This window comes from Sphingomonas sp. C3-2, assembly GCF_033025475.1.
GTDB lineage: Bacteria > Pseudomonadota > Alphaproteobacteria > Sphingomonadales > Sphingomonadaceae > Sphingobium_A.
Map to the genome: position 1 here is coordinate 3,249,396 of NZ_CP130322.1, position 56,290 is coordinate 3,305,685.

The 56,290-nt window shown below is 62.0% G+C and carries 56 protein-coding genes (1 of these 56 running past the window's edge); 29 read left to right on the forward strand and 27 right to left on the reverse strand.

The window, feature by feature from the left end; genetic code table 11:
- A protein-coding gene (locus QYC26_RS15600; protein ID WP_317513139.1) for an FAD-binding protein crosses the window boundary here: on the forward strand, positions 1–784 show its 3' portion. It extends 929 nt beyond the left edge of the window; the window shows 784 of its 1,713 coding nt (coding positions 930–1,713); the start codon falls outside the window, past its left edge; its stop codon occupies positions 782–784.
- Between the two features lie 85 nt (positions 785–869).
- Here the strand turns inward: QYC26_RS15600 and QYC26_RS15605 are convergent, their stop codons facing one another.
- Together QYC26_RS15605 and QYC26_RS15610 are read right to left on the reverse strand one after the other, a co-directional pair.
- Positions 870–1,325, reverse strand: coding sequence for a vgr related protein (locus tag QYC26_RS15605; protein WP_317513140.1), 456 nt, complete (start codon positions 1,323–1,325; stop codon positions 870–872).
- A complete protein-coding gene (locus tag QYC26_RS15610) occupies positions 1,322–1,792 on the reverse strand; it encodes a copper chaperone PCu(A)C (RefSeq protein ID WP_317513141.1) in 471 nt (156 codons plus the stop codon). Before QYC26_RS15610 ends, QYC26_RS15605 begins: the two co-directional genes overlap by 4 nt.
- A gap of 148 nt (positions 1,793–1,940) precedes the next feature.
- On the opposite strand from QYC26_RS15610, the gene dnaK reads away from it, so the two are divergent.
- Positions 1,941–3,845, forward strand: coding sequence for a molecular chaperone DnaK (gene dnaK, locus QYC26_RS15615; protein ID WP_317513142.1), 1,905 nt, complete (start codon positions 1,941–1,943; stop codon positions 3,843–3,845).
- A gap of 65 nt (positions 3,846–3,910) precedes the next feature.
- Positions 3,911–5,041, forward strand: a complete 1,131-nt coding sequence (dnaJ, locus tag QYC26_RS15620; RefSeq protein ID WP_317513143.1) for a molecular chaperone DnaJ — start codon at positions 3,911–3,913, stop codon at positions 5,039–5,041.
- A 406-nt stretch (positions 5,042–5,447) separates the two neighbouring features.
- Here dnaJ and QYC26_RS15625 read toward each other — a convergent pair whose 3' ends face one another.
- Both QYC26_RS15625 and purB read right to left on the reverse strand, forming a co-directional pair.
- On the reverse strand, positions 5,448–5,654 hold the full coding sequence (locus QYC26_RS15625; protein ID WP_317513144.1) for a hypothetical protein: 207 nt from the start codon (positions 5,652–5,654) through the stop codon (positions 5,448–5,450).
- A 124-nt stretch (positions 5,655–5,778) separates the two neighbouring features.
- Complete coding sequence (gene purB / locus QYC26_RS15630) at positions 5,779–7,092, reverse strand: adenylosuccinate lyase (RefSeq protein WP_317513145.1); 1,314 nt, start codon at positions 7,090–7,092, stop codon at positions 5,779–5,781.
- A gap of 151 nt (positions 7,093–7,243) precedes the next feature.
- Here purB and QYC26_RS15635 point away from each other — a divergent pair, with 151 nt between their 5' ends.
- Positions 7,244–7,579, forward strand: coding sequence for an EF-hand domain-containing protein (locus QYC26_RS15635; RefSeq protein WP_317513146.1), 336 nt, complete (start codon positions 7,244–7,246; stop codon positions 7,577–7,579).
- 136 nt (positions 7,580–7,715) lie between these two features.
- A complete protein-coding gene (locus QYC26_RS15640) occupies positions 7,716–8,111 on the forward strand; it encodes an EF-hand domain-containing protein (RefSeq protein WP_317513147.1) in 396 nt (131 codons plus the stop codon).
- Positions 8,112–8,157: 46 nt separating this feature from the next.
- Here the strand turns inward: QYC26_RS15640 and radC are convergent, their stop codons facing one another.
- Complete coding sequence (radC, locus tag QYC26_RS15645) at positions 8,158–8,856, reverse strand: RadC family protein (RefSeq protein ID WP_317513148.1); 699 nt, start codon at positions 8,854–8,856, stop codon at positions 8,158–8,160.
- A 168-nt stretch (positions 8,857–9,024) separates the two neighbouring features.
- On the opposite strand from radC, the gene QYC26_RS15650 reads away from it, so the two are divergent.
- The 8 genes from QYC26_RS15650 to QYC26_RS15685 all read left to right on the forward strand — a co-directional run bounded on the left by QYC26_RS15650 (position 9,025) and on the right by QYC26_RS15685 (position 15,704).
- A complete protein-coding gene (locus tag QYC26_RS15650) occupies positions 9,025–12,210 on the forward strand; it encodes a YdbH domain-containing protein (RefSeq protein ID WP_317513149.1) in 3,186 nt (1,061 codons plus the stop codon).
- Positions 12,211–12,257: 47 nt separating this feature from the next.
- On the forward strand, positions 12,258–12,443 hold the full coding sequence (locus tag QYC26_RS15655; protein WP_317513150.1) for a YnbE family lipoprotein: 186 nt from the start codon (positions 12,258–12,260) through the stop codon (positions 12,441–12,443).
- Positions 12,440–12,850, forward strand: coding sequence for a YdbL family protein (locus QYC26_RS15660; RefSeq protein WP_317513151.1), 411 nt, complete (start codon positions 12,440–12,442; stop codon positions 12,848–12,850). The genes QYC26_RS15655 and QYC26_RS15660 overlap by 4 nt, the downstream gene beginning before the upstream one ends.
- A 247-nt stretch (positions 12,851–13,097) precedes the next feature.
- Positions 13,098–13,415 (forward strand): AtpZ/AtpI family protein, encoded by a 318-nt coding sequence (locus QYC26_RS15665; RefSeq protein ID WP_317513152.1) that lies wholly within the window; start codon positions 13,098–13,100, stop codon positions 13,413–13,415.
- Between the two features lie 69 nt (positions 13,416–13,484).
- Positions 13,485–14,243 (forward strand): F0F1 ATP synthase subunit A, encoded by a 759-nt coding sequence (locus QYC26_RS15670; protein WP_317515087.1) that lies wholly within the window; start codon positions 13,485–13,487, stop codon positions 14,241–14,243.
- A gap of 42 nt (positions 14,244–14,285) precedes the next feature.
- Positions 14,286–14,513 carry a F0F1 ATP synthase subunit C gene (locus QYC26_RS15675; RefSeq protein WP_317513153.1) on the forward strand — a complete coding sequence of 76 codons (228 nt, stop codon included), beginning with the start codon at positions 14,286–14,288 and terminating at the stop codon, positions 14,511–14,513.
- A 74-nt stretch (positions 14,514–14,587) separates the two neighbouring features.
- On the forward strand, positions 14,588–15,082 hold the full coding sequence (locus QYC26_RS15680; RefSeq protein WP_317513154.1) for an ATPase: 495 nt from the start codon (positions 14,588–14,590) through the stop codon (positions 15,080–15,082).
- Positions 15,075–15,704, forward strand: coding sequence for a F0F1 ATP synthase subunit B (locus QYC26_RS15685; RefSeq protein ID WP_317513155.1), 630 nt, complete (start codon positions 15,075–15,077; stop codon positions 15,702–15,704). The genes QYC26_RS15680 and QYC26_RS15685 overlap by 8 nt, the downstream gene beginning before the upstream one ends.
- A gap of 75 nt (positions 15,705–15,779) precedes the next feature.
- Here QYC26_RS15685 and QYC26_RS15690 read toward each other — a convergent pair whose 3' ends face one another.
- Entirely contained in the window at positions 15,780–16,820 is a 1,041-nt protein-coding gene (locus tag QYC26_RS15690; protein ID WP_317513156.1) for a hypothetical protein, read from the reverse strand.
- 272 nt (positions 16,821–17,092) lie between these two features.
- Between QYC26_RS15690 and QYC26_RS15695 the strand changes: the two genes are divergently transcribed.
- Positions 17,093–17,662, forward strand: a complete 570-nt coding sequence (locus QYC26_RS15695; protein ID WP_317513157.1) for a polysaccharide biosynthesis/export family protein — start codon at positions 17,093–17,095, stop codon at positions 17,660–17,662.
- 3 nt (positions 17,663–17,665) lie between these two features.
- On the opposite strand, the gene QYC26_RS15700 is transcribed toward QYC26_RS15695, so the two are convergent.
- Positions 17,666–18,307 carry a serine acetyltransferase gene (locus QYC26_RS15700; RefSeq protein WP_317513158.1) on the reverse strand — a complete coding sequence of 214 codons (642 nt, stop codon included), beginning with the start codon at positions 18,305–18,307 and terminating at the stop codon, positions 17,666–17,668.
- A gap of 323 nt (positions 18,308–18,630) precedes the next feature.
- Here QYC26_RS15700 and QYC26_RS15705 point away from each other — a divergent pair, with 323 nt between their 5' ends.
- Positions 18,631–20,058, forward strand: coding sequence for a sugar transferase (locus tag QYC26_RS15705; protein WP_317513159.1), 1,428 nt, complete (start codon positions 18,631–18,633; stop codon positions 20,056–20,058).
- 41 nt (positions 20,059–20,099) lie between these two features.
- On the opposite strand, the gene QYC26_RS15710 is transcribed toward QYC26_RS15705, so the two are convergent.
- From QYC26_RS15710 to QYC26_RS15720, 3 genes are read right to left on the reverse strand one after another with little or no spacing between them, the layout of a single operon-like run.
- Positions 20,100–21,191: a glycosyltransferase family 4 protein gene (locus tag QYC26_RS15710; RefSeq protein ID WP_317513160.1), complete on the reverse strand. Its 1,092-nt coding sequence runs from the start codon at positions 21,189–21,191 to the stop codon at positions 20,100–20,102.
- Positions 21,188–22,198, reverse strand: a complete 1,011-nt coding sequence (locus QYC26_RS15715) for a polysaccharide pyruvyl transferase family protein (RefSeq protein ID WP_317513161.1) — start codon at positions 22,196–22,198, stop codon at positions 21,188–21,190. Before QYC26_RS15715 ends, QYC26_RS15710 begins: the two co-directional genes overlap by 4 nt.
- Positions 22,199–22,248: 50 nt before the next feature.
- On the reverse strand, positions 22,249–22,971 hold the full coding sequence (locus QYC26_RS15720) for a glycosyltransferase family 25 protein (RefSeq protein ID WP_317513162.1): 723 nt from the start codon (positions 22,969–22,971) through the stop codon (positions 22,249–22,251).
- 233 nt (positions 22,972–23,204) lie between these two features.
- On the opposite strand from QYC26_RS15720, the gene QYC26_RS15725 reads away from it, so the two are divergent.
- From QYC26_RS15725 to uvrC, 7 genes are all read left to right on the forward strand, one after another.
- A complete protein-coding gene (locus QYC26_RS15725) occupies positions 23,205–24,212 on the forward strand; it encodes a glycosyltransferase family A protein (protein ID WP_317513163.1) in 1,008 nt (335 codons plus the stop codon).
- Complete coding sequence (locus tag QYC26_RS15730; RefSeq protein WP_317513164.1) at positions 24,212–26,389, forward strand: GumC family protein; 2,178 nt, start codon at positions 24,212–24,214, stop codon at positions 26,387–26,389. Before QYC26_RS15725 ends, QYC26_RS15730 begins: the two co-directional genes overlap by 1 nt.
- A gap of 27 nt (positions 26,390–26,416) precedes the next feature.
- Positions 26,417–27,787: a hypothetical protein gene (locus tag QYC26_RS15735; RefSeq protein WP_317513165.1), complete on the forward strand. Its 1,371-nt coding sequence runs from the start codon at positions 26,417–26,419 to the stop codon at positions 27,785–27,787.
- Between the two features lie 33 nt (positions 27,788–27,820).
- A complete protein-coding gene (locus QYC26_RS15740) occupies positions 27,821–28,048 on the forward strand; it encodes a hypothetical protein (protein WP_317513166.1) in 228 nt (75 codons plus the stop codon).
- 84 nt (positions 28,049–28,132) lie between these two features.
- Positions 28,133–29,305 (forward strand): glycosyltransferase, encoded by a 1,173-nt coding sequence (locus tag QYC26_RS15745; protein WP_317513167.1) that lies wholly within the window; start codon positions 28,133–28,135, stop codon positions 29,303–29,305.
- Positions 29,306–29,413: 108 nt separating this feature from the next.
- Positions 29,414–30,721 (forward strand): TonB-dependent receptor domain-containing protein, encoded by a 1,308-nt coding sequence (locus tag QYC26_RS15750; protein WP_317513168.1) that lies wholly within the window; start codon positions 29,414–29,416, stop codon positions 30,719–30,721.
- A 43-nt stretch (positions 30,722–30,764) separates the two neighbouring features.
- Positions 30,765–32,684, forward strand: coding sequence for an excinuclease ABC subunit UvrC (gene uvrC, locus QYC26_RS15755; RefSeq protein ID WP_317513169.1), 1,920 nt, complete (start codon positions 30,765–30,767; stop codon positions 32,682–32,684).
- Positions 32,685–32,732: 48 nt separating this feature from the next.
- Here the strand turns inward: uvrC and QYC26_RS15760 are convergent, their stop codons facing one another.
- The 5 genes from QYC26_RS15760 to QYC26_RS15780 form a co-directional block, all read right to left on the reverse strand.
- Positions 32,733–33,221, reverse strand: coding sequence for a hypothetical protein (locus QYC26_RS15760; protein ID WP_317513170.1), 489 nt, complete (start codon positions 33,219–33,221; stop codon positions 32,733–32,735).
- Positions 33,222–33,368: 147 nt separating this feature from the next.
- A complete protein-coding gene (locus tag QYC26_RS15765) occupies positions 33,369–34,004 on the reverse strand; it encodes a nuclear transport factor 2 family protein (protein ID WP_317513171.1) in 636 nt (211 codons plus the stop codon).
- Between the two features lie 26 nt (positions 34,005–34,030).
- Entirely contained in the window at positions 34,031–36,199 is a 2,169-nt protein-coding gene (locus tag QYC26_RS15770) for a TonB-dependent receptor (protein ID WP_317513172.1), read from the reverse strand.
- An 82-nt stretch (positions 36,200–36,281) separates the two neighbouring features.
- On the reverse strand, positions 36,282–37,457 hold the full coding sequence (locus QYC26_RS15775) for a DUF1214 domain-containing protein (RefSeq protein WP_317513173.1): 1,176 nt from the start codon (positions 37,455–37,457) through the stop codon (positions 36,282–36,284).
- A 186-nt stretch (positions 37,458–37,643) separates the two neighbouring features.
- Complete coding sequence (locus tag QYC26_RS15780; RefSeq protein WP_317513174.1) at positions 37,644–38,792, reverse strand: sulfotransferase; 1,149 nt, start codon at positions 38,790–38,792, stop codon at positions 37,644–37,646.
- A gap of 99 nt (positions 38,793–38,891) precedes the next feature.
- Between QYC26_RS15780 and QYC26_RS15785 the strand changes: the two genes are divergently transcribed.
- On the forward strand, positions 38,892–39,992 hold the full coding sequence (locus QYC26_RS15785) for a helix-turn-helix transcriptional regulator (RefSeq protein ID WP_317513175.1): 1,101 nt from the start codon (positions 38,892–38,894) through the stop codon (positions 39,990–39,992).
- A 16-nt stretch (positions 39,993–40,008) separates the two neighbouring features.
- On the opposite strand, the gene QYC26_RS15790 is transcribed toward QYC26_RS15785, so the two are convergent.
- The 5 genes from QYC26_RS15790 to QYC26_RS15810 all read right to left on the reverse strand — a co-directional run bounded on the left by QYC26_RS15790 (position 40,009) and on the right by QYC26_RS15810 (position 45,645).
- Positions 40,009–40,776 carry a glucose 1-dehydrogenase gene (locus tag QYC26_RS15790; protein ID WP_317513176.1) on the reverse strand — a complete coding sequence of 256 codons (768 nt, stop codon included), beginning with the start codon at positions 40,774–40,776 and terminating at the stop codon, positions 40,009–40,011.
- A 31-nt stretch (positions 40,777–40,807) separates the two neighbouring features.
- On the reverse strand, positions 40,808–41,989 hold the full coding sequence (locus QYC26_RS15795; RefSeq protein ID WP_317513177.1) for an LLM class flavin-dependent oxidoreductase: 1,182 nt from the start codon (positions 41,987–41,989) through the stop codon (positions 40,808–40,810).
- Between the two features lie 41 nt (positions 41,990–42,030).
- A complete protein-coding gene (locus QYC26_RS15800; RefSeq protein WP_317513178.1) occupies positions 42,031–42,825 on the reverse strand; it encodes an SDR family NAD(P)-dependent oxidoreductase in 795 nt (264 codons plus the stop codon).
- 56 nt (positions 42,826–42,881) lie between these two features.
- Positions 42,882–45,107 (reverse strand): TonB-dependent receptor, encoded by a 2,226-nt coding sequence (locus QYC26_RS15805; protein WP_317513179.1) that lies wholly within the window; start codon positions 45,105–45,107, stop codon positions 42,882–42,884.
- Positions 45,108–45,459: 352 nt separating this feature from the next.
- Positions 45,460–45,645 carry a hypothetical protein gene (locus tag QYC26_RS15810; protein ID WP_317513180.1) on the reverse strand — a complete coding sequence of 62 codons (186 nt, stop codon included), beginning with the start codon at positions 45,643–45,645 and terminating at the stop codon, positions 45,460–45,462.
- 54 nt (positions 45,646–45,699) lie between these two features.
- Between QYC26_RS15810 and QYC26_RS15815 the strand changes: the two genes are divergently transcribed.
- The gene (locus QYC26_RS15815; protein WP_317513181.1) at positions 45,700–46,455 is read left to right on the forward strand and encodes a helix-turn-helix domain-containing protein; all 756 of its coding nucleotides are present in this window, start codon (positions 45,700–45,702) and stop codon (positions 46,453–46,455) included.
- Positions 46,456–46,480: 25 nt separating this feature from the next.
- Here the strand turns inward: QYC26_RS15815 and QYC26_RS15820 are convergent, their stop codons facing one another.
- The 3 genes from QYC26_RS15820 to QYC26_RS15830 are packed head-to-tail and all read right to left on the reverse strand — an operon-like array spanning position 46,481 to position 48,380.
- Complete coding sequence (locus QYC26_RS15820; protein ID WP_317513182.1) at positions 46,481–47,101, reverse strand: GNAT family N-acetyltransferase; 621 nt, start codon at positions 47,099–47,101, stop codon at positions 46,481–46,483.
- Positions 47,092–47,934 carry an oxygen-dependent coproporphyrinogen oxidase gene (gene hemF / locus QYC26_RS15825; RefSeq protein WP_317513183.1) on the reverse strand — a complete coding sequence of 281 codons (843 nt, stop codon included), beginning with the start codon at positions 47,932–47,934 and terminating at the stop codon, positions 47,092–47,094. The genes QYC26_RS15820 and hemF overlap by 10 nt, the downstream gene beginning before the upstream one ends.
- Positions 47,931–48,380, reverse strand: a complete 450-nt coding sequence (locus QYC26_RS15830) for a tRNA (cytidine(34)-2'-O)-methyltransferase (protein WP_317513184.1) — start codon at positions 48,378–48,380, stop codon at positions 47,931–47,933. The genes hemF and QYC26_RS15830 overlap by 4 nt, the downstream gene beginning before the upstream one ends.
- A 207-nt stretch (positions 48,381–48,587) precedes the next feature.
- Here QYC26_RS15830 and petA point away from each other — a divergent pair, with 207 nt between their 5' ends.
- From petA to QYC26_RS15855, 5 genes are all read left to right on the forward strand, one after another.
- Positions 48,588–49,157: a ubiquinol-cytochrome c reductase iron-sulfur subunit gene (gene petA / locus QYC26_RS15835; protein ID WP_317513185.1), complete on the forward strand. Its 570-nt coding sequence runs from the start codon at positions 48,588–48,590 to the stop codon at positions 49,155–49,157.
- 11 nt (positions 49,158–49,168) lie between these two features.
- Positions 49,169–50,461 carry a cytochrome b/b6 gene (locus tag QYC26_RS15840; protein WP_317513186.1) on the forward strand — a complete coding sequence of 431 codons (1,293 nt, stop codon included), beginning with the start codon at positions 49,169–49,171 and terminating at the stop codon, positions 50,459–50,461.
- Between the two features lie 12 nt (positions 50,462–50,473).
- Positions 50,474–51,319, forward strand: coding sequence for a cytochrome c1 (locus tag QYC26_RS15845; RefSeq protein WP_317513187.1), 846 nt, complete (start codon positions 50,474–50,476; stop codon positions 51,317–51,319).
- Between the two features lie 5 nt (positions 51,320–51,324).
- Positions 51,325–51,873, forward strand: coding sequence for an adenine phosphoribosyltransferase (locus QYC26_RS15850; protein ID WP_317513188.1), 549 nt, complete (start codon positions 51,325–51,327; stop codon positions 51,871–51,873).
- A 76-nt stretch (positions 51,874–51,949) separates the two neighbouring features.
- Complete coding sequence (locus tag QYC26_RS15855) at positions 51,950–52,594, forward strand: hypothetical protein (RefSeq protein ID WP_317513189.1); 645 nt, start codon at positions 51,950–51,952, stop codon at positions 52,592–52,594.
- Here the strand turns inward: QYC26_RS15855 and QYC26_RS15860 are convergent.
- The 4 genes from QYC26_RS15860 to pth all read right to left on the reverse strand — a co-directional run bounded on the left by QYC26_RS15860 (position 52,591) and on the right by pth (position 56,251).
- On the reverse strand, positions 52,591–53,046 hold the full coding sequence (locus QYC26_RS15860) for a MaoC family dehydratase (RefSeq protein ID WP_317515088.1): 456 nt from the start codon (positions 53,044–53,046) through the stop codon (positions 52,591–52,593). The genes QYC26_RS15855 and QYC26_RS15860 overlap by 4 nt on opposite strands.
- A gap of 74 nt (positions 53,047–53,120) precedes the next feature.
- A complete protein-coding gene (locus QYC26_RS15865; RefSeq protein WP_317513190.1) occupies positions 53,121–54,446 on the reverse strand; it encodes an ectonucleotide pyrophosphatase/phosphodiesterase in 1,326 nt (441 codons plus the stop codon).
- Positions 54,447–54,487: 41 nt separating this feature from the next.
- Positions 54,488–55,588: a redox-regulated ATPase YchF gene (gene ychF, locus QYC26_RS15870; protein WP_317513191.1), complete on the reverse strand. Its 1,101-nt coding sequence runs from the start codon at positions 55,586–55,588 to the stop codon at positions 54,488–54,490.
- 90 nt (positions 55,589–55,678) lie between these two features.
- A complete protein-coding gene (gene pth / locus QYC26_RS15875; RefSeq protein WP_317513192.1) occupies positions 55,679–56,251 on the reverse strand; it encodes an aminoacyl-tRNA hydrolase in 573 nt (190 codons plus the stop codon).
- Positions 56,252–56,290 lie beyond the last annotated feature (39 nt).

Genomic DNA, 56,290 nt, shown 5'->3' on the forward strand with positions numbered 1-56,290 from the left:
GGTCGATCGCTACGCGCCCGCTTATTCCAAGGGCATGCCCAACGGCACGATCGGCGATCAGGGCGCGGGCATCATGCTCGGCATGACGGCGGGCGGCGCGACCGCGTTGATGGACAAGATCAGCGCCTGGCGCTTCATCAACCCGCCCAAGGCCTGGTCCGATGGAATCGCGGTCAACCGCAACGGAGAACGTTTCGTTGACGAAACGGTTTACGGTGCCACCATGGGCGAACATATCGGCGACAAGCAGGGCGGCGTCGCCTATCTGGTCTATGATGCCGCGCTCAGAAAGCTGGCCTTTGAGCAGGCGGGCGATCCCAAGCTGGTGCCCTTCCAGCGCGACGTCACCCGGCTCAACCTCGCCTTCAACTACAAGAAGGCACCCACGCTCGAGGCGCTTGCCGACAAGATGGGTTTCGACCGCGTGGCCTTTGCCGATACGGTCGCCGCCTATAACCGCGCCGCTGCGGGGCAGGAGCCCGATCGCTTCGGCAAGGAGCCGGCCGATATGAAGCCGATCGCAACCGGGCCCTTCTATGCCATGGATATTTCGGTCGAAAGCCGATTCCTGCCGCTCGCCACGATCACCTTTGGTGGCCTGCGCGTCGAAGAGGAATCGGGGCAGGTGCTCAACCCTGCGGGCAAGCCGATCACCGGGCTGTACGCCGCTGGCCGCTGCGCGGTGGGCATCGCGTCGCAGACCTATGTCAGCGGGCTGTCCTATGCGGACTGTTTCTTCTCGGGGCGTCGTGCCGCACGCCATGTCGCGGGCGCGAATGTCTGACCGCTAAGGGAAAAGGAACGGGGGCTGGCAAAGGCGACACGGGCGGGATCGTCATGTCCAGCATGTCCACCTTTTCGCCCCGCTTTCAGAAGGGAAGTATAGCCTCCAGCACGGGCAGCGGGGGCTTTCCTTCCACACGCACGCCACTGCGCATCAGAAAGACATGGCGGACGATCTCCGCCTGCTGTTCGATGCCATAGCGCTCGAACGGCTTGCCCGGCTCGAAATCATAGGCGTAGCGGCAAAAGGGATGGCGCATCAGCGGCAGGTAGAAGCGCCCACGCTGCTGCGTCTGCAGCACATGCGTCATTTCGTGGAGGAACAGCCCCTGCTGCGAAAGCGTGCCGACGCAAAAATCGGCGCAATAGCTGTGGCCATCGGGGTGAAACCATAAATGCCCATCCGGCGCCATCGTCACATGGCGCGGCTGGAACGGCCACCATTTGCGCTGGTTGACGGTGACGGCGTCATAATTGATCGCCGTCCCGAACATCGATTCCGCCAGCCTGCGCTCGCCGGCGCTGAGCGGGCGACGGCTCAATGGCCCTTGTCGTGCTTTTCGGTGCTGCCGTCGCCGCCGGCCGCGACCATGGGGGCGTCGACATAGATCTGCTCGCCGCTCGCAAAGATGAAATCGAGCCGCATCGTATCGCCCGCCTTCAGATTGCGGCGCAGATCGAACATCATGACATGCTTGCTGCCCTGCTTGAATTCGACCTTGCCGAGTGCTGGAATGTCGACGCTTTCCAGCGGCACCATCCGGGTCACGCCATTCTCGGTCACCACATCGTGCATCTCGGTGCGAATCGCGACGGCAGAGGTGACGCGGATCAACTGGTCGGCATTGGGGCCGCCATGAACCGTGAAATAGGCCGCGCCAGGGGCATCGGGAACCGCGGGAAGGCGCACCCAAGCCTGATCGACATACAGCACCGGATCCTGCCCGCAACTGCCCAGCGCGAGTGTTGACGCGGCAAACAGCGCTGCAAGAACGGGGCGTAGGCGCATGATTCTGGCTCCTTTATGCATTTGTCTGCTCAACTAGGCGCACAGACCGGGTTGCGACAAGGAAAAGCCCACCTATATCGCCAGCGTAACTTCGGTCGCCGGGGATTCTGGGGCCGGATCATAGCCTATCGGGGTAATGAGGAAAAATATGGGCAAGGTAATCGGTATCGATCTTGGCACCACCAACAGCTGCGTCTCCGTCATGGAAGGCGGCAAGCCGAAGGTGATTGAAAACGCAGAAGGCGCACGCACGACTCCGTCGATCGTCGCATTCGCAAAGGACGGCGAGCGGCTGGTCGGCCAGCCGGCGAAGCGCCAGGCGGTCACCAACGGCGACAACACGATTTTCGCGGTGAAGCGCCTTATCGGCCGTCGCTTCGACGATCCGGTGACGAAAAAGGACACCGAGCTGGTGCCCTACACGATCGTGAAGGGCCCTAATGGCGACGCATGGGTTCAGGCCGGCGGCGAAGATTATTCGCCGGCGCAGATCTCGGCGTTCACGCTGCAGAAGATGAAGGAAACCGCCGAGAGCTATCTCGGCGAGACGGTCACCCAGGCGGTGATCACCGTTCCGGCCTATTTCAACGACGCTCAGCGTCAGGCGACCAAGGACGCAGGGCGTATCGCGGGCCTTGAGGTGCTGCGCATCATCAACGAGCCGACCGCGGCCGCGCTCGCTTATGGCCTCGACAAGCAGGACGGCAAGACGATCGCGGTCTACGACCTTGGCGGCGGCACCTTCGACATCTCGATCCTCGAAATCGGTGACGGCGTGTTCGAAGTGAAGGCCACCAATGGTGACACCTTCCTCGGCGGCGAAGACTTCGACTCGACGATCGTCCAGTATCTCGCCGACGAGTTCAAAAAGGCTGAGGGCATCGACCTCACCAAGGACAAGCTCGCGCTGCAGCGTCTGAAGGAAGCTGCTGAAAAGGCGAAGATCGAGCTGTCCTCGGCGCAGTCGACCGAAGTCAATTTGCCCTTCATCACCGCCGACGCCACCGGGCCGAAGCACCTGGTGAAGAACATCACGCGCGCCGACCTCGAAAAGCTCGTCGAAGACCTGATCAAGCGCACGCTTGAGCCCTGCAAGAAGGCGCTGGCCGATGCGGGCGTGAAGGCCGATGAAATCGCTGAAGTCGTTCTCGTTGGTGGCATGACCCGCATGCCCAAGGTGCGCGAAGTCGTGAAGGGCTTTTTCGGCAAGGAACCGCACACCGGCGTGAACCCCGACGAAGTCGTCGCGATGGGTGCGGCGATTCAGGCCGGCGTGCTTCAGGGCGACGTCAAGGACGTTCTCCTGCTCGACGTGACCCCGCTGTCGCTGGGCATCGAAACGCTGGGCGGCGTGTTCACCCGCATGATCGATCGCAACACCACGATCCCGACCAAGAAGAGCCAGGTCTATTCGACTGCCGATGACAATCAGCAGGCGGTCACGATCCGCGTCTTCCAGGGCGAACGTGAAATGGCGGCCGACAACAAGATGCTCGGCCAGTTCGATCTCGTCGGTATTCCGCCCGCACCGCGCGGCGTTCCGCAGATCGAAGTGACCTTCGACATCGACGCCAACGGCATCGTGCACGTGACGGCGAAGGACAAGGGCACCGGCAAGGAGCAGCAGATCAAGATCCAGGCTTCGGGCGGTCTTTCGGATGCGGACATCGATCAGATGGTCCAGGACGCTGAAAAGTTCGCCGAAGATGACAAGAAGCGTCGGGAAGTGGCCGAAGCGAAGAACAACGCCGAAAGCCTCATCCACACCACCGAAAAGCAGCTCGAAGAGCATGGCGACAAGGTGGACGCGGCGCTCAAGTCGGAAATCGAAGCCGCAGTCGCCGAAGCCAAGACGGCCGTCGAAGGGGGCGATGCCACCCAGATGACCGAAAAGGCGCAGGCGCTTGCTCAGGTCGCGATGAAGCTTGGTCAGGCGATTTACGAGAAGGAACAGGCAGCAGCCGCTTCGCCCGCGGGTGATGCTGGTGAAACCAAGGCCGATGACGGCGTGGTTGATGCCGAATTCTCGGAAGTCGACGACAACAAGGCATAAATGCGTGACGCCGCCCGTCATCTCCGTTTTCGCGGGGGTGGCGGGCGTGGCACGCCGGGGGCGGCATGAGCACCGAAATTGATTTTTACGAACTGCTGGGCGTCGAACGGACGGCAGACGATAAGACGATCAAGTCGGCCTATCGCCGTCTTGCGATGAAATATCACCCTGACAAGAATGCAGGGTGCAAGGATTCCGAGGGCAAGTTCAAGGCGATCAGCGAAGCCTATGATTGCCTGAAGGATCCGCAGAAGCGCGCGGCCTATGACCGTTTCGGGCGTGAAGGCTTCCAGAATGGCGGCTTTGGCGGCGGCGCGGGTGCGGGCGCTGGCTTCGAAGGCTTCAGCGATATTTTCGAAACGATTTTCGGCAGCGGCTTTGGCGGTGGTGGTCAGCGCCAGTCGGCGCGGCGCGGCGCCGATCTGCGCTTCGATCTCGAGATTACGCTCGAGGAAGCCTATCACGGCAAGAAGACGGAAATTACCGTCGACGTGTCGGCTTCCTGCGATCCGTGCGGCGGTTCGGGCGCCAAGCCCGGCACCTCGGCCAAAACCTGCGGCCAATGCGGCGGGCGTGGTCAGGTACGGGCGCAGCAGGGTTTCTTCGTCGTCGAACGCACCTGTCCGGCCTGCCACGGCGCAGGCCAGGTGATCGCCGAACCCTGCACCTCGTGCCGCGGTGAAGGCCGTGTCGACCGCGAAAAGACGCTTGAGGTCAATATTCCTGCCGGTGTCGATGAAGGCACGCGCATTCGCCTTTCGGGCGAAGGCGAAGCGGGCGCCCGCGGCGCGCCCTCGGGCGATCTCTACATCTTCCTCCATGTCCGCCGGCATACGCTGTTCGAACGCGAGGGGACGACGCTCTTCTGCCGCGCGCCGATCAGCTTCACCACTGCCTCGCTCGGTGGTTCGATCACCGTGCCGGGGCTGGATAAGACCGAGCATGAAATTCGCATTCCGGCGGGTATCCAGTCGGGACGTCAAATCCGCCAGCGCGGTGCCGGCATGCCGGTGCTTCAGGGGCGCGGGCAGGGCGACATGGTCATCCAGATCGATGTCGAGACGCCGACCAAGCTCACGGCCCGGCAAAAGGAACTGCTCGAACAGTTCCGCGAGACCGAGACGGGCGAGGAATGTCCGCAGTCCACCGGCTTCTTCGCAAAGATCAAGAATATGTGGGACGATCTCACCGATTGATCGCATGACGGGCGGCAGAAATGTCCGCCCGTTCTCATTCGGTCGGCTTCGTCGCCCGTTCTGCGGTTTCGCGTTTCCCGCAATAGAAAAACCCCGCCGGTGCGCACCGGCGGGGTTTTTTGAGGGAGCGTCCGGGCACGGAGAGGGAACTGCCCGTTCGCGAGCGCGCGCGGATTGCGGCATAAGGGAAGCCGCGCTCCGGCAGGAGATGCGCTCTCTTATTTCACGGTTTGGTGCGACCCGGGGCCGTGAAACTCGATGGACATCCAAATAATATTATTGCTGATAATCGCAATATATATTTACGCAATCTGATTGCGAAAAATGCAATACCGGGGTTCATGTCGAATTAATCGGGCAAAAGAAAACCCCGCTGGCGGTGCCATGCGGGGCTCTTGAGCTGCGATCAGATGACCAGGATGGTTCCGATTGCAAGCGCCTGTGTGGCGATTACCAGCACCAGGCTGGTCGCCGTTTCAAAGACCTTCATCGTCATGCTCCAGATGTTAGACGTCTCCCACGACGTCCCCCACGCGCTATTGTGCGCTGCAGCATGAAATAATTTTATTTCTCGAAAGGGCAATTTCAAAACGCGCTCATGCAGTTGCATCAAGCGCAACTCGCTGCCGCCTTTGTTGATCCTGTTGAAACGGCTCCGCTTTCAGGCGCGCGTTTCGTGTGCATGAAAAAAGGGCCGGCAAATGCCGGCCCTTCTCGTTCGCTTCGATCTGTGTCGCTTATTCGCCGAACACGCGGGCGAAGATCGTGTCGACCTGCTTGAAGTGATAGTCGAGGTTGAAGCGTTCCTCGATTTCCTGTGCCGAAAGCGCCTTGGCGACTTCCTCGTCGGCCTTCAGCAGTTCCATCAGCGAAAGCTGGCCATCCGATTCCCACACCTTCATCGCGTTGCGCTGGACGAGGCGGTACGAATCCTCACGGCTCACGCCGGCCTGGGTCAATGCCAGCAGCACGCGCTGCGAGTGGACCAGGCCGCCCATGCGATCGAGATTCTTCTGCATGCGTTCCGGATAGACGACGAGCTTGTCCATCACGCCGGTCAGGCGGGCAAGCGCGAAGTCGAGCGTGATCGTCGCATCGGGGCCGATATAGCGCTCGACCGAGCTGTGCGAGATGTCGCGCTCATGCCACAGCGCGACGTTCTCGAGCGCGGGGGTCACGTAACCGCGCACCATGCGGGCAAGACCGGTCAGGTTTTCGGTCAGCACGGGGTTGCGCTTGTGCGGCATCGCCGACGAGCCCTTCTGGCCGGGCGAGAAATATTCCTCGGCTTCCAGCACTTCGGTGCGCTGCAGGTGGCGCACTTCGGTGGCGAGGCGTTCGATCGACGATGCGATCACGCCCAGCGTCGCGAAATACATGGCGTGGCGGTCGCGCGGGATTACCTGGGTCGAAACCGGCTCGACAGAAAGGCCCAGCTTGTCAGCGACATGTTCTTCGACACGCGGGTCGATATTGGCGAAGGTGCCCACCGCGCCCGAAATCGCGCAGGTGGCGATGTCCGCGCGCGCGGCGACCAGACGGTCGCGGTTGCGCTTGAACTCGGCATAGGCCTGCGCGAGCTTGAGGCCGAAGGTCACCGGCTCGGCATGGATGCCGTGGCTGCGGCCGATGCTGGGCGTCAGCTTGTGCTCATAGGCACGGCGCTTGAGCACTTCGAGCAGCTTGTCGAGGTCTTCGATCAGCAGGTCCGATGCGCGCGCCAGCTGCACGTTGAGGCAGGTGTCGAGCACGTCCGACGAGGTCATGCCCTGGTGCATGAAGCGCGCCTGATCGCCGACATTTTCGGCAACCCAGGTCAGAAAGGCGATCACGTCGTGCTTGGTGACGGCTTCGATCGCGTCGATCGCGGGCACGTCGATCTTGGGGTTGGTGGCCCACCAGTCCCACAGCGCCTTCGCGGCTTCCTTGGGCACCACGCCAAGATCGGCAAGCGCGTCGGTGGCGTGCGCTTCGATCTCGAACCAGATGCTGAATTTCGATTCGGGCTCCCAGATCGCGGTCATCGCGGGGCGGGCATAACGTGGGACCATGGTAACCTTTCCGATTTCAGGTGGCCGCATTTTCGGCACGGATTCTGTTCGGGCGGGCGGTAGCAGAGGCGGGGCGTCGCTTCAATTGTGGCCATTGGGCAATGCGCGCACCATTCAGGGGCTCAGGCGGGACTTTCGAAGGAGGAAGGCGATGCTCAGGATCGCTGTCATCGCGCTGGCTGCTGCCTCGGCAGTGCAGGCGCAGGAACCGGTTGGCCGGACAAAGGTGCCGCCGTCACAGGAGGTTGCCGCCGCTGTGGCGGCCGATTGGCCCCAGCATGATCGATCGGGGAAGGGGCATCTCGATCAAGGTGAATTCGTCGGTTGGCTTAGCGCGCTGCGCGCTGAGGGTAGTCCACGGGCTGAAGATCCAATCCGGGTGAAAAGCTGGGCAGTCGAATCCTTTCGGCAGGCCGATAGCGACAATGATCAAAAGGTTACGCCAGAGGAATTTTCAAAATTCCTCGATGAAAAGAGAAGAAAATAGTTTCGGCGAGATGGTTGGATTGAACGCTGAAAGGAATGTATCTGCAGGAACTGTCCAATGTTCCGGGTCGTTCATCTCTATGCTTTAGGGTGATCTCGAAAGGATTGCCGAGTTGCGTGAGTGCAGGAGTTTTATCATGATTCGTAAGATTGTTTTTGCAAGTGCAATCGCCTTTGCCGTTCCAGCTGTTGCTCAGGAAGCGCCTGCCGATCCGGCGCAGCCGGCCACTGAAGCGCAGGCCGCGCCGCAGCAGGCAGCGCCCTCGGCTGACGGCGCCCAGCAGCCCGCATCGGGTCAGGCGCAGGTTGCGCAGGTGGTCGAAACCGATTTCCCGTCCTTCGACAAGGACAGCAATGGTGAGTTGAGCGAGGCTGAGTTTTCAGATTGGATGCTCAAGTTGCGTCAGGCGTCCGGCGACAAGACCGCGCCGACTGAACTCAAGAGTTGGGCAAGCGCGGCTTTCGCGCAGGCGGATAAGGACAAGAGCAAGGCCGTGAGCAAGGTTGAGCTCACTACTTTCCTTGCCGGCTAAACGTCACGATTACCCCGACTATGGGCGGCCATTGGCCGCCCGCTTTTTATATGAGCCCCAGATTGCGCAGGCTCGAATGGCCCTGTGTGCCGATCACGATATGATCATGCAGCGTGATCCCCAGTCGTCGTCCGGCCTCCGCGATGTCCTTGGTTACGGCAATATCCTGCCGGCTTGGTGACGGATCGCCGCTCGGATGGTTGTGGACGAGGATGATCGCCGCCGAACCCAGGTCGATCGCACGGCGGATGACCTCGCGCACATAAATCGGCGCCTGATCGATCGATCCCTCGTTCATCACTTCGTCGCGGATCAGAATATTTCGGCTATTGAGGTGTAGCACGCGCACCATCTCGGTCAGGCGATACGCCATGTCCGCGCGGAGATAATCGAGCAGCGCCTGCCAGCTTGAAAGTACGGGGCGCTCCTCGATATCCGCTTTCAACAGCCGGATCGCGGCTGCCTGCACGATCTTGATTGTCGCAACCGCACCGTCGCCCATGCCCGGTATGCGGCCCAGCGCTTCGGCGTCGGCGGTGAACAGCCCGCCAATCCCGCCAAATTGCCGCAACAGTTCCTTGGCCAGCGGCTTGGTGTCGCGGCGCGGGATTGCGGTTGCCAAAAGATATTCAATGATTTCATGGTCTAACAGCGCGTCATTGCCACCGGTGAACAGGCGCTGGCGAAGCCGCGCCCGGTGTCCGGCGCCGTCATAGGGCGCCGGATTTGCTTTGGCGGAGCCCATATCGGGCGTATTCTGTTCATCCCCCCGCATTGTTGACAGGCGTACAATGGCTTAGATGCAACCGCAATCGCGCTGCCGCGTTTGGTGCATGAGCGGAATGATTTTTTGTCTGTCGGTGCAAGGGAAGGCGATGAGGGGCGTGGCGGGGTTTTGCTTTCAGGTGAATCGTTGAACAACGCGGAAACCGCCGAACAGGACGGTAACCGGCCGATTGCGGCGGATGCCGCGCGCCGGCGTCGTCGCTCGGCCGTCATTCTTGCAGGCAGCGGGCTTGTGGCGCTTGGGATTGCTGGCTTGTGGTCGCAGCGCGTGCCTCTGGCCGATGATTTCGTCCAAAAGGAACTGGAGCGTCGTAACGTTTCTGCGCGCTACGATCTCACCGAAATCGGCTTTCGCACGCAACGCATCGAAAATCTTTCGCTTGGCGATCCGCGCAATCCCGGTGTTACGGCGCGCTGGGTCGAAATCATCACGCGCCTTGGCTGGACGGGGTTCGAGGTTACCGAGGTGCGCGCCGATGGCCTGCGTATCAACGGCCGGCTCGTCGACGGGACGGTGCGTTTCGGTGAACTCGACAAGCTTTTGCCTGCCCCCAGCGGAAAGCCCTTTTCTCTTCCCGATCTGAAAGTCGATCTCGCCGATACCCGGCTCCGCATCGATATGCCCGGCGGCGTGGTTGGTTTCGCGCTTGCGGGGCGCGGCAATCTGACGAACGGTTTTCACGGGAAGCTTGCGGTGCGCTCGCCGCAACTTTCCTTCGGGGCATGCCGGGGTGATGCGCTGGCGGGTTCGTTCGATCTGGCGATCACCGATCGGCGTCCCACCATAAACGGGCCGCTCCGCGCATCCACGCTCACCTGTTCGGATAATGGGCTGGCGGTCAGCCGGCCTAGGCTGGTGGTCGAGGCGCGGCTGGCGGAGGCGCTTGATCGGTGGCAGGGTTCCGCCGGGCTCGATCTGCGCGAAGTTCGTTTAGGTGGCAATCGGTTGACCGAGGTGATCGGAACCGCAGGCTTCGAAGGCGAAAAGACCGCCACGCGTGGGGATATAAAACTCGCGATCGGAAGCCTCGTCGCGGCTGGCGGGGCTGCGCGCGATGCTTCGCTCCACGGCCAATATGTCGCGGGCATGGCACGCGAAGGTTTTTCACTAAAGCTCAAGGGCAATGCAGAGGCGCGCCATCTGGCGCTGGATGACGCATCGCGCCGGTCTATTGCCGCATTTGGCTCTGCGGGCAGCGGAACGCCGATCGGCCCCATCCTGTCAGATTTCGCGCGCGCCGCCGAACGTGCGGCATCCGGCGCGGCGGTGAAGGGGGGCTTCCAGTTCGATCACGTCGGATCTGCCGGCACGATGCAGATCGCTACGCTCTCAGCCGTCAGCCAAAGCGGCGCGCGCGCCAGCCTTGGGGAGGGCGAGGGGATCCGCCTCGACTGGCCCGGCCCGGGCAAGCTCCGCATTGATGGCAAGATGCTGCTGAATGGCGGCGGCTTCCCCGATACGATGGTGTCGCTAAGGCAGCGGCGCGCGGGTGGCGTGATCGACGGCGTGGCGCAGATCGCGCCGATGCAGAACGGCGCGGCAAGGCTCGCCTTCACGCCGATCTCGTTCCGCGCCGACAGTCGCGGCGCCAGCCGGTTCGATACCGTGATTACGCTGGATGGGCCGCTGGGCGACGGACAGGTAAAGGCGTTGTCGATGCCGGTGCGCGGCCATCTCTCCGCGCGCGGAGACGTCCGCATCAATCCTGAATGCACACCGTTGCGATTTGCGGGGCTTCAGGCGGCTGGCATCGTCCTTGGGGCTCATACGCTGCGTCTCTGCCCCAATGAGGGCGGTGCCCTGTTCGCGCGCAGTGCTTCGGGCGCGCTGGGCGGCGGCGTGCGGCTGCAGCAAACCCGACTTGCCGGTACGATGGGCGGTGCACCGCTCAGCTTCGAGGTTGCGGGTGCTGAGTATTCGGTGGCGCGTGGTGCGTTGTCCGCCCGCCAGATAGCATTGCGTCAGGGCGGCGGGGCAGATCCCCTTCGTCTCGATATCGCCGATCTGCGTGGTTCCGTGCAGGGTGGTGGCGTCTCCGGCCGCTTCACCGATTTGCGCGGCAAGCTCGCCAATGTGCCCCTCCTCATTTCCGAAGGCGCGGGCGACTGGGGCTTTGCCAAGGGCGCGCTCACCCTGAAGGGCGGCCTGCGCGTGGCCGATGCCGAAGCCGCTGCGCCGCGTTTTAACCCGCTCGTTTCGCGCAACTTCGCACTCGGCTTCCAGAATGGCTTGATCCGCGCCAATGGTACGCTGCTTGAACCGTCCAGCAATGTCGCGGTGACACAGGTGTCGATTGATCACCGGCTCTCCTCGGGCGCGGGCAAGGCGATCCTCGATGTGCCCGGCATTCGTTTCGGCCCGACGATCCAGCCGGATACGCTGACGCCAAAGGCGCTCGGCGTGGTCGCGAATGTGGAAGGCAGCGTCGATGGCCGCGGCGAAATTCGCTGGGGTCGCAACGGCGTCACCAGCGACGGTGTTTTCCGGACACGCGGCACGAACCTTGCCGCTGCATTCGGTCCCGTCACCGCGCTCACCGGCGAAATCCGCTTCACCGATCTTCTGGGTCTCGAAACCGCGCCCGGCCAGCAAGTGTTCCTTGGCGAGGTCAACCCTGGCGTCTCGGTGCTCAACGGCGTGGTGGCTTATCAATTGCTCCCCGATATGAAGGTCAAGATCGAAGGGGGGCGCTGGCCGTTTGCCGGCGGTGAGCTGATCCTCGAACCCGCCGTGCTCGACATGGCGGAAACGCGCGAGCGGCGGTTGACCTTCAAGGTCGTCGGGCTCGATGCCGGCAAGTTCATCAACCAGTTCGAACTTGACGACATCTCGGCCACGGGCACCTTCGATGGCGTGCTCCCGATGATCTTCGACGAACAGGGCGGGCGGATCGAAGGCGGGCGCCTGGTCGTTCGGCGCGGCGGCGGCGATCTCGCCTATGTCGGCCAGGTCTCGAACGAACAACTCGGCACCTTTGGCACCTTGGCGTTCGATGCGCTCAAATCGATGAAATATGACAGCCTCGTGATCGAGCTCAACGGCGCGCTCGATGGCGAGATGATTACCGAGGTCCGATTCGCGGGCGTCAACAAGGGCACGGTGGAACTGGCCGAGAAATCGCTCGTGAAGGAATTTGTCGGTCTGCCGTTCATCTTCAACGTCCGCGTGGCGGCGCCTTTCCGCAAGCTGCTGGGCACCGCCCGCAGCTTTACCGATCCTGCGCTGTTGATTCGTCAGAACATGCCCGGCTACGAGCCGGCCGATCAGCCGCCAAAGCCCGTTCAGCCTAAAGAAAGCGAGAAAATGCAATGAATAGCCCGAACTTGTTCAGGGAGGTTGCCGATGCACGGCGTCCGGGCATGAAAATGGGTCTGCCGCTGATCGCGTTGATCGGCATCGGTCTTGGCGGTTGTGTTCAGGTAAAGGCGCCCGACAAGCCGATCGAGATCAACCTGAACGTGAATATCCGGCAGGAAGTCGTTGTACGGCTTCAGCAGGATGCGCAAAATCTCATCGAGAATAATCCGGAGTTGTTTCCGCAATGACCAGCAACCGCAAATCGCTTTTCGCTCTCTCGGCCGCCGCCGCGCTCGTGGCAGGCGTTGTCGGCATGGGGGCTGTGGCCAACGCCCAGTCCTCTGCCGTTTCGGCTGCGCTCGCCAGCGGCGACATCGGCGAACAGGCCGATGGCTATCTGGGCTTTCGCAACTCCCCCTCGGCCGGGCTGAAGGCAGAGGTTGACGCGATCAACATCAAGCGCCGCGCCGCCTATACTGATCTCGCTGCCAAGCGTGGGGTCAGCGTTTCCGATATGGCCGCTGCCACCGGGTGCCAGACGCTCACCACCAAGGTGGGCCCGGGCCGCGCTTACCGTCTCAATGACGGCGTATGGCGCGTGCGTGAAGGTAATACGCCCGTGCCAAAGCCCGATTATTGCCCGAATGTCGGGTGATTCGAAACGCGCCTCGATGACGCTGTAAGAATAAGGGAAAAGGAGCGTGGCGCCGTTGTGCCGCGCTCCTTTCTTGTTGGGCGTGTGAATATCGAACCGCCTTGGTGTCCCGGCCGGGGCATTCTCTGCACCATCGCGGTTGACTTAAGGGGCATCGCTTCCTAAACGGACCGCGCCTTGGCGGGCTCGCTCGTCGGTTGTGCCATGTCCTGACCAGGTGCCTTTTGGTGCGGGAGGGGAGGTAGGTATGACGGAACGCGATCCCGAACATGAACCCAATGGCGAAGATGCGCGGCTCAAGGCATTGCAAAAACGCCTGAATGCGGCGCATCACGCTGAAAAGGTCAGGAAGGGCGAGCATAAGGACGGCCATGACGAAAATTATCGTCTCGGCAACCGGGTGCTGGCTGAGCTGATCGGGGGCATGGTGGGCGGTGCGGTTGTTGGCTGGGTGATTGATCGCTTTGCCGGAACGGCGCCCTGGGCCCTGCTGGTGATGCTGTTCCTCGGAACTGTGGTTGCCTTCAGGAATATCATCAGGATTTCGAACCAGCGCTCGAAGTGATTTTCGGGCGCTTTGGTTGCAGGATTTGGGAATTATCGCGTGGCAGCCGATTCTGGTAAAATCGATCCGATGCATCAGTTCACGATCGAGCCGTTGTTCGGCACCGATCATCTGTCCATCGCCGGTTACAATATTGCGTTCACCAATTCCGCACTGTGGATGGTGATCACTGGTCTGGTGCTCTGGGCATTCATGCTTGGCGGTATGAAGCGCCAGGTGATCCCCGGTCGCTGGCAGGCCGCTGTGGAAAGCATGACGAGCATGGTGAGCAACCTGCTTGTCGCGAACATGGGTGAAGTGGGCCGCAAGTATCTGCCCTATGTCTTCACGCTCTTCATGTTCATCCTTTTCGCGAACCTGCTCGGCCTTATGCCGATCGGCGTTTTCGGGGCGCACCCCTTCACCTTTACCAGCCACTTCACCGTAACCGGTGTTCTGGCCATTCTTTCCTTCTCGATCGTCCTGATCGTCGGCTTCTGGAAGCACAAGCTTCACTTCTTCTCGCTGTTCGTGCCGCACGGCACGCCGCTGCCGATGATCCCGGTCATCTTTCCGATCGAGCTCATTTCGTTCCTGGTTCGGCCTTTCTCGCTTGGTCTGCGTCTCTTCGTCGCAATGACCGCAGGGCACGTGTTGCTCAAGGTTCTGGCCGGCTTCGTCATCAATGCAAGCAACGCAGGTCCGCAGTTCGGTCTCACCGTCGGCGCTGCCAGCTTCATCCTGATGATCGGCATCAGCGCACTCGAAATGCTTGTCGCTGCTATCCAGGCTTATGTTTTCGCGCTGTTGACCTCGGTCTATCTGAACGACGCGGAAAATCTTCACTGATCTGTTCAACACGCAATAGAGTTTAGAAAAGGAGTTATCGTTATGGACGCAGAAGCCGCAAAGGTTCTCGGTGCAGGTCTCGCCGCTATCGGTGCTGGTATCGCCGCTCTCGGCGTGGGCAACGTGTTCGCTTCGTTCCTCGAAGGCGCGCTGCGCAACCCCGCCGCTGCTGACGGTCAGCAGGGCCGCCTCTTCATCGGTTTCGCGGCAGCAGAACTTCTCGGTCTGCTCGCATTCGTTATCGCGATGATCCTGGTCTTCGTCGCCTAACGAAGAAGATCGTCTGGGCTGGCTCCGCGCCATGATGCGCCGGGCCAGCACAGATCAAGGATACGGACACTGAAATGCCTCAAATTGCCCAGATAGACGCTACGCTTGCGTCGCAGGTTTTCTGGCTTCTGGTGACCTTTGGCCTCACTTTCCTCGTGGTCGGCCTCGGAATGGTCCCCAAGATCCAGTCGACTGTCGATCTCCGCGACAAGCAGATCGCAGACGATCTCGTCGCCGCCGAACGGGCTCGTGCGGAAGCAGATGCCCGCGAGGAAGCCTATCGGGCGAAGGCGGAAGCCAACCGCGCCGAGGCGTTGAAGATCACCCAGGCTGCCAAGGCCGACGCCGCTCAGGCTTCGGCTGAAAAGCTCGCCAAGGTCGATGCGGAAATCGCAACGACGCTCAACGCCGCCGAAGCGCGCATCGCGGCTGCCCGCAATGCAGCTGTCGCCGACGTTGAAAACGTGGCGGTCGAAGCCGCGCAGGATATGGTCGCAAGGCTCTCCGGCGCACAGGTAACCCAGGCCCAGGTGGCCCAGGCAGTGAAGGCGGCGCTCGCAAATGGCTGATCCAGTCCTCAATGCTACGCAGCCCGATGGTTCGGCACAGGTTGCCGCCAATCTGAGCGAAGCAGCGCACGGCGCAGGCGAAGGCCTGCACGCCGGCACCGAAGAACACAGCGCTCCCCACGTGGAATCCTCCGTCCTTGGCTTCGACGCCACGGGCTGGGTTTCCTGGGCAATGATCGCCTTCATTGCGATCCTGCTGTGGAAAAAGGTTCCGGGCGTCATTGGCGCCGCGCTCGACAAGAAGATCGCGGAAATCCGCTACAATCTGGACGAAGCCAAGAAGCTTCGCGCAGAAGCGGAAGCTCTTCGTGCAGAATATGACGCCAAGGTGAAGGCCGTTGAGGCCGAAGCCGTTTCGATGCGCGCTCATGCCGAAGCCGAAGCGCAGCAGATCCTCGCCGATGCGCGTACGCACGCCGATGATCTCACCGCACGTCGTACCCGTATGGCGGAAGACAAGATCGCAGCCGCCGAGCGCGCCGCGATCACGGAAATCCGCAACAAGGCGGCGCAAGCCGCTGCCACGGCTGCGGCAACTCTGATCGCTCAGGGGCATGGTGCAACCGAAGACCAGGCGCTTGTTGATCGCACGATCGCGGGCATCGGTTCGCGGCTGAACTGACCGTCCCTAGGGATTTCGAAAAGGGACCGGATTTCCGGTCCCTTTTTTTATGCGCGAAAGCCGCCGCCCCGGCGGTCATCCCCGGCCTTGCGCAGCCACCCGAATTTTCTGCTTCTTCTGCTCGGGAACCCAGATGATCTTTGGGGATGGCCCCTGCACCTTGAACAGCGGCGCGGACGGCGCATCGATATCGGCGTTCCGGATTTCGATCGTCACCGGCCCCTTGGTTTCGATCAGGAAAACCGGTGCCGTATTCCCGCGCGCGGCGCGCACGACCGGGCGGTCGAGGACGAAGCGTCCGGCATTGCCATGAAAGGCGAAGTGCGCGGTCCCGCCCGTGCCGCCATAATGTTTGGGGTTCTCGCTCGTGCACCGGGTGAGCGTGCCGCTGCCCCATAGGCGAAAATTGCGCTTGTTCGCGCGGGCCAGACAATTGCTCAGCTGGACGCCCGCCGATTTCAGGTCGAACCCGCCATCGCTGCATCCGGTGGCGAGGCAGTCGATATAGGCGATATGGCTATTGCCGCGCTCATCCGAAAATCCATCGCCATTCCAATATTTGTCGCGTGGCCGCGCGCTTTCGCGAAAACCATGCGCCTCGGCGCGGATATAGCGGATGTCATGCGCTGTCTCGTCCAGCTGAAAGCCGACGCAATAATCGTCGCACCGCGCGCTCGCATAGGCCACGACATCCTCGATCACCCCGGTGTGCGAGCCATAGCGGATCCGTGAAAATCCGTGGTCGAGGTTGCGCGCGGTGATTTTGCGCAGCCTGAAGTTGCTGAGGCGCGCACTGCCGCCCTTGGCCGGTTGGGAAACCTCCAGAAAGCGATAGAGATTATCGGCCTGGCAGTTCTCGATCGTCAATCCATTGATGGGTCGCGCCACGCGGACGCCGCCATTGCCAAGGTTCCTGAAGGTGCAGTTGCGCAACGTCATCCCCGATGTCGCGCGTATGCCTTCGCCGCCTTCGCCCTTGCTGCCGCCGCGGCGCCTGTTGCCGACAAAGCTGCGCCCGGTAGCGGCATCGGCGGGCGCAAAACAGGCATAGACGGGAAGGGCAATCGCGCCGGCAAGAAAGTGGCGGCGCGATGCGACCGCACGGTCGAAACTCATGGCATGTCCTTTGGTACAGGGGGCCTTTTGCGCCCCGACCCACTCGGAACGCGGTGCCGCAAGGCTGGTGCCGTGCGCTTGCGCCCGCCCGTGGCGGATGCGCCTTGCGCCGTGCGGGCTATACCTTCGCGCAATTGTTTCGGGTGCGGCTCGGCGTAAAATCCGGGCAGCCAAGCATTTGTGGGCGCGGCTTTCTGTTCGCGCGGGAGCCAAGCGCCGCCAAGGGCGTTGTGCATGGCTGACCCCCAATGCCCGGACAGGAACGAAAACGGATGAAGATGGAAAAACGGACGCTCATGGTTGCCATTGCACTGGTGCCCTGGCTGACAAGCGCCTGCACGGGCCAACAGGCCTTTCCATCGGCTTCGGAAATCCCCGCGGTGCAGCCGCATCTGCTCAGCCCCGGCGAAACGATCCGCATCACCACCTATGGGGAGGAAACGATGACGGGCGATTTCGCGATCGGCACCGATGGGGTTCTGGCCTTTCCGCTTATCGGCGGCGTCAAAGCCGCCGGCATAACGCCGGACAAGCTGGGCGACGCCATTCAGACGCGTCTGGCCGACGGCTTTCTGCTTAATCCGCGCGTCAGCGTCGAAGTGAAGAGCTTCAAGCCCGTCTATGTGATGGGGGAGGTGAACCGGCCGGGTGAGTACACCTATGTTCCAGGCATGACGCTGATGGCCGCCATCGCCAAGGCAGAGGGCTTCACCTACCGCGCCCAGCGGAAACGCGTGTTCCTGCGCCGCGCCGGGGAGGCGGAGGAGCGGGAAATTACGCTCAACAGCGAAAGCCAGATTGCGCCCGGCGATACGCTGCGCATCGCCGAACGCTATTTCTGAGGGTCAGTCGAGCGGGCGGAAACCCTTTGAAATATCGGGGTCGACGCGGCGGTTGATATAGCCTTCCGATCCCCCCGATGACAGCAGCTTGGCAGGAATGCCGCCGACCACGCCGTCATCGGGCACATCCTTGGTCACCACCGCATTGGCGCCCACCGCCGCGCGGTTGCCCAGCCGGATATGGCCGATCACCTTGCATCCGGCAGCGAGGAACACCTCGTTGCCGAGTACCGGGCAGCCCGCGCGGGGGCCCCGGTTCAACTGGCCCAGCATCGAACCATGGGTGATGTTGCAATTCGCGCCGATCACGGCATCGCCATTGATCATGATGTTGCCGAAGCGGTTGATGAACAGCCCCGGCCCGACGCGCGTATATTCGGGAATGGCGATGCCATATTTGTAGCGATAATGGAGCAGCAGCAGTTTCAGCGGCGGATAGAGCGTCCATTTGCTCCAGCTACGCCCCTTCAGATAACCGCATAGCCGCATCACGGTGGTATATTTGAAGCCGGGGGTGAACAGGTAATGCTTCAAGAACGCGGGCAGCCTCACGTTACCGGCATAGCGATACAGATCGGAAGCAATCAGCGCGCGGGTCGTCCGAAAAGGGATGCGCATCGGGTGCGGCACGTCATGTTCAGTCAAGGGTGTCTCCGCGAGAATTCATGTTGCGATGCGAGATGAAAAAGCCCTTCGGCGGCGGATCGTTCCCTTGAATATTGGCTTCTCGGTGTAAATCGCGGTGCCTGAGTATCTAATCGCGTCTCATGCACCGCTTGCCTCCCTGGGGTGGAACCGCACTTTGTTTTGGTTGTTTGAGGCTGAGTTATCAGCCCAAGAGGCAAAACGGGTTCGTAAAAGGGGACGAAGAAAAACGATGAACATCACTCTTCCCTTTCTCGAATCCGTGTTTATGCTGCGATGCGGCATAAAACGCTGCGATCGGTCGATCGCAGTACGAAATCTCGGTGACCAAGCTTGATGGAATTGAGCAGGTTGGCGCAATGAATATTTCGGTCGGATCTTTCGAGGGGCAACCCATCACCCCTGCATGGCCTGCGGATGCGGGCGCAATCGGGCGTTCGAAGCGTAGCTACCGTGTGGCGGTCTATACCGCGATGGTGGTGTGTGACCTTGCCGCAGTCGCGCTCGCATTTCTTCTGGCGAATATGGCGACGCACGGGGCGCTGTTCGCCGGCTTCGGCCTGCGCATGGCCGGTATCACCTTGCCGATCTTCATCCTCTTCGCGATCAAGAACCGGGCCTATGCGCTTGATGTTTTGAAAGATCCTACGCGGGGCACGATCCGCGCAGTGCTGTGCCTGATGGTGGCGGCTGCGCTGGTCATGTTCGTGCTCTATGGGCTCGGGCTTGAGGGCGGCGGCGCTGCCGCGCTGCTTGGTGGTGCATGCGTCATCGGTGCTGCGTTGCTGGCGATCGCGCGTGCGGTTCCGGCGATGCTCTCCAGCCGCTTGCTGGCCGACAATCCGCTCCACGAACTCGTCATCATCGACGGCTCCACCCAGCGCCCCCCTATGGGCTGCACGGTTTTGAAGGCCGAAGAGGCGGGCATCGTCCCTGACCTATCCGATCCCTTCATGCTCGACAGGCTGGGCCAGGTCGTGCGCGGTTTTGACCGCGTTACCGTCGCCTGCGCGCCCAATCGCCGGGCGGACTGGTCGTTCGTCCTGCGCGGCGCGGCGATCGAAGCGGAAATCCGCTGCGATTCGCTGTACCGGGCGCTCGGGCGCGCACCGCACCCGGTCCATACCGGGCCGATCAGGCCGCTTCCGGTTCTGGATTACATGCTCAAGCGCGCGCTCGACGTGGCGCTGGTGTTGCCCGCGATCATTTTCCTCGCGCCGCTGATGATCATGGTCGCACTCGCGATCAAGCTCGAAAGCGACGGCCCCGTCCTCTTCGTCCAGCAGCGCCTCGGCTATGGCAACCGGCTCTTCCGCATGTACAAGTTCCGCAGCATGCGGAGCGACCGTTCGGATGCCAGCGGCCGCGTCTCGGCCAGCCGCGAGGATGATCGCATCACGCGGATCGGACGTATCATCCGCGCTACCAGCATCGATGAATTGCCCCAGCTCTTCAACGTGCTGAACGGTACGATGAGCCTTGTCGGCCCGCGCCCCCATGCACTCGGCTCGACGGCGGACAGCAAGCTGTTCTGGGAGATTGACCGGAACTACTGGCTTCGCCACGCCTCGATGCCGGGGCTCACGGGCCTCGCGCAGGTCCGGGGTTTCCGCGGCGCGACGCTGGAGCAGGAAGACCTGGAAAACCGCCTCGCGGCCGATCTCGAATATGTCCAGAACTGGTCGATCTGGCTTGATATCGGGATCATCTTCCGCACCTTCGGCGTCGTCGTTCACCGCAACGCCTTCTAAGTACCGGGCGGCGCATGGTGCGCCGCCCGGCCTCTTTCATCCTATTCCTCTGAAACCGCGCGGTAGGTTTCGGCCGTTTGCGCGGCGATCACGTCCCAGTCGAACGCCGTGCGGAAATGCCCGGCATCCACGGCATAATGCGCGGCGGGCGACGCCAGCGCCGCGCGCAGCGCGTCGACATTGCCGACGGGGAAATAATGCGCAGGCGCCAGCCCCAGATCGCGATTGGGCTGGATGTCGCTCAACAGCATCGGCGTTCCGCACGATGCCGCCTCGAGCGCGGCGATCGGCAGGCCTTCGTGATAGGACGGCATCACGAACAGCGCGGCATTTTCGTACAGCGCGCGCAGCGCCGCGCGGTCCTGCAGCCCGGCAAAGACAATCCGTTCATCGGCACGCGCCAGCAGGCTGCGCGAATAATTGCTCTCATGATCGGCGCCGCCTGCAATGATCAGCGATCGCGGATCGTCCGACGCCAGATGCGCATCGATCAGGTCGTGCAGCCCCTTTTCGGGAACCAGTCGGCCGACGGCAAGAAGGTACGAGCCCGGCGTCACGTCGAACTGCTCCAGCACCGCGAGACGCGGTTCGGGCAATTGCGGGGCGCCGTTCGGGATATAGTCGATCCGCGCCGCCCGATCGGGAAAGCGCGTCTTGAGCCGGGTGGTGAGCGACGGCGAAACCGCGATCACGCGGTGCGCGTACCGCACGCCCAGCCGCTCGCCCAGCTTCAGCATGCCCGATGCGAAACGCCCCCATTTGGCGCGATTATAATCCTCGCCGTGGTGCGTCATGACAACCTTCAGCCCAAGCGCGCGCGCCAGCGGGACGAGCAGCGACGGGCCGATCGCATGGATATGGATGATCTCGGCGCCCGTGCGCCGGGCCGCTAGCACCGCGTTGAAGGTCGCGATGATCGCCTCCAGCGACACGCGGCGCGGGGAGGGGAGCGCGACGACGCGAACCCCGCGAAAACCGTAATCGGCCTCGGCGACATAAGGCGCGCGCGCAAAGACGGTGATCGCCGCATCGGGGGCATGGCTGCGCACACGCGGCAGCATTTCTTCGCAATGCGTTTCCACGCCGCCCATCACATCGGGAATGCCACGCAGTCCGGTGATCGCGATCTTCATGCCGCGATCTCCTCGGTCAGCAGCGCCTCGGCTGCAGCCATCGCCCCGTCCAGCGTCGTGGCGGGGCGGTGGATCGGGGAGGGGGCCGTCCAGGCGTCGATGAAGTTGCCGAGCTTGCGATAGCTGTTGTCGAGCGTGACGTTCGGGATGCCGGCCAGCGTCGACAGGATATGCCCGTGCAGCCGGTCGGTGATCACCACGCGCCCGCTCGAAAGCTGATCCAGCCCGCGCTGCACGCGCATCTGCGCCAGCCGGTCGAACGTCCGCAGTGCGGCGCCATCGGCATCGGCCAGCCCCAACAGGCGCGAAACGACACGCGCGCGCCGTATCCGGGCGCGGTCTTCGGTCAGCCAGTCGCCCGCTGCCACCGCGCGGGGCGATGCCGGCAGCGCCCCTGTCACCGATTTCTCATGATCGGTGCGCATCAGGCAGAATATGTCGTGCGCCGGCGCACCGCGCCGCTGCACGCCCATGCAAAACGCCATGTCGGGCGCCAATATGGTTTCGCAGCCAAGCCGCTGTTCGGCAAAGGCCTGAGACGGGGTATCGCGCACGAGCAGCGTGAAGCCCCCATGGCGGGCAATGGCGGCCACCGTCGCGTCGGCTGCGGCGTCGCTCTCGAAATGGATCGATTGCGGCAATTGGATGATCGGGTTGCCCGGAAACCGCTCCATCAGCGCTATGCGGAAATCCTGGTGCGCCTGCCACAGGGTGCCGAAATTGCCGCCGCCGTGGAGGAAGATCGGGCCGGTGCCGATCGCCTTGCGCATCGCGTCGTGATCGTGCGTCTTGAGGCTGCTGCAATAATGCGGCCGCTTGCCGTGCCGGGCAAAAAAGGTCGTTTCCCCCAGCCAGATCGCGGAATCCCCGACATTGGCATGGTCGGGAAAGTCGACCAGCGCAAAGGGCGCATCGCTCAGATAGGGTGCCAGCGCGGTTTCAAGCCGGGCATTCAACATATCGATCAGTGCGGTGTTGGAAAGGGCAGGCGCGGGCGTTGCCGTCATCTGGGAAACCTCGAAATGGTCTGGAGTATGTGTGGGGGCGGTCATCTGGATCACCGCTGGAACAGCAGCCGGCTCTTGCCGAGCAGTTGATACCCGGCCCGCTCGCGCGCGTGGCACATCATGCGGCGCAGTTTGAGGCGGGCGGGGATGTCATAGCTGTCGAACCGGTCGAGCCCGATCCCGCTTTCGATCCGGCGCTCCATCAACGGAAAGGGGAATACCGCGAGGTTGGGGATACCGTGGATCCACGATCGGTCCATCGCGTCGTCGATCGGGCGCCTTACCTGCTGCAGCGCGTCGGCAAAGCGCTGCGCGCCGCGCCGGGTGATCAGATAGCCTTGGGTCCCGAAACAATATCCCGTCACTTCGATAAGCCAGCTCGCCCGGCACACGAAGTCGCGCTTCAGGATGCGGCTGGGGGCGGGCTTCTTGTAATACAGGCGGATATAGTCATGACCGTCAGCCGCATGGTTCGTCGCGGCCATCGGTTCGAGGAACGACCAGTCGGCGATCACATCGTCTTCAAGGATGATGTACTGATCGGCCTCGTCATCGGCCTGCAACTGGCGCCACAGTGCATAATGGCTCGAATAGCAGCCCAGCTCGCCGGCGCGCAAAGGGCGCCCCTTGGCGATCACGGCATCGTCCTCGGCATAGCTCAGGCCCGGTTCAAGCTCGGTCCGCGCATCGAAAAACTGCCAGGGCAATATCGTGTCCACGGCGGACGCTGCGAAATCGGCGCGCCGCACGGCGGCGTTCGCCATGCTGATCACGAAAGTCTTCGTTCGTACTGACGCCGTAGCTACCATCACTCAACCTCTTTCTACCGGCGGGAACGCATGAAGCGCCCGGTCGTTCAATACGCCGATGGATCCGTTTTATGTTGCGATGCAAAATAAACCCCGCGCGGGTATAATTGCTCCATCGCCCGTTATTTCCCGGGTGATTTGCGGTTCATCGCCCAATTTGAACGTGTCGGCTTCGGCGCTGCAAAAAATGAGGTAGAATGACTGAGCCGCGCTTTTCTGTAATCATTCCGCTGCGAAACAAGGCCCGTCACGTGGCCGCCAGTCTGGCCAGCGCCTTGTCCCAATTCCATGCGCCCGAGGAAGTGATTGTCATCGACGACAATTCCACCGATGGCAGCGCCGATATCGTCGCCGGTGTCGGCAGTCCACTGGTGCGCCTGCTCCACCGGGATCAGCCGGGGCCGGGCGGCTATGCCGCGCGCAATCTGGGTATATCGGAAGCGCGGGGGGACTGGATCGCCTTTCTCGATGCCGATGATCTCTGGCATCCGCGGCATCTCGCCGACATCGCTGCTGCCATTTCGGGCGTGCCAGAGGCCGGCTGCGTCGCGACGCGCTACATGCATGTCTACGAAAACCGGAAGGTGCCCTCATCGATGCCGCCGCAGCTTGCCGCAGCGGAAGGGCGTGCCGTCGATCTTGCCGAATTCGTCCGCATCTGGCTGGCCGCGCGCGAATGTCCGATCTGGACGGGGGGCTCGGCCTTCCGCCGGGATGTGCTGCTCGATGCCGGACTGTTCCCCGCCGGAAAGGCTGTGCGCGGCGGCGACAAGGATCTTTGGTTGCGTGCGGTTGCCGCCGCGCCCTTTACCTATGTGTCGCGGATTTCCGCCGAATTCAGCCGGGATTCCGACAACAAGGTCAGCAAGCAGACGGTAACCGATACGCTTCCGATCATCGTCTCCACGGCGCAGCATCTGATGGAAAACGCCACCGCTGAAGAGCGCGCGTTGCTGCGCCGTCTCGTCAATCAGCAGATCGGTTTGTACGCCCGTTTTGCCTTCAAGGGCGATCATATCCCGGCCAGCTTCGCACGGAACCTTTATCTGCCTGAAGGCATTGGACTGCGACTTTTGATCGGAGGACTACGCCTGATGCCCATGCGGATGCGGCGCGCATTTTATCATAGCGTCAAAGCGGCTGGCCGCCATGAACCGGTCGTTGACGCCGCGCAACGAAGCGCCACTCTCGAAGGGGACAGGTGATGAACAGGGCAACAGGCTTGACGCATGATGCACGCCCGGTCCGCGCGAATGACGATAGCGGCGAATTGCTCGATCTGCGCGCGATCGGGCGCACGATCCGCCACCGTGCAGTGCCGATCGCGCTGGCAACGCTCGCCGCCTTCGTCCTGACGGGCATTCTCTATTTCCTGTCGGAACCGAAATACACGGCCACTGCGTCGCTCCTCGTCGAGCGTCAGCAGGAAGAGGTGATCCCCAGCCAGCCGCAAACCCCGGCGCTGGCCACCGACTCTCCCGCGGTCGACACCACGGTTCAGGTGCTCAAATCCTCGGCCATTGCCGGCCGTGTCGTCGATGCGCTCAAGCTCACCCAGTTTCCCGAATTCAATCCCGATCTGGCAGAGGGCAAGGCATCGAACGCCACTCCGGCGGCGCTGCGCGATCGTGCCATCCGCATCCTGCTCGGGGGGCTTGTGGTAAAGCGCGAGGGGCTCTCCTACGCCATCGCGGTCAGCTATCAGTCGCCCGATCCTGAAATGGCGATGCGCGTCGCGAACGGTGTGATCGATGCCTATCTTGCCTCCAACATCGCGCTGGAATCGGATTCCACCAAGCGCGCCACCGATCTGCTGCGCACCCGGCTCGACGAACTGCGCCAGCAGGTGCTTGCTGCTGAATCTGCGGTCGCGCGCTACCGTGATCAGAACCAGCTCTTCGCCATTTCCGATGTCAGTTCGGTCACCCAGCAGGAACTCTCGGTCCTGAACAACCAGCTTGCCGAGGCCAAGGCCGCCGAGGCCGCTGCCACGGCGCGTCTCGCCACGGCGCGGGCGCAACTGGCCGCCGGCCGCTCGGGCGACACCATGGGCGAAGCGCTCAATTCGCAGGTCGTCGGCGCGCTCCGCGCCCAGCGCGCGCAACTGAGCGCGCAGGTCGCAAACCTCGCGACCCGCTATGGCCCGCGCCATCCCGAACGCGTGAAGGCGGAAAGCCAGCTCAACGATGTCGATCGCCAGATCAGCGGCGAAGTCGGCCGCATCATGGCGGGTCTTGGCACCGAGGCACGCGTTGCCCAGCAGCGCAGCGGCTCGATCGCGGCCTCGATCGGACAGGTCGAAGGGCGGCTTGCGGATGCCAATTCCGCCTCGGTCCGGCTCAGCGAGCTTGAACGTAACGCCGAATCCGCGCGCGTCCTCTACCGCGCGTTCCTCGATCGCTACAAGGAAGCCGTGGCGCGTCAGGGAACCGAACCCAGCGGGGCGCGCCCGATCGCGCGCGCGCAGATGCCAATCATCCCGACATCGCCCAACCCGCTGATGTTCCTCGGTATCGCACTGGTGGCCGCAGCCGCCATGTCGCTCGCCGTCGTTCTCGTGATGCAGTTCCTCGAAGCGGGGTTGAAGACCTCGGAACAGGTCGAGAAAAAACTGGGCGTCGCCTCGCTCGGTTCGATCCCCGAACTGTCCAGCCTGCCGGAATTGCGCGGGCGCGGGGATGTGCCCTGGCCGCCGCAATATCTCGTCGAGCATCCCAAATCGGCCTATGCGGAATCCTTCCGGGTGCTGAAAACCGCACTCACCTTCGCGCCCGGTGCCGATCCTGTGCGTATCGTCGCGGTCACCTCGTCACTGCCAGATGAGGGCAAGACAACCTCGGCGATTGCGCTCGCCCGGGTCTCTGCCCTGTCTGGCGCGCGCACGCTGCTTGTCGATTGCGACACGCGCCGCCGGGCATCGTCCACACTCCTCTCCAAGAATGCGCCCTTTGGGCTTGGTGATGTGCTCGAAAAGCGGTGCGCGCTCGAACAGGCGCTCGTTCTCGACGAGGCCTCGGGCGCACAGATACTCGGGCAGAAACAGGGCGCGGAAATTCCGTTTGAACTGCTCGGCTCCGAACAGATGGTCGCGCTCATGAACGATCTGCGCAGCAAGTTCGATTTCGTCGTGCTCGATACCTCGCCGGTGCTGCCGGTCGCTGAAGCGCGCGTCCTCTCGGCGCGGGCCGATGCGGTCCTGCTGCTCGTCCAGTGGCGGGCAACGCCCGCCAAGGCCGCCGAACTGGCGCTGAACGAGCTTCAGGGGGTTGGTGCCAAGGTTGCCGGGGTCGCGCTCAGCCGGGTCGATGTCCGCGAACAGGCGCGCAGCGGCTTTGGCGATGCCGGTCTCTATTTCGGCCGGTACAAGGAATATTATGCCTGATCGCGATCAGCCGGGGCGGGGGCGCTGATGGGCGGCGCCGCGCTTGGCGGTGCGCCGTCCTTCCCGATCCCGTTGCTCGTCCTCGTTTCGCTGCTGCTGGGCACCGCGATGGTTGCGGCGCTCCGGCGGGTGGAGGGGCGGGCCGCGCGCTTCCTGATCGCGGCGATCTGGTGTCGCTACATCCTCAGCGTCTTTCATCGCTATACCTTTGGCGATGTCGTCGCCGGGTTCAGCATCAACGCGCTCGGCTCGGTCGCGATCACCGCGATCGGCCTTGTCGTGATCCAGCCCCGCCATCTGATGCTCAAGATGCTGATGCCCGCTTATGCGATCATCCTGCTCGCTCTTGTCAGTGCGGGTCTGAACGCGGGCGTCCTGTCGGGCGTCGATATGGCGGTGAAGTTCGGTTATTTCATCGTCGTCGCGGTCGCCTGTTACGAGGCGCTTCGCCAGAACGGGCCCGAACGACTGGTGCCCCCCTTGCTCTGGGCCTTTGCCCCGCTGCTTGTCTTCCAGCTTCTCTCGGTCGCCACGGGCACGGTCAAGGCATCCGAGCTCGACGGATCCGTAAGCTATATTGGCGGCTATAATCACGAGGCTGCCTTTTCGGTCGCGCTCGCTACCTTCTTCGTCATGGTCTGCTTCGCCACCTCGCTCGGGCGGGTGCTCAAGGCCGTGCTGCTGGTCGTCCTCGCGCTCGGTATCGCCGCTGCCAATTACCGCACGACCATTTTGGCGGTCCTGCCGCTCGCTGCATGGCAAGCGGTGGCGGGCACAACTCTGGCCTTCCGGCGCGATCAGCGGGGGATCGTCGTCCTCGCGGTTTCGGTGCTGGCGTTTTTGGGTGTCGGCATTCTGATGCTTGGCGCGGCCGATCGTTTCGTCGATCTCGCGCATTTCGTTCAGGACCCAGGCCAATATATCAAGCCGGTGAACGAATTCACCGTCGAGGAACGCCGGCTGCTCTCGGGCCGCGCCTATATCTGGTCCAGCTATATCTACACCTGGCTCGATTCGAACGGGCTGCGCCACATTTTTGGTTTCGGTCCGGGAAGCTGGCAGGGCTGGTTTCGGGTCTATCCGCACAACACATTGATCGCCTTCCTTTTTGAGATGGGAATTGCGGGGCTGGCAGCCCTTGTCTGGCTGTTCTGGACGATGTTCGTCGTGGCGCTGCGCAGCGGTGGCGCGATGCGCATCAACCTGCTCCTGGCACATATTTCGTTTATACTGATGAACCTCGCCACCATGGCCCTTTGGCAGGTGGAAGGCATTATATTCTATGCACTTATCTGTGGGTTCTCGCTATTCGGCGCCGTGAACAGGCGGGCAGAGCGACGTGCGCCGCCTGCAATGGACAATAACATAATTAAGGGTTACGAAAGCTTCGTCGGTTAAAGAGCACCAAATGGTACTCCACGGAGCCCTGACATGATTTCGTCGAACCCGATTGCTGATATCCCCCAGACGCAGGACCGCGTGAAGACGCGCGCGTCGGCAGAACGGCCCTGGTCGGGCGGGGCGTCGCGGCTTGAGCAGGATCGCCGGATCGCGCAGGAACGGGCAAAGACGCTTCCCGGCCGCAGCTGGTTGATCGTCGGTGCCGGCGTCGTGGCATGGGCGCTGGTTGCCATCCCGGCCTATCTCATTTTCGGCTGATCCTTTTCCGCTGCCAACTGGCCGCAACGCGCGGCCGCGGCGGCGCTGACCGGCTTTGCATCCCGCCTTGCATCGGTCATCACCATGACCAGTCTAGGGCAATGGATCGAACCCGGTTTGCATCAGAAAATCCTGTTCATCATCAACTCGCTGACGGGCGGTGGTGCAGAGCGCGTCCTCGCCACGCTGCTGCGCCATTCGGAACCCTGGCGCGATCGTTTCGACATCGAACTCGCGTTGCTCGACGATGAGGCGGATGCCTATGCCGTCCCCGAATGGATCAGGGTGCACCGGCTGGATTGCGGTTTCAGCCTGATCCGCAGCGCCCGCCGTCTGCGTACGCTTGTCGCCGCGCGATCGCCCGACATTACGCTCAGCTTTCTCACCCGGTCCAACGTCGCCAATGCATATGCCATGGCCGGGCGTGCTCGCCCCTGGGTGATCAGCGAGCGCGTGAACACCAGCGCACATCTCGGCACCGGCCCGCGCGCGTCCTTCGGCCGGGCCATGGTGCGCGCTAGTTACCCGCGCGCCGATGCCATCATCGCGGTGTCGGAGGGGGTGTCCGAGGATCTCCGCCTGAATTTCGGCGTCTCGGCCGATCGGCTCGTGGCGATCGCCAACCCGATCGATGCCGAGGCGATCCGCGCGCTTTCGGGCCAGCCCAATCGCTTTGCGGACGGTGCGCCCTATGTCTTTGCGATGGGCCGGCTGGTCGAAAACAAGAATTTCGCGATGCTGATCGATGCCTTTGCCCGTTCGGGGCTCGACGGGCGGCTCATCATCGGCGGGGAAGGGCCGCTGCGCGCGCAACTGCAAGGGCGTATCGACGCGCTGGGACTGCGCGACCGTGTCGAACTGGCCGGCTTTCTCGAAAATCCGTTCGCGGCGGTTGCGGGCGCGCGCTTCTTCGTGCTGCCCTCGAATGCGGAAGGGTTTCCCAACGGGCTTGTCGAGGCGATGGCCATCGGCAAGGCGGTGATTTCCACCAACTGCCCCTCCGGCCCGGCTGAAATCCTCGCCGACCGGCCACGCGCCGCCATTGACGGCCTCACCATCGCGCCGCACGGCGTGCTCGTTCCCTGCAACGATGCCGATGCACTGGCGCAGGCGATGCAGCGGCTGGCCGATCCAGCGCTCTGCGACGATCTTGCCGACAGGGCGCTTCACCGCGCGCTCGAATATACGCCCGAGCGCGCAGCCCAGCGTTATTGGGACGTTATCGAACATGCGCTTGCGCCCGTGCGGGCGCGCTGATCCTCCCAATGGAGAAATTGCCCGCACAGGGCGTTCTGATAATATCCAATCCGTAACGAGGGCGGGGTTCTGGTCGAAAGCGGCTGGGCACGCCAGAGGGGGCCTCCCATGTTGAAAGCTTCTGCGCATCGCTGGCGATATGGCGCGCTGGCCTTCGGACTTCTGATCCCGGGCCAATTGCTCGCCCAGTCGAACACGCCGGTCCTTCAGGATTTTCGCGATCAGAATATCCGCTTCAAGCGCGATGGGCTGGTTTCGGTGCTCGATCGGCCGCAACCGCTCTATGATCCCGTGCCCTACCGGATCGGCAGCGTCGAGGTGATGCCCCGGATCAGTGCCGATGCCACCTATAACAGCAATATCTACGCGATCGACGACGCGACCGACGATCTCATCTTCCGCGTTCGGCCGCAGCTGAGCGCCAACACGGTCGCCGGCGATTTCGCCCTGTCGGGGGCGGCCGCGCTCGATCACCGCGAATATCTCGACAATGGCAATCAGAGCAGCACCGATTTCACACTCGGCTTCAACGCCCGCTACGAACCCGGCCGCGACACGCAGGTCTATATCGGCACGCGCAGCGGGCGCGAAACGCAGGACCGCGCCGATCCTGATTTCCCCTTCAACCTGCAACAGGCGATCCAGTTCGATTTTGCCTCGGCCTATGTTGGCGCGTCGCACAGCTTCAACCGCCTGCGCATCGCCGGGCGGCTGGGCGCCGAAAAGCGCGATTATGAGGATGGGCGTGACGCGCTGGGCGCGGTGATCGATCAGGATTTCCGCAACCGAACGCTCTACACCGCCGATCTCGCCGCCGAATATGGCATCAGTCCCAAGACATCGGCCTATATCAACCTGTCGCTCAACAAACGCGATTTTCCGGCGCCGGTCATTGGTGGAAAGGAACGGGATTCCAAAGGGTTTGAAATCACTGCAGGGACCAGCTTCGAACTATCCAAACTCATTCGCGGCGAAGTCGGCCTCGGCTATTTCAAGCAGGATTTCAAAAGCAACGAGTTTCGTGCCGCCAAGGGGCTCGCGGCCAATGCCCGGCTCGAATATCTCATGACGCCGCTCGTCACCTGGACGCTCACCGCCGGGCGCAGCGTGCAGGAATCTTCGACGCTCGGCACCGGCGTCTATGTCGCCACCACCGCCGGGCTTCGTGCGGACTACGAGCTTCGTCGCAATCTCATCGTATCGGCGGGCATCAATTACGAGCATGACAAGTTCGAGGATATCGACCGCAAATACGGCATCTGGGGTGGGTCGGCCTCGGCAACCTACAAACTCAGTCCGCGCTACGCGCTGCGTGCGCAATATGACTATCGTGATCAGTCGACCTCGGGCGCGGTGCCGGGGCGCGAATTCGCGCGGCATCGCCTGATGCTGGGCATCACGGTGCAGGGCATGTGAACGGGCGCTGGCGCTTTGCCGTCATCGATCCTAAATCGCCTGCATGTCCAATCCCGCTGCGCCTGATCGTTTCAACGAGGAAAAAGCCACTTATGCGCTGAAGGGCGCGGACCAGCCCGATCTCGAGGCGGGGGTGGCGGCGATCCGCAACGTGCTCCGCACGCTGCCCGCGCGGCCGGGCGTGTACCGGATGCACGATGCACGCGGCGATGTGCTCTATGTCGGCAAGGCGCGCGCGCTCAAGAACCGGGTGGCGAACTACACGCAGATCAACGGCCTGCCGCGCCGGATCCAGCGGATGGTGGCGCAGACGCGTTCGATGACGATCCTCACCACGGGCAGCGAGGCAGAGGCACTGCTGCTCGAGGCGCAACTCATCAAGCGCTATCGCCCCGCGTTCAACGTGCTGCTGCGCGACGACAAGAGCTTCCCTTTCATTCTCCTGCGCGCCGATCATGATTATCCGCGCATCCAGAAGCATCGCGGCGCCCGCAAGCACAAGGGCAGCTATTTCGGCCCCTTCGCCAGCGCGGGCGAGGTGGGGCGCACGCTTAACGCGCTGCAAAAGCTTTTCCTGCTAAGATCCTGCACTGACAGCTTTTTCAACAATAGATCGCGACCCTGCCTGCTCTATCAGATCAAGCGCTGCTCGGCGCCCTGTGTCGGCCGGATCGATGCCGAAGCTTATGGCGAGCTTGTTGCCGATGCGAAGGATTTTCTCGGTGGAAAGTCCACGCGCGTTCAGGCGCGGCTGGGCAAGGCGATGGAGCAGGCCGCCGAAAATCTCGATTTCGAACTCGCGGCGATCCTGCGCGATCGGTTGAAGGCGCTTACCTTCATCCAGGGCAGCCAGTCGATCAACGCCGAGGGGCTGGGCGATGCCGATGTCTTCGCGCTTGCCGCGGCGGGTGGCACGATCGGTATCCAGGCTTTTTTCATTCGCGGTGGGCATAATTGGGGGCATCGCAGCTTCTTCCCTGCGCACACCACCGATGTGCCCGAAGACGAGGTGCTGACCAGCTTCCTCATGCAGTTTTACGAGGATGTTCCGCCGCCCCGCACCATCCTGATCGATCGCGCCTTGCCGGAGGCGGATCTGCTGGCCGAGGCGCTGGGCGAAAAGGCCGGCGCCAAGGTGGCGATCTCGGTGCCCCAGCGCGGCGATCGCGCCCGCCTGATGAAACAGGCGAGCCGCAATGCCGTCGAGGCGCTTGAGCGGCATCAGGCCGAAAGCACGACCCAGGCGCGTATCTTCCGCGAAATGGCGCAACTGTTCGAGCTTGATGGCCCGCCCGATCGGATCGAGATCTACGACAACAGCCATATCCAGGGCACCAACGCCATCGGCGCGATGGTCGTCGCCGGGCCCGAAGGCTTCCGCAAGGGCGCTTACCGCAAGTTCAATATCCGCCGTGCCGACACCGTCCCGGGGGACGATTTCGCGATGATGCGTGAGGTGATGGAGCGCCGCTTCGGCCGCGCCCAGCGCGAGGACCCCGATCGCACCGGGGGCGAATGGCCCGATCTGCTGCTCATCGACGGCGGCAAGGGGCAGGTGAGCGCGGTGCGCGCGATGCTCGAGGAAATGGGGATTGAGGATGTGCCCTTTATTGGCGTGTCCAAGGGGCCCGATCGCAATGCCGGACGCGAAACCTTCCACTTTCCCGATGGCCGCGAATTCACTCTTCCGGTCAATTCGCCCGTGATGTTCCATCTGCAGCGGCTGCGCGATGAGGCGCATCGCTTCGCCATCGGCGCGCATCGCCAGAAGCGGGCCAAGGCGTTCACGGGCAGTTCGCTGGATGAGGTCCCCGGCATCGGCCCTGCGCGCAAGCGGGCGCTGCTCATGCATTTCGGTACCGCCAAGGCGGTCCGCAACGCCGCGCTCGACGATCTGCTCAAGGTACCGGGCGTGTCACGCGCGATGGCGCAGTCGATCTACGACTATTTCCACAGCGATTGAGGTGGTGGCGGCATGGATGCCGCCACCGCCGGAAAATCACTCAGCAAATCACTCGGCGTCGTCGTTTTCGGGTTCGTCTACCATGCGGAACGGATCGTCGACGCGGCACGCGATGCTGATCGATTTTTCGACCGCTTCCGTGAGCGGCATCTCGGCATAGTCGCAGTCGAGCACGCCCTCGGCGCCCGAATAGCTCGAACGCATGACCCGTATGCCGATGAACTGGTTCACTGTCCGCTCGAACGGCGCGCCGACAAGGCTGCCGCCGACCATGATCGTCTGGTTGCGCGGATAGACGGAAATTACTTCCCGGCTCAGGAAATGATGCGCGTCGGTCAGCTCGGGATCGTTGATATCCACCGGCTCACCATAAAAATGCGCGATGACCTCCGCATTCTCGCCCACAGCGCGCAGCTGCGCAGCTGCATCGCCGTCGAACTGGATCGTCACCCGGATCGGATATTCGGCCGCATGCGCCGCCGAGAGGGGAAGGAAAAGGCCCGCCGCAACGATGCCGGAGATAAGGAAGTTTTTCATTTTATTGCCGTTTTTGTGAAATTGAGAGAGGCGGCATCCCGGTTCGCGGCAATTTTGTCAACCGAAGCCCCGCTGGCTTTGCCGGGGCGACACATGGGTCTGGGGGCAACCAACGGCTGAACTGCCGCGATTACCTTTGTGACATCGCTAATGGCGGTTTTCGGCGGCGCAATTTGTATCGTCGCCCTCTGCCGCATCCAGCTGAAATTCATAGGAGGGGTCGTTGGGGTAGGGGGCGCCGCGTATTAGAGTTGCGGCGGTTTGGGCGGAAGATGCCGGACGCTCCTCACTCCAGTCGATCACGCGCCTGCGGCTCTTGAACCGCCATATGCCGTCGCGCTTCTCATAACGATCCAGATAGCGGCCACCGGCGATGTAATTGCGCCCGCTCTTTGGGAAATAATGGAAATTCACCGAATATATTTCGCCCTGCGCCTGCGTTCCCTGAATGGAGAACAGGCTGTTCGCAATCAGATGCTGGGTTTCGATATCGACCATGGTTTCGCGCAACCAGCGAACCATTTCCGCAGGGCTGCCGGCAAACATGCCGCCATGATCATGATGGGCATCGGGGTGATACAAGCGACAAAGGCGGTCGAAATCCTTGCGATCGACAGCCCGGGCATAGCGCAACACCAGTTGTTGCAGCGCTTGCCGGTTGAGCAGTTCGACCACAGCAGGATCGCGGCGGACGCCGTCGCCGTTCTCGGCAGAGGCGGGGGAAGCGGGGACGCACAGCGCCAAGATCAGGCATCTGGCATAATGAGTGATCTTTTTACGCACCGTGCGCCCCCGTTTTTTGACTTATCTTAGAAAGAGAAATTCAGATCGACGCCATAGGTGCGCGGCTCACCATAAAGCGCGCCCGGTGCAAACAGATTGCCGTGCGAGATGTAATAATCCTTGTTGGTAAGGTTGCGTCCCCACAGGCTGAGGCGAAGGTCACCAACCGGCACCGGAATTTTGCTGAGGTTGAGACGGGCATTCAGCAGGCCATAATCGCCCGTGATATAACGGCGATCATTGGGCTGCGTGAAATGCTTGCTCTGATAGCCGTAATCCAGAACGAAGTTGAATTCACCGATCGCCGTTTCGGGGAAACGATATTCCAGATTGGTCGAAATCACATGCTTCGGCGCGCTGACGAACGCATAGCTGTCGGTGATGTCGGCGCCGGCGTCATTCAGGATTTCAACGAATTTGGCGTCGAGATAGCCATAGTTGAAGCCGACGGTAAGCGCTGAGGTGGGGCGCATCGTCACGTCGAGTTCGAGGCCGCGAATACGTGCCTTGCCCGCGTTGATTACGTCGAGCACCGAAACCTGCTGGGGATCGGGTACGTTCACCTGAATATCGCGGTAATCCATATGGAACAGCGCCGCGTTTACGCGCAGGCGGCGATCCAGAAGATCCGATTTGACGCCCCATTCATAGGAAACGACATTTTCGGGGTCGAAGCCTTCGCTGAATCGCTCGGGCGAACTGGCGCCGATATTATAGCCACCGGTCTTATAGCCGCTGGCGATGCGCACATAGCTGTTCACATCCTTGTTGATGTCGAACGAGACGGTGCCGCTCGGGCTGAAATCCTGAAACGCGCGGTCCCCACGGCTGAGCGGGTTGGCAACCACCTGCGTGCCGCCCTGATAGACATCGCGCTCATAGCTCGCCATGCGCTCATCGCGCGACCAGCGGCCACCCAGTGTCAGGTGCAGCCGATCGTCTAGAAGATCGGGCGTGTATGTGGCTTGCGCATAGACCGCATAGGCCTTGTTCTTGGCGGTGATCCAACGGTCGATGGTACGGAAGCCCAATTGCAGGGCAGTATCGAAACCGTCGGCCTTTTCCGTGAAATAGTACAGGCCGGCGGCATAATCGAGCCGGTCTCCGACTTTGCCCACCAGCTGCAATTCCTGCGAAAACTGCTCTTGCGACTGATCAAAAGACAGTTTCGACGCGGCATAGGGGCCGAAGTAACCCGCCAGGAAGTTCTGGTTGGTGAAGCTGGAAAGCTTGCGATAGGCGGTGATCGATTTCAGCTGTGCATTGTCGGAAACATCCCAGCTGGCGGTCAGGCTGTGGCCCTGCGATACAATATCGTTGGCCTTCAGATCGTCGACAAAGGGCGATCCCTCGTCGGGACGGGGCGTTTCCTCCGGGTAAAAGGCAACCGCGCCTGCATAAGCCGGCGTGTCACCGATTTCGGTGCGATCGTACGTGTAGCGGAATTCCAGATTATCCGATGCCTGCCAGCGCAGCGCGGCGCGATACGCTGTACGATCCTGATCGCCGAAGCGATCGACGCCGGTGCCGATGTTGCGCGTGACGCCATTACGCTGGCTGCGGAAATAGGAAAGCTGCGCAGCCACCGTGTCGCCCAGCGGTATGTTGATCATCGTTCGCGTGCGGAAATGATCCAGATTGCCGAGGGTAAGGCTCTGCTTCGCGCTCCACTCGCCCAATTTGGGTGCAGTGGTGATGAAGTTGATCGCGCCGCCGGCGGCGTTGCGGCCATAAAGCGACCCCTGGGGACCGCGCAGCACCTCGATACGCTCCAGATCGGCGACTTCGGTTGCCAGGCCCTGGCTGCGCGCCATGTAAACGCCATCCACATACACCGCGACGCTTGGGTCCTGCGTCAGATGGTCGCTGTTGTTGCCGATGCCGCGAATATAGATGCGGGGCGACGTGGCGTTGTTGGGGAAGGGGGTCAGCTGCAGGTTGGGTACCTGGGTCTGCAGATCGGAAAGCCCGGTGATCGACTTGTTTTCCAACGCCGTGCTGCTGAACGCCATGATGGAAATCGGCGTGTCCTGAACCGATTCCGATTTACGTTGAGCCGTCACGACGATTTCTTCGAGCCCGCTGTCGTCCTGCGCCATGGCGGGAGCAGGCCAGGCCGCCGCAGCGGCCAGAGGCAGATAGGAAATTGCAAGCTTGTGACGCGACAAGAAACGACCAGAGAGAGAAGAACGCATATTATCTTTCATTTTTATAGTTATTTACAAAAGGTCAGGCGGCTGCTGCACGACAGGCGTGCCGCAGCCGCAACACCACGCATCAGATCGAGATGATTTCAGTCGTGGGCACCGGGTGTGCATCCGCGTTGATCCAGCGAAGCAGCGCCGTGCCATTGCTGTGGCCAGCGGTATCGATCCACGTGCCAAAACCCAGATCGCGTGGCGAGACGACAAGGATGAGGGATCCATCTTTTTCCAGCTTGGCCTTTTTGGGATTGGTCCAGACATTGGGTCGGGTGCGATAATCGAGCGATTCCATCCACCAGTTGTCGGCCTGGAAATTCCAGAAACGGCATTTGGGAACAGGCGTCCGCAGCACCCAGGCCTGATCGGGCTTCAACTCCCAATAGCCGTGGAGATAGTGGATATTGGGATCACCGCCGCCACGCTGGAAGAAGGATTGATCCCAAGGCAGCAGTTGGTTGGGTTTCGTCATGAACATCTCTGTCCATTCCGCGAAGGTCTTGGCTGTCCCCGCGACAAAGCCGGTCGCCGTACGCAGCGCGCGCACCAATTGCTCCTCGCTCAATGGCTGGGGAACAGCGGGCCCGCCGATGGCCTCGATGGCAAGCTGCGCCGGCGTTTCCGCCCGCTTGTCCAAAAATGTCTGACGAACCAGCAACATGGTCGAATCCGCTGCCAGCGGTAGCCAATTCTTGCCCTTGCGTTCGCGGCTGACGATGAGCTCGAAGCTGCCATCAGCCTCCAGCACCAGATCCTTGCCGTCGAGTTCCCCCGTCGTCGCCATTTCACCGTTGATGCTGTAGCGATTGGCCTTGGTGCCAAAGCTCAGATACGGAACGGTGCCGCGCTTACCCGTGATCCGATAGCTTCGGTCACCCGCAACCACGCTATTGAGATAGATATTGTCCGGATTGTCCGCGCCGATCTTGATGGTTTCGTTCGACAATTGGAAAAAGCGTGGGAAGTCCGGATCGGCGGACTCCATTGCCATTTCCAGCGCCGCACGCATCAGGCGCGTCAAATAACGGATGCCCTCGGCCTGATCCAAGCCACTGCGCGGCACGCTGGGGCGCTCCAGAATCTGCCCGATATCGGAAAGTTCCTGGCAAAAATCCTGCCAGATTTTGAGATAGCTTGAGCTGTTTTCCAGCGCGGACGGTGCGCCCTTAGCCGATGCCCCTTGAGAGAGGCCTAACCCTCCTAAGGCAAGGCCTGCCGCCCCCAAAAAAGTGCGCCTTGCGACCTGGTCCATTATTCCCTCCAATGTGATGTTGTTTTTTCGGCTGGCGCTGTCGTGCCCATTTGGCTGGGCACATGTGTTCGGTATTATCGTGCGGGAGGCACCGTCCTGACGGTGGCAGGGTTCACTGGCCAGAACGGGCTGTGCATTCTGAACCCTGCGGGCGCATTGGCGCCTCCGTCAGTTATGGGCGCCCCGTCAGTTCAACAGACGCGCTCGATATTCTGCGAATTCGCGCAGAATTTCTTCTTCGCTAAGCCCATATTGCTCCATCGAATATTTATGCATGGGGCGTTGTTCGCGCTTGTTCCCCGCAATAAATTCGGTCAGCGCGGCTTCCAGGTCAGGGCTGTGGCCCAACCCAAATTGTTCAAGCACGCGCAGTGCCTGATCGAGCGGCGCCCGGCCGACTTCACGGTAGTCGATATCGATAAAGCGATGTGCGCCGATCCGTTCACGCGCCGTCTCATACATCTTCATCCATTCGGACAGACGGTGCAGCCAGAACCGGCCAACATCAGCGCGCTCAATCTGCGCGGTCAGGCTGTAAAGCGTGGCTTCCATGCTCACATAGGACGGCACCACCTCCAACGGATCGCGATGGGTCATGATCAGCAGGGCATCGGGGAAAGCCCGCGCGGCCGTTTCGATATAGGGCAGGTTCGACGGGCTCTTGAGTACCCATTTCGTGCCTTTGCGCGCCGGCTCCTGCCATTGCAGATATTTGAGGATCAACTTCAGATCCTCATGGCCTCGCGATTGATCATAATCGTTGAGCCAGCGGGAGAAGGAGGGGACATGGCTCATCCCTTCCAACATGGTCGACACAAACATTTGTCCGAGGATCAGAATTTCCTCATCGGGCGCATCGGTGTCGAGCGGATGGATTGAAGCCAGTTCGGGGGCAAGGTCCAGCCAGCCATCGATCATTGCCTGCGCATAAGCGCGGCGGTCATCGGGCTTGCCCCGCGCTTCGCCCGGATATGGCGCATAATTTTGCGCTTCGAACCAGCGGATTGCCGTCATGCCGGGCGCGCTGGCCAGCAGCCGGTGAAAAATGGTGCTGCCCGTGCGGGGCAGGCCCAGGATGATGCCGGCGACTTCCAACTGCTCATCAAGAATTTCCGGATGACGCTTGATGTCGTCCATCATCCGCAGTCGGTTGACCAACCCCTTGACGATCACCTCGGTCTGCGCCGCCACCCCATTGGCCGTCAGCCGACCCTCGGCATTAAGCGCGGCGAGATAGTGATCCATTGGCTCGAGAAACCAATCATCGCCAAAATCCGAAAGGCCCGCCCTCTCTCTTGCCTGTTGCAAAAGCGCTTCGCGGTCGAGCGTGGCCATCTCTTCTCCTGACATCATAACCTTCTATAATCTGATGATCCTGCCCCCAGCCGTACAGCCGCTGTTGCGGATGCAGCCTCCCATTTGGTATCATCGTGCATGAATCATGATGACCTGATCGCCGCAGCATATGATGGCGCTGTCGCAACGCCTCCATGGGCCAGCTTCATGGAGGGGCTGCGCGAAAGCGTGGATGCGGACTATTGCGGCATTGTGTTCCGGCCGTCGGATCGCCCCCTTGAAGGGCCCGTCGAACTGTATTCGGGGCGACGGGCGCCCCCTGACGTCGAGGCTCTTTATCTATCGAGCTATCGGCAGATCGATCCGTTTCAGAAAGTCCATCTGCAACTATCCGATGACCGTGTGTACAGCCTGCGTGAAATGCTGCGGGACGACGACCCGGACCATCGACGGTTTCTCCATGATATCATGATACCCGGCCGTATCGACTATATGCTGCTGGTCCGGGTGACGGAAGCATCAGGAACGAGCGCCTGGCTCAGCATTTCAAAGCAAGGCAGCGATTTTTCTCCGGATGCGCGGCAGCAACTGGCGTCGATAGCAAGGCATTTTCGCGGTGCCTTGCACACGCATTTGTTGGTCGAGCGCGAACGCAGGCGCGTTGAAATCGGCAATCAGGCCATTCGCCGTTTCAACGCCGGCTGGATCAGCCTTGATGCCAATCGTCGGATCGTGGAGTGCAGCAGAGAAGCCGCACAGATCATGGCGAGCAGCCGCGAACTGCGTATCAGCAAAGCGCAGCAATTGATCGCCTGCGACAAGAGCGCTCATCTCAGGCTCGCCGACGCCGTTGCCTCGGTGATCGCCAATCCAGAAAGCCGGCCGCGCGCGGTGAACATCTCTCGTGACCCTTGGCTTGATGCGCTGGTGACCCGTGCCACCGCCAGCGGCGCCGGTACCGATCGCCGTCCGCTGGTCGTTGTCTTCATTCAAGGCGATCAGAAAAGTGCGGCCGATCAGCAAGAGCAGATCGCCGAACTATTCGGTCTGCTGCCCAGCGAGGCACGATTGGCCTTCGCGCTCAGCCGCGGGATGTCGATTGTCGAAGCCGCGCAGGCGCTCTCCATCACCGAAGCCACGGCGCGCAATTACAGCAAGAAAATCTACGAAAAAATGGGCGCGCGTGGGCAAACCGATCTCATACGCTTCATCTTGACCAGCGTGTTGGCGCTGGCGTGATTGCGGTTGCCAGGCATCAACACGCCGTGAAGCCTCCGTCGATCGAAAACGCCTGCCCGGTGATGAACGACGCCTGGTCCGAACAAAGCCAGACGACGGCATCGGCGATCTCGTTCGGCACGCCCAGCCTGCCCATGGGGGTCGCCTCTGCAATCCGTTCCATGGCTGTACGCGCTTCGGGCCGTTCGGTCATGGCGGTCCAGACGCTGCCCGGGCAGACCGCATTAACGCGAATGCCCTGTCGTGCGTAATCGAGCGCCACCGACCGGGTGAGCCCCAGCACCCCGGCCTTGGAGGCGGAATAGGCGGATATGCCGGGGCCGCTCACCATCCCCATCATGGACGAGGTGTTGACGATGACGCCGCCGCCTTGCCGGAGCATCTGCGTACATTCATATTTCATGCACAGCCACACGCCCTTGAGGTTGATGGCAATGGTCCGGTCCCAGTCCGCCTCATCGGTTTCCGTAATCGGCGCGCCGCCCGATCCGATACCGGCATTGTTGAAGGCATAGTCCAGTCGACCAAAGCGATCGATCGCCTTCATGGTCATCGCCACCACCTGGTCGCCCTTCGAAACGTCGGTGCGCACGAACAGCGCCTCGCCACCCGCCCCCTCGATCATATGCGCGGTTTCTTCACCCGCGACCGTGGCCATATCGGCAATCACGATCCGCGCGCCATTGCGGGCGAAAGCCTGTGCCGCGGCGCGGCCGATGCCGCTCCCGCCGCCGGTGACAAGCGCGACCCTGGTCGCCTCTTCCTGTATGGCAGGAGCGTTCATCAACCTATTCCCCTCGTTGGCCGTCGGCGCTTCAGGCCAGCCGTTCGCGGTGCTTTTCCATCGCCTGTTGCGTGGCCTGCATGACCGATCCGAACAACTGCCCGCGATTATCGGAAATCCACTCGAGCGATTGGGTGCGGCGATCCCTGTTCTGAAAGCGCGGCATCACATAGCGCGAGAACAACTCATAGCTTCGCTGTGTCGCCTCCCAGTTCGCCGCATTATGCGCCAGCAGCAGGAAGGTACCGAACCCGCCCGACTGATCGAGCATCTGCTCGATGCGGTTGGCGACATCGTCCGGGGTGCCGCAGGTCAGCGTGCCGAAGGTCATCCACGTGTTCTCGCTCCACGAACGTGTCGCATCTGCGCCCGTTTCGATCCCGTTGAAGCATTCAAGCTGCGCGCCCATCTTGCGCATATAATCCAGCACATTGGGGATAATGCCCTGCGATACCTCGGCAAAGGCCTGTTCGCGCGTTTCGGCGATGTGGATCGGGGCGACAATCCGCCAGCTGTCGCGGTGAACCTGCCGTCCATTCTCGCGCGCCACCTCTTCGCATATGCGCCAATGATCGGGCAACGAGGCAAAACCTTCACCGCTCGAAGCGGCAACCGACAGCATCGATGCGCCCAGCCGGCCCGCCGTTACCGGGCCGCTCGGTGTCACCGCACACGCCACCGCCACCTCCATGCGCCGCTGATAGGGCAGGTTCTGCAGCCGGGCTTCGCACAGCTTGAACCAGCCCTCGTCGCGGTTCACCACCTTGCCATCGAGCAGATCGACGATGCATTCGAGCGAGGCGCTCATCATGTCGCGCTGCTTGCGCGGATCGATCCCCATCATGACGGCGTCTGACGGCAACTGCCCGGGGCCCGCGCCGAACATGATCCGTCCACGTGTCTGGTGATCGAGCTGGACCATCCGGTCGGCAAGGATCAGCGGGTGATGATAGCTGAGCGAACTGACGCCCGTGCCCAGCCGGATGCGCCGGGTACGCTCGGCAACCGCAGCGATGAAGACTTCGGGCGACGCAATCGCCTCGAAACCCGCCGAGTGGTGCTCGCCGATCCACGCCTCATCGAAATCCAGCTCTTCCATCAATTGCACCAGCTTCATGTCGCGTTCGAGCGTCATCGTGTGGTTTTCATTCAACGCGTGGTACGGCGCGATGAACGCCCCGAACTTCATGCAATCGGGCCGATAGTTTTCCATATTCCTCACCAGAATTTCGTGTGTTTCGTTGTGCGTCAGGGTCAGCCCGGCATCGCAATGCTGGGGTTGCGGCGGCTCAGCATATTGTCCGCCCGCTGGCGGTACAGAGTGTCGAGGATTTCGGGCTGCGGGATGATCCAGAACTGATCCTCGTCGATCCCGGCAAAGGCGCGCCTAGCCAGTTCATCGGGCGATATCCCCTGATTGACGGTGATGTCCCGCATCATGCCGACGGTCTTGTCGCTGACGGTATCCGCCTTCATGCCGACGGTTTCGCGAAAGATCTCGGTCTGCACCGGTCCGGGGCACAGGATGGAAACGCTGACAGGCGCCTGTTCGGATTGCAGTTCCAGTGCCAGCGTTTCGCTGATCGCCAGAACGGCGAACTTGCTGGCCGAATAAGGCGCCAGATAGGGCGACGCGATGAAGCTGGCCATGGAACCGGTGTTGATCACCCGCGCAGGCCGTCCCGCCGCCATCATCCTCGGCAGGAAGCTCGCAATGCCGTGGATCACCCCCATTACATTGACCTGCATCTGCCAGGCCCAGCGCTCGGCCGGGATTTCCCAGCTTTTGCCGCCGATCAGCACGCCGGCATTGTTGAACAGCAGATCCACCTGCCCGAAAGTGGCATAGGCATGCGCGGCCAGTGCCTCTACCGAGGCGGGGTCGCGTACATCGACCGTGCAGGTCGAAACCACCCCCTCCAGCGTCGCGGCGAACCGTTCAAGCGCCGCGCCGTCGATATCGGTCAGCACCACCCGCATCCCACGCGCCAGGGCGGCGCGGGCAAGGCCGCTCCCGATCCCGCTGGCAGCCCCGGTGATGACCGCCACTTGCTCCATTCTATCCATAGTTCACCTGTTGTCCGTCAGTTGCAGGCCCAAACCCGTCAAAACTCGAATTTCACGTCCATGCCGTATGTCCGGGGTTCGGCGTAGGAGACGCCCGCAAATCCGAGCGAGCCGAAATCGATCCCGGCGTAGAGATAATCCTTGTTGGTGATGTTCTTGCCCCACAGCGCCACGGTTGCGCGTGCCCGGCCCAGATCGACCTCCGACAGCGCGACACGTGCATCGAAACGCCCAACCCCAGCATCCGAAATCTGGCGGTTATAGGGATTGAGGCGGTCAAGCGGGTGGAAGTAGATCCGGCCCCGATACGTCCAGTCAAGGCGCGCACTCAGCTTGCCGATCTCAAGTGCCTCGGTATCAAACTGAAGCCCCGCATTGGCGGTCGTGCTGGCCGAATAGCCAAAGCGCGCCTCGTCGGCGACATTGATCAGGCTGTCCGTGGCCGCATCACGAATGATGAAGGTCTTGTAGGTACGATCGACATAGCCGAGCGCGGCATTGAACGTGACGCCCTTCACCGGCTGGGCCAGGATTTCCGCTTCCGCGCCGGTATAGGTTGCCTTGCCCGCGTTGACGGTAATGCTCGATGCGCCGCTGCTCCCGGCCAGGAACTGGCTCACCTGCAGATCCTTGTAGCGCGAATGGAAGCCCGTCAGATTGAGGCGGAGCCGCCGATCGAACAGTTCGGACTTGATGCCCGCTTCATAGGAAATGATCTTTTCGGGATCGAAGCCGCCGCCCACGGATCGTGGATTGAACCCGCCCGCCTTGTACCCCGTGGCCACGCGCGCATAGCCCATGATGCGATCGGTAAACTGGTAATCCGCGCTCGCCGCCCAGTTGAGCTGGCTGAAACTTTTCGTCACATCGCGCGCAATCGATGCGATCTGGTCCATGTGCTTGCGATCATGGGTGTAACGCAGCCCCCCGGTCAGGTTGAACCGGTCGGTCACATGATAGGTTGCCTGACCGAACACGGCCGTCGATTCCGAAGTGTGGCGGTAATAAAATGGTGGCGCGAGGTCGGTCGCGAAATAATCGGTCGTCAGGCCACCACCCAACGGGATCGGCGTGGGTGATTGCAGGATCAGCGCCAGTTGCGATGGATTATCCTCGCTCGCCTTTTCGTGGAAGTAGAACCCACCCAGCACAAATTCCAGCTTGTCGCCGATCTGGCCGAGCAGGTTTAGTTCCTGCGAGAATTGCTTTTGAAAACGCTCGTTCACGCCGGAAAACAGCCGGATCTCGTTCACGCCAAGCGGGACGAAGGCATAATCGGGCGGAACGACGATCGAAGGGCTGACCGTAAACCCGCGCAGGCCATCATTGCCGTCCATATCGGCCTCGGCGACGCTGTTGGTCCATTTGCGGATGCCAGTCAGCGACCGCAGGGTCAGATTGTCCGAAACATCGGCTTCCACGGTCAGCGTGTGGCCGCGCACCTTGTCGTGCAGCAGCCCTTGGTTAAGCCGCAGCGTGTTCAGCCGGTCGCGGGAATAGACCAGCGGGTTGCCGCCCAACGCCTCGGAATTGGCAAAATATCCGGCAATGTCCGAACGAACATAGGCCAGTTGGAAAGGAATGGCGTAGCTCTTGGCGTCATTGTAATCGAACGCATAATCGACGCGAACCGGGCCACCATTGTCGAAACGGGCGGCAATACGAAAGGCATCGCTATTGGACGCCCCCGGATCGCGCTTGTCCGGCTGGTTCAGATCGTCCGCATATCCATCGCGCTGCTTGTGCACGTAGGACAGTTTGAACTTCAGCCCGGAATTGCCGATTTCCCCGGTGTCGATGCTGGTGCGCGACATCAGGTAATCTAGATTGCCATAGCTGAAGCTTTGCGATCCCTTGAACGTATCAGCGGGCTTTGCAGCAATGAAGTTGACCGCGCCCCCTGTAGTGTTACGCCCATACAGCGTACCTTGCGGGCCGCGCAGAACTTCGACGCGTTCCAGATCGACAAGATCGAATACCGCACCCGTCGTTCGCCCGATCACCACGCCGTCGACATAGATGCCGACAGGGGAATCGACCGTCAAAACCGGATCGGACTCGCCGATCCCACGAATATGCACCGTGATATTCGTGGTCGATGACGGGGTGATGCTGGTTGTCAAATTGGGGGCAATCGCGCTGATATCGCCGACATCGGAAATGCCACGCGCCTCCAGCACCTCCGCCGTCAGTGCGCTGACAGCCAGCGGCGTGTTCTGCAGGTTCTCGGCGCGCTTCTGCGCCGTGACGACAATATCCTGCAAGCCTGTGTCCGTTGACGCGGCATCCTGCGCCATGGCCGCACCTGCCGACACCAACGCACCGCACGAAACGCCTGTCAGGACAGCCCATCTATAACCACGCCACCGCATTCCCAACTCTCCTCGCCAGTTCTTTTTTTGAGGAAATCCGGCAACGTCACAGGCACCTGTCCGTAACGCGCCGCGCCCCCCTTGCTGGGCGTTGAGAACTAGGGATCGCAGGCCCTTGCGTCCCACATGGTGATGTTCGCAATTCCGCATTGCGCCGAAATCCTGTTCGATTTCCTGCACGCATGGGGCATTTTTTCATGCACATGTCGTTGGAATATGCAGGGTTCTCTGACAGTCTCTGTCGTCAAGGACGCTGCTGCGGCGGCGAATAACGATAAAACAGGGAAGAGAAGCTGAAATGTCCGCGCCAAGTCTGCACCATCGCAAGACCGTGAGCCGCCACAGATTTCCCAATTTCGCGATAGACATCATCCATGCGGACAAGACCGACGATGCCTATGTCGAAGAATGCGGGTTCAATTCCGATCATGCGATCGGTGCCAAGGTATACAATGACGGCACCTATCGATCGATCTGGCAATATATGGGGCCGATCAATCCTGTGCGGAAACCCTGCGACATTCTGTCCTATATTCCGCCCGAAGTGCCATGGGGGACCATGGTCAAGGGGCGGGGCAGGGCGGACGGCATCTCCTGTCAGTTCACCAGGGAATATTTCAGCGCGGTCGTGGGGCCGGATGACGACAGGTCAATCCGGTATCTTGAGGCATGCCGGGACATTCACGGCGCAACGATCAAGGAAAGCCTGAGGCGCATATACCGCGAAATCACGCGCCCGGACTTTTCCTCGGACGCGCTGGTTGAATCCTTCGCAGGCATCATCGCCATTGAAATGGCCCGCTATTTCAAGCGTACCGAAATCAGGAAGCACACCCCCCGCCAGCACAAGCTTGACCGGAACGATCTCCTGAAGATCCGCGATTTCATCTATGAGTGCAGTGGCCAGAGAATGCTGGTCTCGGATATTGCTACGTATCTTGGCTACAGCGAACGGTTTGTCCACGACGCGTTTCGAAGAAGCTTCGGAACCACGCCGCACGAATTCATCAAAACGATCAGGATCATGAAATCCATCGATCTGTTGAACGATAGCCTTCTCAGCATCAAGCAGATTGCCCATGATGTCGGCTTTTCGGGTGCGAGCAGCTTCTCGGTGGCCTTTCGCGCGGTCACCGGTGAAACGCCTGCCGAAACAAGGCGCCTCGGCCGCACTGACTTTCCGTGCCTCCATATCGGCAACGATATTGTGCGAGGCGCGGCGGCCGGCATTCCGCGATAGCGCTACGGGCCGGTGACGCCGGCCTTCACCCCTCCAAAATTGGAATATGCGGTGCCGCGCTGCGGGGCAGGTGGCCACTCAGGCGGGGATCGTCGAAGATCTCGACCTCGCGGGCATAGGGAATGAATCCCTGTTTGCGGTAAAAGCCAAGCGCGCCGGGATGGTCGAGCGTGCAGGTATGCACCCACATCCGCTTAACCCCCTTGCGCCAGCCCAGCGTCAGCGTCTGGCCCATCAGCCAGCGGCCATGGCCCTGTCCGGAAAGCTCGGGCACCAGCCCGAAAAAGCCGATCTCGCAGGTGCCGGGGGTACGGAAATCCAGCTCGAGCATCCCCATCTCGATCCCGCGCCGGTCGACCAGCGCGAAGATCTCGATCGCCTCATCATGAATGATCGCAGTCAGTTGCGCATCATCCATGACAAGCCGTGAAAACCACAGCCAGGGTTCACCCACGCGGCGAAACAGCGCGCGGTACTTGTCCGGCGTAGGGGCCTTCCAGCGTTCGAGCCGGAGCGGGGAGGGGGCTGCGGGGCGCGGGCGCGGGGCCTCCCGCATTTCCAGCGAGGTGACGATCGTCGCCACCTTGCCGGCGGGAATGCGGGAAAGCCCGTTCTGGTTCAGGACTTCGTTCTGGTTCAGGACCATGTCGCCTCGGGGGGCAGGCTCATCAGGATCGCGTCGATATTGCCGCCGGTCTTGAGGCCGAACAGCGTGCCGCGATCATAGACGAGGTTGAACTCGGCATAGCGGCCACGCCACTCCAGTTGCTGCGCCTTTTCCTCGGGGCTCCAGCTCTGGTGCATCCGGCGGCGGACGATCGCGGGAAAAATGTCGAGAAACGCTTCGCCGACATCGCGGGTAAAGGCGAAGTTCTCGGCAAAGTCGCCTTCGAGATGGTCGTAGAAGATGCCGCCCACGCCGCGGTGCACCTTGCGGTGCGGGATGTAGAAATAATCGTCCGCCCATTTCTTGAAGCGCGGATAATGCGTCTCGTCATGCGCGTCGCACGCGGTGCGCAGCCGCGCGTGGAAATCGGCGGTATCCGCGTCATAGGGGATGGGCGGGTTGAGGTCGGCGCCGCCGCCGAACCAGCGCTTGGTGGTGACGAGGAAGCGGGTGTTCATGTGCACGGCGGGCACATGCGGGTTCGCCATATGCGCCACCAGACTGATGCCGGTGGCGAAGAAGCGGGGATCTTCGCCCGCGCCGTGGATCGTCTTGGCGAAATCGCCCTCGAAATGGCCGCCGACGGTGGAGACGTTCACGCCCACCTTTTCGAACACCTTGCCCTTCATCACGCCGCGCACGCCACCGCCGCCATGTTCGCCCGAAGGATCGGCGCGGTCCCAGGCAAGATAGTCGAAGCGCGCATCGCTGCCGGCTTCCTGCTCGATCGCCTCGAATTCGGCGCAGATGCGGTCCCGCAGGGCCTCGAACCAGTCGCGCGCCGCCTGCTGCTCGCTATCGAGCTCGATCATTCCGGTAAGCCTTTCGTCTGTCTCAGTGCCTCGGCAAGTGCGATGCCAGCCGACATGCCGACATTCAAGGACCGAAATCCCGGCCTCAGCGGAATACGCACGCGAAGATCGGCGCGGGCGTGGACATCGTCGGGCACGCCTGCGCCCTCGGATCCCATCAGTAAAATATCGCCGGGTTCAAACTGTGCATCGTAAAGCGAGACGCTGCCCTTGGTTGTCATCAGCACCAGTCGGCCTTGTCTTGCGGAGTCGAATGTCTGCCAGTCGCTGTGCCGGGTAAACTCTGCTTCGGCCGCATAATCCATGCCGGCGCGTGCGAGTCGCTTGTCTGAAAAGGCAAAGCCGCAAGGCTCGATAATGTCGACGGGAACGCCGAAACAGGCAGACAGGCGTAATATCGCGCCGACATTTCCTGCGATCTCGGGTTGGTAAAGGGCTATTCGCATGGCCGCATCCCATAGGAAGTGCTTTATTCGGTAACAAGATAGGCAAAATTGGTTGTTGGCATTTTGCCTGATCCTTCGCTATCAGGCCTGCCGGACCGCTTTAAGGCCCAAAAGGGTTAGGGCGGGAGTGGAGGGGTCTGGTCTTTTCTAATCATTGGGCTGAAAACCTCCGCCTACGTATTCGTTTCGAAGCGCAAGGGCAGGTGAATGGCAGTGCTTGAACAAACGGGACCGGCAGAGGCCGCCTCCACCGAGGGGGGTGTCAGGCGTCGGGACTTCATCAATATCGCGGCGGTTAGTTTCGCAGGCGTCGGTGCGGCCACGGTGGCCTTGCCGCTTATCAACCAGATGAATCCATCGGCGGATGTGCTTGCAGCCTCGTCGACCGAGATCGATCTTTCGGCGATCCAGCCGGGGCAGGCGATCAAGGCGATCTTTCGCAAGCAGCCGCTTTTCGTGCGTCATCTGACACCCAAGGAAATCGAAGAAGCCGACAAGGTGGCGCTCAGCGACCTGCGCGATCCGCAGACGCTGGCCGAACGCACCAAGGCTGGAAAGACCCAGTGGCTCATCACCATGGGCGTCTGCACCCATCTGGGCTGCGTTCCGCTGGGTGCGGGCGAGGGTGAAAATCGTGGCGAATTCGGCGGATATTTCTGCCCGTGCCATGGTTCGCACTACGACACTGCTGCGCGTATCCGCAAAGGTCCCGCGCCGACGAACCTCGAGGTTCCCGAATACAGCTTCACGACGGACACCGTCGTTCAGGTCGGTTGAGGTAGAAAACGATGAGCTTTCCCTGGGCAGAGCAATACGCGCCTAAGCATCCGCTGATGCGCTATCTCGACGAGAAACTTCCGATCCCCCGACTGGTCTATAACGCCATCGGCTCGGGTTATCCCGTCCCCCGCAATCTGAACTACTGGTGGAATTTCGGCGTCCTCGCCGGCGTCGCACTGGCCATTCAGCTGATCACCGGCATCGTGCTGGCGATGCATTATGCCGCCAACGGTCTGGTGGCGTTCGAATCCGTCGAACACATCATGCGCGATGTGAACTCGGGCTGGCTGCTGCGTTATGCGCACGCCAACGGCGCCTCGATGTTCTTCATCGTCGTCTATATCCACATCATGCGCGGTCTTTATTACGGCTCCTACAAGGCGCCCCGCGAAATGGTGTGGCATCTCGGCCTCGTCATCTTCTTGCTGATGATGGCCACCGCATTCATGGGCTATGTCCTTCCCTGGGGCCAGATGAGCTTCTGGGGGGCCAAGGTGATCACCGGCCTGTTCGGCGCGATCCCCTTTGTCGGCGAGCCGATCCAGATCTGGCTGCTTGGCGGTTTCGCGCCCGATAACGCGGCGCTCAACCGGTTCTTCTCGCTCCACTATCTGCTGCCGTTCGTCATCCTCGGCGTGGTCATTCTCCACATCTGGGCGCTGCACATTCCGGGTTCGAACAACCCGACCGGCGTCGACGTTCAGGGGCCGCAGGATACGGTTCCGTTCCATCCCTATTACACCGCGAAGGACGGTTTCGGCCTCGGCGTGTTCCTGATCGTGTTTGCCGCGCTGCTCTTCTTCGCGCCCAACCTGCTCGGTCACCCGGATAACTATATCCCGGCCAACCCGCTCTCGACCCCGGCGCACATCGTCCCCGAATGGTATTTCTGGCCGTTCTACGCGATCCTGCGCGCCTTCACCGCAGATTTCATCCTGCCGGCGAAGCTCTGGGGTGTGATCGCGATGTTCGCGGCAATCCTTCTGCTGTTCTTCCTGCCCTGGCTCGACAAGTCGCCCGTGCGTTCGGGTAACTATCGTCCCACGTTCAAGAAGTTCTTCTGGTTCGGCCTCGTCCCCTGCATTCTCGTGCTGGGCTATTGCGGCGGCGCACCGGCGGAAGAACCCTATGTGATGATCTCGCAGATCGCGTCGGCTTATTACTTCGCGCACTTCCTGATCATCCTGCCGATCATTTCGCGGATCGAACGGCCGCTGCCGCTGCCGAACTCGATCACCGAAGCCGTGCTGGCAAAGCATGGTGAATCGACGGACGGCGCTGCCGTCGCAGCAGCCGAATAAGGGGTAACAATAATGGTCCGTCCCATCGGTTTTATTGCCGGCCTCGGCTTTGTCGGGGTTCTGCTCTGGTCGCTTCTCTGGGGCGCGGTGGCCTTCATCAAGGAACCGCCGCAGCCCACCGTGGAACATGAGTTCCACCTGCACCCGAAGCAGGACGTCTCCTATTCGTTCGAGGGGCCGTTCGGTAAGTTCGATCGTCAGCAGCTGCAGCGCGGCTTCCAGGTTTACAAGGAAGTTTGCGCGGCCTGCCACTCGCTCCATCTCGTCTCGTTCCGCGATCTTCAGGCGCTCGGTTATTCCGAAGGCCAGGTGAAGACGCTGGCTTCGGAATGGGCCGTCGAAACGCCCTCGATCAACCCGGAAACGGGTGAGCCCGCGACCCGCAAGTCGACGGCTGCCGATCGCATCCCGGCGCCCTTCGCCAACGAAGTCGCCGCGCGTGCGGGCAACAACGGTGCGCTTCCGCCTGATCTTTCGCTGATGGCGAAGGCGCGTCACGACGGCACGCACTATATCTACTCGCTGCTCACCGGTTATCAGGATCAGCCCGCCGAACTGCTCAAGCAGTTCCCGGACGCCAAGACCGGCGAAGGCCTGCACTACAACCCGTATTTCGCGAACCTCAACCTCGCGATGGCACCGCCGCTCACGGGTGAAGGCCAGGTCAGCTATTCGGATGGCACCAAGGCAACCGTGCCGCAAATGGCGCAGGACGTCTCGGCCTTCCTCACCTGGGCAGCCGAACCCAAGCTTGAAAATCGTCACCGCACCGGCGTTGCCGTGATGATCTTCCTGCTCTTCTTCACCGTCCTCACCTATATGGCGTACCAGAACATCTGGCGCGACAAGAAGCACTGAGGACCATGAGCGCTCCCAGCGACAATAGCGACCTGAGGGCGCTCATCCGGACGATCCCCGACTTTCCAAAGCCGGGGATCCTCTTCCGGGACGTGACAAGCCTGCTCCTCGATGGGGCAGGCTTTTCGCTTGCGGTCGATCGGCTTGCCGCGATCGCCGAAGGGCTGAAGCCCGATCTCATCGCCGCCGTCGAGGCGCGCGGTTTCCTTTTCGGTGCGGCGCTCGCCAAGGCGCTCGGCACCGGCGTCCTTCCCATCCGCAAGCCCGGCAAGCTGCCCGGCAAAAAGGTCGGGATCGACTATGCTCTCGAGTACGGCACCGACCGGCTGGAAATGCATGCGCATGATCTCGTGCCCGCCACCCGCGTGCTGATCGTCGACGATCTGATCGCCACCGGCGGCACCGTCAACGCAACCGTCGATCTCGTCCGCACGCAGGGCGGCATCGTGGCGGGGGCGCTGTTTGTCGTCGACCTGCCCGATCTGGGTGGCTCCGCGCGGCTGCGCGCCGCCGATGTCGATGTGTTCAGCCTCATGGAATTTCCGGGGCACTGAGCCGTTTTTCAATAGTTCACTTCGGGTTCACGGCTGAGCGATGATAATGCGCTCTCTGGTATTCCGGAGAAATGTCATGGCTGCCCGCCGACTTCGCATCGCGTCCCTGCTCCTCATCGCCTCCGTCGGCCTCGCCGGCTGCGCCTATGATGACTATGGCTATGGCGGCGTCTCGCTCGGCATGGGCAGCGGCGGCTATTATGATCCCTATTATGATTATGGCGGCTATGGCTGGTACGACGGATATTATTATCCGGGCTATGGCTATTATGTGTACGATCGCGGCGGCCATCGCCAGCGGTGGAACGATAATCACCGCCGCCATTGGGAAGGGCGGCGTGGCTGGTCTCAGGCGCAGCGCGACGACTGGAACCGTCAGGGCCGTGGCGGCTGGCGCGACAATGATCGCAACGGCCGGCCGGATCATGTTCGCGGCAACAGGGACGATCGTCGCGACGGCTGGCGCGATGGGCGCCGCAATGATGTGAACCGGGCGGGCCGCCCTGCCTACCGTCCGGGGCGCGGCCTCACCGTCGAGCAGCGCGAGGCGTGGCAGGCCAATCAGGAACGTCGCCGCAGCGAAGCGCCCTCGGCTGGCCGTCAGCGTTCCGAACGCGTCTGGACCCCGTCACAGCAGGGCTCGGGGCGCGAAGGCGGCTGGCGTGGGTCGCGCGGCGGCGGCGGCCGTGAAAGCCGCAATCGCAACCAGCGGCCCGACTAAGCCTCTTCGGGCGCCCGCGTCGCGATCAGCGCGATCGAGACATAGGACATGACGGGTTCCTCCTTCTGGTTGAACACTGTCATGCGCGTGCGGAACGATCCCATTTCGGGGCGGCTGCGCGATCGCGTCTTCTCGATCAGCTCGGTTTCGCAGTGGAGCACATCGCCGGGATAAACCGGGCGCAGCCAGCGCAGTTCGTCCACGCCGATCCCGCCAAGCCCGGCCTGCTTATGGTCTGCCAAATTCTCGACGATCATCCGCATCGTCATCGCGCAGGTGTGCCAGCCACTCGCTGAAATTCGCCCGAAATGCGTGCGCGCGGCGGCCTCCTCGTCCAGGTGAAAGGGCTGGGGGTCATAGGCCGCCGCAAAGGCGCGCACCTCGTCGGGCTTCACGGCATAGTTGCCGAAGCGCGATTTCGCGCCGACGACCAGATCCTCGAAATATTGCATCACGCCCACTCCAATCGGGAACAGGCGCAAAGCTTCACATGACGATTACGAAAGCGTCAACCGGCAAGCGTCTCTCAACGCGGCTGGGCCAGCGCCGGGCGCAATGCCTCCAGCGATCCGTCGCGGGGCTCGACAGGCAGGCCGATGAGATGGGCGAGCAGCGGATGGATGTCGACATTGTCGAACGCCGTCACCGTCGCGCCCCGGCGAAAGGCGGGGCCATGCGCCACGAACAGCGAGGCCATTTCGGGCGCCGTATTGTCATAACCATGCGCACCGCCCGAAAACTGCGTTCTGGGCGCGGTCGCCTCCACCGTCCAGCCCGTCTCGGCCAGGCACAGATAGGCGGGCACGCGCGGATTGCGGCCATAATGGAAACGCGCCGGGATCTGATCTTTGCGCCAGCATTCCATATGCGCGTGCGGCTTCAGCAGCTTGGCTTCCAGCGCGGCTTCGCGCCCCGGCTTGGCCTCGATCGCGGCATAGGGGCCAGCTTCGATCAGACGGTAATCATCGGGGGCTGCAACGGTGTCGAGCGCAATGCTCCGCGTCGTCGTCGTGGCCGCCATGCCGTGGTCCGATACGATCACCAGATTGGCGGGCTGGCCGAGCGATTTCAGCCCGTCTTCCAGCGCGCCGATCATCGCGTCCACATCACGGAGCGCCCGCGTCGTTTCCGCCGCCTCGGGACCGAAGCGGTGGCCGGCGGTATCGACCGTATCGAAATAGAGTGTCACCAGCTTTGGCCGAATGGCCGGCGGGCGGCGCAGCCAGTCGATCACCGCGTTCACGCGCTGCGTGCCGGTCACCTCCTGGTTGAACTGCTGCCAGTCCTCGGGCCGCGTCCCGCCGCTGATCGTGAACGGCCACTGTGCGGCGCGCGTGCCGCCGATCGCGACATTCGATCCGGGCCAGAACATCGTCGCGGTCCGCACGCCCGCCTTTTCGGCATCCACCCAGATCGGGCGCGCCTCGTTCCACCAGAAGGGATCGTCGCTCGCCATGGTGAAAACCTCGCCGGGGCGGCGCGGGTCTTCCATCTTGTTGGCGACGACGCCGTTCCTGTCCGGGCGCAGGCCAGTGACGAGTGTATAGTGGTTGGGAAAGGTCTTGGTGGGGAAGGAAGGGCGCATCACGCCCTGCACCCCGTCCGCCGCCAGCCGCGAGAGCACGGGCGTCGCCCCGCGCGTCAGATAATCCGGGTGAAAGCCGTCGATCGAAATCAGGATGGTTACGGGCGCGCGGTCTTCCACGGGCGCGGCCGTGCGCTGCGCGGGTTCGATACCCCCGCCCGTGGCGCAGGCGGAAAGCGACAGGGCGAGCGCAAGGCTCGAGGCGAGACTCGAGACGAGGGCGCGTGCAAATTTCACAGACAATCTCCGTTCATTGCCCGCGCCCATCGCATGTCATTGCTGCGGCTTGGTGACAGTCGGGAAAATGATCAGACGTTAAAGCGGAACAGCATCACATCGCCGTCGACGACGACATATTCCTTGCCTTCCGAACGCAGCTTGCCCGCATCGCGCGCGCCGGCTTCGCCCTTGCAGGCGATGTAATCGTCGAACGCGATGGTTTCGGCGCGGATGAAACCGCGTTCGAAATCGGTGTGGATCTCGCCCGCTGCCTGCGGTGCCTTGGCGCCGCGGTGGACGGTCCAGGCGCGCGCTTCCTTGGGACCGACGGTGAAGAAGGTGATGAGGTTCAGTAGCTCGTATCCGGCGCGGATCACACGGGCGAGGCCGGTTTCCTTCAGGCCGAGATCGGACAGGAATTCGGCGCGGTCCTCGGGGGCCATGGTGGCGATTTCTGCTTCGATCGCGGCCGAAACGACGACGGCCACCGCGCCTTCCGCCTTGGCCTTTTCGAACACGCGCGCGCTCAGTGCATTGCCGTCGGATGCGCTGGCTTCCTCGACATTGCAGACATACAGGATCGGCTTCGAGGTCAAGAGCTGCGCCTGATCGAAAACGCGGCGCTCTTCCTCGTCCTTGGGCTCGGTCAGGCGCGCGGGCTTGCCGTCGCGCAGCAGGTCGAGCGCCTGGCCCAGCACCGATGCCGCGATCTTCGCTTCCTTGTCGCCCTGTGCCGCCTTTTTGGCAAAGTTCGGGACGCGCTTTTCAAGGCTTTCGAGGTCGGCCAGCATCAGCTCGGTTTCCACCGTGTCGGCATCGGCGATCGGATCGATCTTGCCGTCGACATGGGTGATGTCGCCGTCTTCGAAGCACCGCAGGACGTGGACGATCGCGTCCACTTCGCGGATGTTCGCCAGAAACTGGTTGCCCAGGCCTTCACCCTTGGACGCGCCGCGCACGAGGCCGGCGATGTCGACGAACGCCAGTTGGGTTTCGATGATCTTCGCCGAACCGGCGATCTCGGCCAACTGGTTCAGGCGATCGTCGGGCACCGCGACCTGACCGACATTGGGCTCGATCGTGCAAAAGGGATAATTCGCCGCCTGTGCCGCCGCCGTTTCGGTCAGCGCGTTGAAAAGCGTCGATTTGCCGACATTGGGAAGACCGACGATGCCGCAGCGAAAACCCATCTGAAAACTCCGTTCGTCCCCGCGCGGAAGCGGAGTGTGCTGTGTGAAATGACGCCGCCGGATACGTCCGGTTGCGGATGCCCGGAGGCTTTAGTCGTCCTTCAGCCGCAAGGCTATATCGTTCATGAAGCGCACATCGTCGCCGCGCGCCAGCCAGTCAGCCTCGGCGGCAACCGCGCCCAGCATGTCGGTCAGCGGCTCGATCTCGGCCTTGGCGTAGTTACCGAGCACATAACCGGTCACGCGGTCGCGGTGGCCGGGATGGCCGATGCCAAGGCGGACGCGGCGAAAGGCATTGCCGATATGCGCTTCGGTCGAACGCAGGCCGTTATGGCCGGCGGTGCCGCCGCCGATCTTCACCTTCACCTTGAACGGCGCGAGGTCGAGCTCGTCGTGAAAGACGGTGACGTCGCTTTCCGACAATTTGTAGAAGCGCATGGCCTCGCCGATCGCGCGGCCGCTTTCGTTCATGAAGGTGGCCGGTTTCAGCAGCAGGATCTTGTCGCCGCCGATGCGGCCTTCCTGCGCCCAGCCCTGAAAGGCCTTCTTGACCGGCGAAAAATTGTGCACTTCGGCGATCGCGTCCACGGCCATGAAGCCGACATTATGCCGGTGCATGGCGTACTGTGCGCCAGGATTGCCGAGGCCTGCCCAGATTTGCATGGGGGATATAGCAAAGCCGGCGGCGCGCGGTGCGCGGCC

Bases quoted from the DNA above. Each gene is read 5' to 3' on its own strand.
- QYC26_RS15860 (WP_317515088.1), bottom strand. From the start codon at position 53,046: ATGCAATATTTCGAGGATCTGGTCGTCGGCGCGAAATCGCGCTTCGGC.
- QYC26_RS15770 (WP_317513172.1), bottom strand. From the start codon at position 36,199: ATGCGTTCTTCTCTCTCTGGTCGTTTCTTGTCGCGTCACAAGCTTGCA.
- QYC26_RS15815 (WP_317513181.1), top strand. From the start codon at position 45,700: ATGGGGCCGATCAATCCTGTGCGGAAACCCTGCGACATTCTGTCCTAT.
- QYC26_RS15855 (WP_317513189.1), top strand. From the start codon at position 51,950: ATGGCTGCCCGCCGACTTCGCATCGCGTCCCTGCTCCTCATCGCCTCC.
- QYC26_RS15695 (WP_317513157.1), top strand. From the start codon at position 17,093: ATGAAGATGGAAAAACGGACGCTCATGGTTGCCATTGCACTGGTGCCC.
- QYC26_RS15830 (WP_317513184.1), bottom strand. From the start codon at position 48,380: ATGCGAATAGCCCTTTACCAACCCGAGATCGCAGGAAATGTCGGCGCG.
- QYC26_RS15675 (WP_317513153.1), top strand. From the start codon at position 14,286: ATGGACGCAGAAGCCGCAAAGGTTCTCGGTGCAGGTCTCGCCGCTATC.
- QYC26_RS15810 (WP_317513180.1), bottom strand. From the start codon at position 45,645: ATGATCGGAATTGAACCCGCATTCTTCGACATAGGCATCGTCGGTCTT.
- QYC26_RS15795 (WP_317513177.1), bottom strand. From the start codon at position 41,989: ATGGAAAACTATCGGCCCGATTGCATGAAGTTCGGGGCGTTCATCGCG.
- QYC26_RS15670 (WP_317515087.1), top strand. From the start codon at position 13,485: ATGCATCAGTTCACGATCGAGCCGTTGTTCGGCACCGATCATCTGTCC.
- QYC26_RS15840 (WP_317513186.1), top strand. From the start codon at position 49,169: ATGAGCTTTCCCTGGGCAGAGCAATACGCGCCTAAGCATCCGCTGATG.
- QYC26_RS15745 (WP_317513167.1), top strand. From the start codon at position 28,133: ATGACCAGTCTAGGGCAATGGATCGAACCCGGTTTGCATCAGAAAATC.
- radC (WP_317513148.1), bottom strand. From the start codon at position 8,856: ATGGGCTCCGCCAAAGCAAATCCGGCGCCCTATGACGGCGCCGGACAC.
- petA (WP_317513185.1), top strand. From the start codon at position 48,588: ATGGCAGTGCTTGAACAAACGGGACCGGCAGAGGCCGCCTCCACCGAG.
- QYC26_RS15710 (WP_317513160.1), bottom strand. From the start codon at position 21,191: ATGAAGATCGCGATCACCGGACTGCGTGGCATTCCCGATGTGATGGGC.
- QYC26_RS15725 (WP_317513163.1), top strand. From the start codon at position 23,205: ATGACTGAGCCGCGCTTTTCTGTAATCATTCCGCTGCGAAACAAGGCC.
- QYC26_RS15640 (WP_317513147.1), top strand. From the start codon at position 7,716: ATGATTCGTAAGATTGTTTTTGCAAGTGCAATCGCCTTTGCCGTTCCA.
- QYC26_RS15610 (WP_317513141.1), bottom strand. From the start codon at position 1,792: ATGCGCCTACGCCCCGTTCTTGCAGCGCTGTTTGCCGCGTCAACACTC.
- uvrC (WP_317513169.1), top strand. From the start codon at position 30,765: ATGTCCAATCCCGCTGCGCCTGATCGTTTCAACGAGGAAAAAGCCACT.
- QYC26_RS15665 (WP_317513152.1), top strand. From the start codon at position 13,098: ATGACGGAACGCGATCCCGAACATGAACCCAATGGCGAAGATGCGCGG.
- QYC26_RS15690 (WP_317513156.1), bottom strand. From the start codon at position 16,820: ATGAGTTTCGACCGTGCGGTCGCATCGCGCCGCCACTTTCTTGCCGGC.
- QYC26_RS15715 (WP_317513161.1), bottom strand. From the start codon at position 22,198: ATGACGGCAACGCCCGCGCCTGCCCTTTCCAACACCGCACTGATCGAT.
- hemF (WP_317513183.1), bottom strand. From the start codon at position 47,934: ATGATCGAGCTCGATAGCGAGCAGCAGGCGGCGCGCGACTGGTTCGAG.
- QYC26_RS15750 (WP_317513168.1), top strand. From the start codon at position 29,414: ATGTTGAAAGCTTCTGCGCATCGCTGGCGATATGGCGCGCTGGCCTTC.
- QYC26_RS15820 (WP_317513182.1), bottom strand. From the start codon at position 47,101: ATGGTCCTGAACCAGAACGAAGTCCTGAACCAGAACGGGCTTTCCCGC.
- QYC26_RS15685 (WP_317513155.1), top strand. From the start codon at position 15,075: ATGGCTGATCCAGTCCTCAATGCTACGCAGCCCGATGGTTCGGCACAG.
- QYC26_RS15785 (WP_317513175.1), top strand. From the start codon at position 38,892: ATGAATCATGATGACCTGATCGCCGCAGCATATGATGGCGCTGTCGCA.
- QYC26_RS15760 (WP_317513170.1), bottom strand. From the start codon at position 33,221: ATGAAAAACTTCCTTATCTCCGGCATCGTTGCGGCGGGCCTTTTCCTT.
- QYC26_RS15730 (WP_317513164.1), top strand. From the start codon at position 24,212: ATGAACAGGGCAACAGGCTTGACGCATGATGCACGCCCGGTCCGCGCG.
- QYC26_RS15635 (WP_317513146.1), top strand. From the start codon at position 7,244: ATGCTCAGGATCGCTGTCATCGCGCTGGCTGCTGCCTCGGCAGTGCAG.
- ychF (WP_317513191.1), bottom strand. From the start codon at position 55,588: ATGGGTTTTCGCTGCGGCATCGTCGGTCTTCCCAATGTCGGCAAATCG.
- dnaJ (WP_317513143.1), top strand. From the start codon at position 3,911: ATGAGCACCGAAATTGATTTTTACGAACTGCTGGGCGTCGAACGGACG.
- QYC26_RS15655 (WP_317513150.1), top strand. From the start codon at position 12,258: ATGAAAATGGGTCTGCCGCTGATCGCGTTGATCGGCATCGGTCTTGGC.
- QYC26_RS15735 (WP_317513165.1), top strand. From the start codon at position 26,417: ATGGGCGGCGCCGCGCTTGGCGGTGCGCCGTCCTTCCCGATCCCGTTG.
- purB (WP_317513145.1), bottom strand. From the start codon at position 7,092: ATGGTCCCACGTTATGCCCGCCCCGCGATGACCGCGATCTGGGAGCCC.
- QYC26_RS15660 (WP_317513151.1), top strand. From the start codon at position 12,440: ATGACCAGCAACCGCAAATCGCTTTTCGCTCTCTCGGCCGCCGCCGCG.
- dnaK (WP_317513142.1), top strand. From the start codon at position 1,941: ATGGGCAAGGTAATCGGTATCGATCTTGGCACCACCAACAGCTGCGTC.
- pth (WP_317513192.1), bottom strand. From the start codon at position 56,251: ATGCAAATCTGGGCAGGCCTCGGCAATCCTGGCGCACAGTACGCCATG.
- QYC26_RS15845 (WP_317513187.1), top strand. From the start codon at position 50,474: ATGGTCCGTCCCATCGGTTTTATTGCCGGCCTCGGCTTTGTCGGGGTT.
- QYC26_RS15740 (WP_317513166.1), top strand. From the start codon at position 27,821: ATGATTTCGTCGAACCCGATTGCTGATATCCCCCAGACGCAGGACCGC.
- QYC26_RS15780 (WP_317513174.1), bottom strand. From the start codon at position 38,792: ATGGCCACGCTCGACCGCGAAGCGCTTTTGCAACAGGCAAGAGAGAGG.
- QYC26_RS15865 (WP_317513190.1), bottom strand. From the start codon at position 54,446: ATGGGCGCGGGCAATGAACGGAGATTGTCTGTGAAATTTGCACGCGCC.
- QYC26_RS15680 (WP_317513154.1), top strand. From the start codon at position 14,588: ATGCCTCAAATTGCCCAGATAGACGCTACGCTTGCGTCGCAGGTTTTC.
- QYC26_RS15850 (WP_317513188.1), top strand. From the start codon at position 51,325: ATGAGCGCTCCCAGCGACAATAGCGACCTGAGGGCGCTCATCCGGACG.
- QYC26_RS15790 (WP_317513176.1), bottom strand. From the start codon at position 40,776: ATGAACGCTCCTGCCATACAGGAAGAGGCGACCAGGGTCGCGCTTGTC.
- QYC26_RS15775 (WP_317513173.1), bottom strand. From the start codon at position 37,457: ATGGACCAGGTCGCAAGGCGCACTTTTTTGGGGGCGGCAGGCCTTGCC.